At 66.2% G+C, this 56586-nt stretch carries 53 protein-coding genes, 1 tRNA gene and 1 pseudogene (2 of these 55 cut by a window edge); 30 read left to right on the top strand and 25 right to left on the bottom strand.

Features of this window, described 5'->3' with window-relative positions; all coding sequences use genetic code 11:
* Window positions 1-113, top strand: the 3' end of a protein-coding gene (locus SB764_RS15680; RefSeq protein ID WP_074984766.1) for a polyhydroxyalkanoate depolymerase. The gene continues 1165 nt to the left of window position 1, outside the view; only the last 113 of its 1278 coding nucleotides appear in the window; the start codon falls outside the window, past its left edge; the stop codon is at window positions 111-113.
* 90 nt (window positions 114-203) lie between these two features.
* Here the strand turns inward: SB764_RS15680 and SB764_RS15675 are convergent, their stop codons facing one another.
* Window positions 204-836, bottom strand: a complete 633-nt coding sequence (locus tag SB764_RS15675) for a TetR family transcriptional regulator (protein WP_065063648.1) — start codon at window positions 834-836, stop codon at window positions 204-206.
* A gap of 442 nt (window positions 837-1278) precedes the next feature.
* Here SB764_RS15675 and rsxB point away from each other — a divergent pair, with 442 nt between their 5' ends.
* From rsxB to SB764_RS15660, 3 genes are all read left to right on the top strand, one after another.
* Entirely contained in the window at window positions 1279-2226 is a 948-nt protein-coding gene (gene rsxB, locus SB764_RS15670) for an electron transport complex subunit RsxB (protein ID WP_065063650.1), read from the top strand.
* A gap of 23 nt (window positions 2227-2249) precedes the next feature.
* A complete protein-coding gene (gene nth, locus SB764_RS15665) occupies window positions 2250-2894 on the top strand; it encodes an endonuclease III (RefSeq protein WP_065063652.1) in 645 nt (214 codons plus the stop codon).
* A gap of 163 nt (window positions 2895-3057) precedes the next feature.
* A complete protein-coding gene (locus SB764_RS15660) occupies window positions 3058-3492 on the top strand; it encodes a DUF1841 family protein (protein WP_065063655.1) in 435 nt (144 codons plus the stop codon).
* Window positions 3493-3637: 145 nt separating this feature from the next.
* Here the strand turns inward: SB764_RS15660 and SB764_RS15655 are convergent, their stop codons facing one another.
* On the bottom strand, window positions 3638-4033 hold the full coding sequence (locus SB764_RS15655; RefSeq protein WP_065063657.1) for a c-type cytochrome: 396 nt from the start codon (window positions 4031-4033) through the stop codon (window positions 3638-3640).
* 41 nt (window positions 4034-4074) lie between these two features.
* On the bottom strand, window positions 4075-4440 hold the full coding sequence (locus SB764_RS15650; protein ID WP_110327599.1) for a c-type cytochrome: 366 nt from the start codon (window positions 4438-4440) through the stop codon (window positions 4075-4077).
* Window positions 4441-4810: 370 nt separating this feature from the next.
* Between SB764_RS15650 and SB764_RS15645 the strand changes: the two genes are divergently transcribed.
* From SB764_RS15645 to SB764_RS15625, 5 genes are all read left to right on the top strand, one after another.
* Window positions 4811-5662: an AAA family ATPase gene (locus SB764_RS15645; protein WP_065063661.1), complete on the top strand. Its 852-nt coding sequence runs from the start codon at window positions 4811-4813 to the stop codon at window positions 5660-5662.
* A 60-nt stretch (window positions 5663-5722) separates the two neighbouring features.
* Window positions 5723-6895, top strand: a complete 1173-nt coding sequence (locus SB764_RS15640; RefSeq protein ID WP_065063663.1) for a vWA domain-containing protein — start codon at window positions 5723-5725, stop codon at window positions 6893-6895.
* A 79-nt stretch (window positions 6896-6974) separates the two neighbouring features.
* On the top strand, window positions 6975-8192 hold the full coding sequence (locus SB764_RS15635; RefSeq protein ID WP_074984760.1) for a benzoate/H(+) symporter BenE family transporter: 1218 nt from the start codon (window positions 6975-6977) through the stop codon (window positions 8190-8192).
* A gap of 280 nt (window positions 8193-8472) precedes the next feature.
* Window positions 8473-9432, top strand: coding sequence for a transaldolase (gene tal, locus SB764_RS15630; protein ID WP_410864006.1), 960 nt, complete (start codon window positions 8473-8475; stop codon window positions 9430-9432).
* Window positions 9433-9762: 330 nt separating this feature from the next.
* The gene (locus SB764_RS15625; RefSeq protein ID WP_110327596.1) at window positions 9763-10194 is read left to right on the top strand and encodes a VOC family protein; all 432 of its coding nucleotides are present in this window, start codon (window positions 9763-9765) and stop codon (window positions 10192-10194) included.
* Between the two features lie 37 nt (window positions 10195-10231).
* Here SB764_RS15625 and SB764_RS15620 read toward each other — a convergent pair whose 3' ends face one another.
* The 7 genes from SB764_RS15620 to SB764_RS15590 form a co-directional block, all read right to left on the bottom strand.
* Window positions 10232-11380 (bottom strand): FUSC family protein, encoded by a 1149-nt coding sequence (locus SB764_RS15620; RefSeq protein WP_110327595.1) that lies wholly within the window; start codon window positions 11378-11380, stop codon window positions 10232-10234.
* Between the two features lie 180 nt (window positions 11381-11560).
* Entirely contained in the window at window positions 11561-13111 is a 1551-nt protein-coding gene (gene mctP / locus SB764_RS15615) for a monocarboxylate uptake permease MctP (protein ID WP_065063674.1), read from the bottom strand.
* Window positions 13108-13347, bottom strand: coding sequence for a DUF3311 domain-containing protein (locus SB764_RS15610; RefSeq protein ID WP_065063676.1), 240 nt, complete (start codon window positions 13345-13347; stop codon window positions 13108-13110). Before SB764_RS15610 ends, mctP begins: the two co-directional genes overlap by 4 nt.
* Window positions 13348-13687: 340 nt before the next feature.
* On the bottom strand, window positions 13688-14665 hold the full coding sequence (locus tag SB764_RS15605; RefSeq protein ID WP_410864067.1) for a spermidine synthase: 978 nt from the start codon (window positions 14663-14665) through the stop codon (window positions 13688-13690).
* A 961-nt stretch (window positions 14666-15626) separates the two neighbouring features.
* Window positions 15627-16208, bottom strand: coding sequence for an energy transducer TonB (locus SB764_RS15600; RefSeq protein WP_110327594.1), 582 nt, complete (start codon window positions 16206-16208; stop codon window positions 15627-15629).
* An 81-nt stretch (window positions 16209-16289) separates the two neighbouring features.
* Entirely contained in the window at window positions 16290-16829 is a 540-nt protein-coding gene (locus tag SB764_RS15595) for a DNA-deoxyinosine glycosylase (protein ID WP_110327593.1), read from the bottom strand.
* Between the two features lie 18 nt (window positions 16830-16847).
* Complete coding sequence (locus SB764_RS15590) at window positions 16848-17543, bottom strand: chorismate--pyruvate lyase family protein (RefSeq protein ID WP_065063680.1); 696 nt, start codon at window positions 17541-17543, stop codon at window positions 16848-16850.
* A 135-nt stretch (window positions 17544-17678) separates the two neighbouring features.
* On the opposite strand from SB764_RS15590, the gene SB764_RS15585 reads away from it, so the two are divergent.
* Window positions 17679-17936, top strand: coding sequence for a hypothetical protein (locus SB764_RS15585; protein ID WP_065063682.1), 258 nt, complete (start codon window positions 17679-17681; stop codon window positions 17934-17936).
* Between the two features lie 63 nt (window positions 17937-17999).
* Here SB764_RS15585 and htpG read toward each other — a convergent pair whose 3' ends face one another.
* Window positions 18000-19907, bottom strand: coding sequence for a molecular chaperone HtpG (htpG, locus tag SB764_RS15580; protein WP_410864002.1), 1908 nt, complete (start codon window positions 19905-19907; stop codon window positions 18000-18002).
* Window positions 19908-20068: 161 nt separating this feature from the next.
* On the bottom strand, window positions 20069-21550 hold the full coding sequence (locus tag SB764_RS15575; RefSeq protein WP_321942862.1) for a PLP-dependent aminotransferase family protein: 1482 nt from the start codon (window positions 21548-21550) through the stop codon (window positions 20069-20071).
* Between the two features lie 222 nt (window positions 21551-21772).
* Here SB764_RS15575 and SB764_RS15570 point away from each other — a divergent pair, with 222 nt between their 5' ends.
* The 6 genes from SB764_RS15570 (at window position 21773) to SB764_RS15545 (ending at window position 29090) form a co-directional block, all read left to right on the top strand.
* Entirely contained in the window at window positions 21773-22498 is a 726-nt protein-coding gene (locus SB764_RS15570; protein ID WP_065063686.1) for a VOC family protein, read from the top strand.
* Window positions 22498-23403: a DMT family transporter gene (locus tag SB764_RS15565; protein ID WP_410863999.1), complete on the top strand. Its 906-nt coding sequence runs from the start codon at window positions 22498-22500 to the stop codon at window positions 23401-23403. The genes SB764_RS15570 and SB764_RS15565 overlap by 1 nt, the downstream gene beginning before the upstream one ends.
* 145 nt (window positions 23404-23548) lie before the next feature.
* Window positions 23549-24748 carry a PLP-dependent aminotransferase family protein gene (locus SB764_RS15560; protein WP_065063690.1) on the top strand — a complete coding sequence of 400 codons (1200 nt, stop codon included), beginning with the start codon at window positions 23549-23551 and terminating at the stop codon, window positions 24746-24748.
* A gap of 53 nt (window positions 24749-24801) precedes the next feature.
* The gene (locus tag SB764_RS15555) at window positions 24802-25266 is read left to right on the top strand and encodes a RidA family protein (RefSeq protein WP_065063692.1); all 465 of its coding nucleotides are present in this window, start codon (window positions 24802-24804) and stop codon (window positions 25264-25266) included.
* 127 nt (window positions 25267-25393) lie between these two features.
* Window positions 25394-26317 carry a PhzF family phenazine biosynthesis protein gene (locus SB764_RS15550; protein WP_410863997.1) on the top strand — a complete coding sequence of 308 codons (924 nt, stop codon included), beginning with the start codon at window positions 25394-25396 and terminating at the stop codon, window positions 26315-26317.
* Window positions 26318-26723: 406 nt separating this feature from the next.
* Window positions 26724-29090, top strand: a complete 2367-nt coding sequence (locus SB764_RS15545) for an EAL domain-containing protein (RefSeq protein ID WP_110327588.1) — start codon at window positions 26724-26726, stop codon at window positions 29088-29090.
* Window positions 29091-29221: 131 nt separating this feature from the next.
* Here SB764_RS15545 and SB764_RS15540 read toward each other — a convergent pair whose 3' ends face one another.
* From SB764_RS15540 to SB764_RS15530, 3 genes are all read right to left on the bottom strand, one after another.
* Complete coding sequence (locus SB764_RS15540) at window positions 29222-30250, bottom strand: histone deacetylase family protein (protein WP_065063698.1); 1029 nt, start codon at window positions 30248-30250, stop codon at window positions 29222-29224.
* A gap of 13 nt (window positions 30251-30263) precedes the next feature.
* Entirely contained in the window at window positions 30264-31535 is a 1272-nt protein-coding gene (locus SB764_RS15535; RefSeq protein ID WP_410863994.1) for a Zn-dependent hydrolase, read from the bottom strand.
* Window positions 31536-31606: 71 nt separating this feature from the next.
* Window positions 31607-32926 (bottom strand): MFS transporter, encoded by a 1320-nt coding sequence (locus SB764_RS15530; protein ID WP_321901481.1) that lies wholly within the window; start codon window positions 32924-32926, stop codon window positions 31607-31609.
* A gap of 238 nt (window positions 32927-33164) precedes the next feature.
* Between SB764_RS15530 and SB764_RS15525 the strand changes: the two genes are divergently transcribed.
* The gene (locus tag SB764_RS15525) at window positions 33165-34115 is read left to right on the top strand and encodes a LysR family transcriptional regulator (protein ID WP_065063704.1); all 951 of its coding nucleotides are present in this window, start codon (window positions 33165-33167) and stop codon (window positions 34113-34115) included.
* Window positions 34116-34181: 66 nt separating this feature from the next.
* Here SB764_RS15525 and SB764_RS15520 read toward each other — a convergent pair whose 3' ends face one another.
* The 5 genes from SB764_RS15520 to SB764_RS15500 form a co-directional block, all read right to left on the bottom strand.
* Window positions 34182-34640 carry a DUF4149 domain-containing protein gene (locus SB764_RS15520; protein WP_065063706.1) on the bottom strand — a complete coding sequence of 153 codons (459 nt, stop codon included), beginning with the start codon at window positions 34638-34640 and terminating at the stop codon, window positions 34182-34184.
* 120 nt (window positions 34641-34760) lie between these two features.
* Complete coding sequence (gene parC, locus SB764_RS15515; protein WP_074984741.1) at window positions 34761-37079, bottom strand: DNA topoisomerase IV subunit A; 2319 nt, start codon at window positions 37077-37079, stop codon at window positions 34761-34763.
* A gap of 47 nt (window positions 37080-37126) precedes the next feature.
* Complete coding sequence (locus SB764_RS15510) at window positions 37127-39118, bottom strand: DNA topoisomerase IV subunit B (protein ID WP_321855381.1); 1992 nt, start codon at window positions 39116-39118, stop codon at window positions 37127-37129.
* A gap of 457 nt (window positions 39119-39575) precedes the next feature.
* A complete protein-coding gene (locus tag SB764_RS15505; protein WP_074984736.1) occupies window positions 39576-41504 on the bottom strand; it encodes an ATP-binding cassette domain-containing protein in 1929 nt (642 codons plus the stop codon).
* A 131-nt stretch (window positions 41505-41635) separates the two neighbouring features.
* Window positions 41636-42046: a DUF4399 domain-containing protein gene (locus SB764_RS15500; RefSeq protein ID WP_065063716.1), complete on the bottom strand. Its 411-nt coding sequence runs from the start codon at window positions 42044-42046 to the stop codon at window positions 41636-41638.
* Between the two features lie 298 nt (window positions 42047-42344).
* On the opposite strand from SB764_RS15500, the gene SB764_RS15495 reads away from it, so the two are divergent.
* The 10 genes from SB764_RS15495 (at window position 42345) to SB764_RS15450 (ending at window position 48874) form a co-directional block, all read left to right on the top strand.
* Window positions 42345-42527: a rubredoxin gene (locus SB764_RS15495; protein WP_027816562.1), complete on the top strand. Its 183-nt coding sequence runs from the start codon at window positions 42345-42347 to the stop codon at window positions 42525-42527.
* Between the two features lie 264 nt (window positions 42528-42791).
* Window positions 42792-42866: transfer RNA gene (locus SB764_RS15490), tRNA-Arg, on the top strand.
* Window positions 42867-43080: 214 nt separating this feature from the next.
* Window positions 43081-43395: a hypothetical protein gene (locus SB764_RS15485; RefSeq protein WP_234774819.1), complete on the top strand. Its 315-nt coding sequence runs from the start codon at window positions 43081-43083 to the stop codon at window positions 43393-43395.
* Between the two features lie 41 nt (window positions 43396-43436).
* Entirely contained in the window at window positions 43437-43586 is a 150-nt protein-coding gene (locus SB764_RS15480) for a hypothetical protein (RefSeq protein ID WP_156773867.1), read from the top strand.
* A 113-nt stretch (window positions 43587-43699) separates the two neighbouring features.
* Window positions 43700-43963 carry a hypothetical protein gene (locus tag SB764_RS15475; protein ID WP_065063781.1) on the top strand — a complete coding sequence of 88 codons (264 nt, stop codon included), beginning with the start codon at window positions 43700-43702 and terminating at the stop codon, window positions 43961-43963.
* Window positions 43964-44110: 147 nt separating this feature from the next.
* Window positions 44111-45544 (top strand): DNA (cytosine-5-)-methyltransferase, encoded by a 1434-nt coding sequence (dcm, locus tag SB764_RS15470; protein ID WP_322007361.1) that lies wholly within the window; start codon window positions 44111-44113, stop codon window positions 45542-45544.
* Between the two features lie 34 nt (window positions 45545-45578).
* Window positions 45579-46028 carry a very short patch repair endonuclease gene (locus SB764_RS15465; RefSeq protein WP_065063720.1) on the top strand — a complete coding sequence of 150 codons (450 nt, stop codon included), beginning with the start codon at window positions 45579-45581 and terminating at the stop codon, window positions 46026-46028.
* Between the two features lie 158 nt (window positions 46029-46186).
* Window positions 46187-46690 (top strand): YbhB/YbcL family Raf kinase inhibitor-like protein, encoded by a 504-nt coding sequence (locus SB764_RS15460; RefSeq protein ID WP_110327584.1) that lies wholly within the window; start codon window positions 46187-46189, stop codon window positions 46688-46690.
* A 71-nt stretch (window positions 46691-46761) separates the two neighbouring features.
* Window positions 46762-48186, top strand: a complete 1425-nt coding sequence (locus tag SB764_RS15455) for an MFS transporter (protein WP_074984853.1) — start codon at window positions 46762-46764, stop codon at window positions 48184-48186.
* 130 nt (window positions 48187-48316) lie between these two features.
* Entirely contained in the window at window positions 48317-48874 is a 558-nt protein-coding gene (locus SB764_RS15450; RefSeq protein ID WP_410863989.1) for a hypothetical protein, read from the top strand.
* Between the two features lie 293 nt (window positions 48875-49167).
* Here SB764_RS15450 and otsA read toward each other — a convergent pair.
* From otsA to SB764_RS15425, 5 genes and pseudogenes are all read right to left on the bottom strand, one after another.
* A pseudogene (gene otsA, locus SB764_RS15445) lies at window positions 49168-50571 on the bottom strand (alpha,alpha-trehalose-phosphate synthase (UDP-forming)); the annotation flags it as partial.
* 300 nt (window positions 50572-50871) lie between these two features.
* Window positions 50872-51132 carry a hypothetical protein gene (locus tag SB764_RS15440; protein ID WP_074984734.1) on the bottom strand — a complete coding sequence of 87 codons (261 nt, stop codon included), beginning with the start codon at window positions 51130-51132 and terminating at the stop codon, window positions 50872-50874.
* A 125-nt stretch (window positions 51133-51257) separates the two neighbouring features.
* Window positions 51258-51602 carry a hypothetical protein gene (locus SB764_RS15435; RefSeq protein ID WP_074984732.1) on the bottom strand — a complete coding sequence of 115 codons (345 nt, stop codon included), beginning with the start codon at window positions 51600-51602 and terminating at the stop codon, window positions 51258-51260.
* A 224-nt stretch (window positions 51603-51826) separates the two neighbouring features.
* On the bottom strand, window positions 51827-53206 hold the full coding sequence (locus tag SB764_RS15430) for a sigma-54-dependent transcriptional regulator (protein ID WP_065063729.1): 1380 nt from the start codon (window positions 53204-53206) through the stop codon (window positions 51827-51829).
* Between the two features lie 385 nt (window positions 53207-53591).
* Entirely contained in the window at window positions 53592-53912 is a 321-nt protein-coding gene (locus SB764_RS15425) for a hypothetical protein (protein ID WP_065063731.1), read from the bottom strand.
* Between the two features lie 663 nt (window positions 53913-54575).
* Here SB764_RS15425 and SB764_RS15420 point away from each other — a divergent pair.
* The 3 genes from SB764_RS15420 to SB764_RS15410 form a co-directional block, all read left to right on the top strand.
* On the top strand, window positions 54576-55616 hold the full coding sequence (locus SB764_RS15420) for a sigma-54 interaction domain-containing protein (RefSeq protein ID WP_065063785.1): 1041 nt from the start codon (window positions 54576-54578) through the stop codon (window positions 55614-55616).
* A gap of 319 nt (window positions 55617-55935) precedes the next feature.
* Window positions 55936-56562 carry a hypothetical protein gene (locus tag SB764_RS15415; RefSeq protein WP_373681616.1) on the top strand — a complete coding sequence of 209 codons (627 nt, stop codon included), beginning with the start codon at window positions 55936-55938 and terminating at the stop codon, window positions 56560-56562.
* Window positions 56559-56586: the beginning of a hypothetical protein gene (locus SB764_RS15410; protein ID WP_410863986.1), read on the top strand. The gene runs 545 nt beyond the window's last position; the window shows 28 of its 573 coding nt (coding positions 1-28); it begins with the start codon at window positions 56559-56561; its stop codon lies off the right edge, out of view. Before SB764_RS15415 ends, SB764_RS15410 begins: the two co-directional genes overlap by 4 nt.

Here is a 56586-nt window from a genome sequence, read left to right as displayed (position 1 = left end):
ACGGCATTTTCTCGGGCCGCCGCTGGCGCACCATCATTTATCCGCAACTGCGCGAATTCTTCCGCCAGTATCAGCAGACGAAGCAGTCGAGCAAGGAAAGCGCGGTCGTCTGAGTTCGCCTCCGCACACGCGATACCGCACACAAAAACGCCGCACCGGTTCTCCAACCGGCGCGGCGTTTTTTCATGGCGGCGCGTAACGGGCTACTTGCGCAGCAGGAACGCGAGCAGCATGTCGGTATTGAGCTTGATGATCTCGGCGCGTTCGGCGGGCGCGCTGAAGTCGCGGCCCATCGTCGCGTTGATGGTGTAGCGGTTCGAGACGATGTAGTAGCCCATGCCCGAGAGCGTCACGTACAGACGCAGCGGATCGACGTCGGAACGGAACAGGCCCGCGGCCTCGCCGCGCGCGAGGATCGAACCGAGCGTGGCGACGATCGGCGACACCATCTCGTGAATGCGCGTGGACTTCTGCATGTAGCGCGCCTCGTGCAGGTTCTCGTTATTCACGAGCCGCAGGAGTTCGGGATGATCGCGGTAGTAATCCCAGACGAAATGCGCGAGCCGCGTGATGGCCTCGACCGGTGCGAGCCCGGCCAGGTCGAGCGCGCGCTCGGCTTCGTTCAGCGCGCCGAACGCGTGTTCGAGCACCGCAGTGAACAACTGCTCCTTGCTTCCGAAGTAGTAGTAGAGCATGCGCTCGTTGGTTTCCGCGCGTCGCGCAATCTGGTCGACGCGGGCGCCAAACAGGCCGCCGCTCGCGAATTCTTCCGCCGCGGCGAGCAGGATGCGGCGGCGCGTGCCTTCAGGATCTCTTTTGATTTTCGGCTGATTCATGGTGGCAGGATCGCTCGATAGGCGCGCGGGCTCCCGCTTCGCGCCGCCGGGCCTCTCCAAACCCATGTAGCGGCAGCGTGACTGCGGGGCGCGCCAGGTTAATGGACTGACACCCTTCTTTTTCGGTCTTGCATGTCGACGTGCGCCGTCACCGGCCCCCTCGCCTGACGATGCGTCGTGAAGCACTCCTCTGCGCCCGATCCGAATCCGGCATGCCCGCGAGGCTGGCGCGACACCTGCGCGGCCGTTCGCGATTCGAATTAAGCGCTTTGATTATGGCACATGCCCTGCCGATGGCAATGCGGGAAATCGGCGATAATGCGGGCTTTGGCGCCGCGCGCGCGAGCCTCGCCAGGCGGCCCTGTCGCCTCGCTTGAGTTGTCAGCGTGCCGCCGCCCGGCCCGCTCCCCATTCCCCCCGGGCCCGCCCAGAAGTCGCGACCGTGAACGAACCTAAAACACTTGCAGATCGCATCGAAGATCTGCTGCCCCAGACGCAATGCACCAAGTGCGGCTATGACGGCTGCCGGCCCTACGCCGACGCTGTCGCGGCCGGCAGCGCCAACTACAACCAGTGCCCGCCCGGCGGCGCCGAGGGCGTCGAACGCCTCGCGAGACTGCTGGGCAAGCCGGTTATTCCGATCAATCCGGTCAACGGCGTCGAACGTGCGCGCCCCGTCGCGTTCATCGACGAGCAGGTCTGCATCGGCTGCACGCTGTGCATGCAGGCGTGTCCCGTCGATGCGATCGTCGGCGCGCCCAAGCAGATGCACACTATCGTCAAGGATCTCTGCACGGGTTGCGACCTGTGCGTGGCGCCCTGCCCGGTCGATTGCATCGCGATGATTCCGGTGACGGGCGACGCCACCGGCTGGGACGCCTGGACGCAGCAGCAGGCCGATGAAGCACGCCTGCGCCACGACCGCCGCCAGGCGCGCCTCGCCGCCGAGCGCAACGCCGCCGAAGCGCGCGCCGCCGCCCGCCGCGCGGCGGCTGCCGCCCCCGCGCAAGACGCCCAAGACGCGCAGAAGGCGCAGGCGGACCAGACGGAGCAAGCCGCTCACGCAGGCGCGACGACCGCGCCCGCCGCCGCGCAAGCCGCGCCCGCCAACGACGCCGAAGCGAAGAAGAAAGCGATCATCCAGGCCGCGCTGGAACGCGCGCGCCAGAAGAAAGCGGAGCTGTCGGCGCGCGGCGAAGGCCCGCGCAACACCGAGCACGTCAGCGCCGACGTGCAGGCGCAGATCGACGCCGCCGAGGCGCGCCGACAGCGTCTGGGCATCGCCGCATCGCAGAACGGCCAGAGTGGCCAGAGCGACGACGCGAGCGAGAAAAGCAAGAAGAGCGACAGCGCCGCCGCCAACACGCCCAACGACGACAAGCCCACGTAACCACCGCGCCCACGCCTATCCGCATGAACGCCACCAAGCGCCGCGCCATCTACGAAACGCTGCAAAGCATCAATCCGCATCCGGAGACCGAGCTGGAGTTCACGACGCCGTTCGAACTCCTGATCGCCGTGCTGTTGTCCGCGCAGGCCACCGATGTGTCGGTGAACAAGGCCATGCGACGGATGTTTCCGGTCGCGAACACGCCGCAGACCGTGCTCGCGCTCGGCGAGGAAGGCGTGGCCGATTACATCAAGACGATCGGCCTCTACCGCACCAAGGCGAAGAACGTGATCGCCACCTGCGAAAAGCTGATCGAGCAGTACGGCGGCGAAGTGCCGCGCACGCGCGAGGCGCTCGAAGGACTGCCCGGCGTGGGCCGCAAGACCGCGAACGTGGTGCTCAACGTGGCGTTCGGCGAGCCGACCATCGCCGTCGACACGCATATCTTCCGGGTCGCGAACCGCACCGGCCTCGCGCCCGGCAAGGACGTGAAGGCCGTCGAGATCGCGCTCGAAAAGTACACGCCGAAGGAATTCCTCGTGAACGCGCATCACTGGCTGATCCTGCATGGCCGATACGTCTGCAAGGCGCGCCGTCCGGAATGCTGGCATTGCGTGATCGAGCCGGTCTGCGAATTCAGGCAGAAGACGCCGCCGCCCGATCTTTGAGCGATGCCTGAGATCCACGCCCCAGATCCGGCCCTGAAAACACAGTCGTGTGTTGCGGCTGCAGCTCCGGCAAGCCCGCGCACGGCGGCGTAAAATCGGCCATCACAGTCCAACGACGAAGCCGGTTCGGGTTCGAACCGGCTCCCCACCCAGCACGTTCACGATGTTCAATCCCAGCCGCGACGAAGTCCGCCGCTTTTTCACCGAGACCTGGCGCAAGCAGCGCGCGGGCGAAATCCTCACGCCGCTCGAGGCGATTGCCGCCGACTGGATCGTCGAGCATCCCGAGTATCACGCGGAGCTCGCCGACGCCGATCAGGCCGCCGCGCAGGACTATTCGCCCGAACGCGGGCAAAGCAATCCCTTCCTGCATCTGTCGATGCATCTGGCGATCAGCGAGCAATTGTCGATCGACCAGCCGCCGGGCATCCGCGCGGCGCACGACCGGCTCGCGGCGCGCATGGGCTCCACGCACGACGCGCAGCACGCGATCATGGAATGTCTCGGCGAGACCATCTGGGAAGCGCAGCGCACGAATACGCCGCCCGACACCGACGCCTATCTGCAACGCATCGAGCGACGCGCGACGCGCGACTGAGCGGATCTGTCGATACGCCGATTCATCGATACACGTCGATTCAAGCGGCATCCACAAACAAAAACACCCCGTTCGAACCGCCACGCGGCCCGACGGGGTGTTTTTGCTTTCGGCGGCGCGTCCGTGCGTTCGTGCGCCCCAGCGCTTATTTCTTCTCGACGAGATCGCCCTTGAGCGATTCGATATACGCGGCCAGATCCTTCATGTCGCCCTGCGACAGGCTCTGCACCTGCGCCTGCATGATCGGATTGTTGCGACCGAGATGCGGGTTATTGCCGCCCATCTGGTACTGGCGCAGCGCCCAGTAGATGTAATCGGCATGCTGGCCCGCGAGCTTCGGATACTCCGGGCTCACCGGCTTGTTGAGGTTTTCGCCGTGGCAGGCGGCGCAGTTGTGGCTGTCGGACAGCACCTTGCCTTTGGCGGCGTCGGCGGCCTGCGCGGGCAGCGCGACGAGCGTGAAGGCCAGTGCCGATGCGGCGGCAACGATCGCGGCGGCCGGCGCGTACGGACGGCGGCGGGCATGCGCGGGCACGGCCATGCGGGACTTGTTCATGGTTTTTCCTCTCAGTCGCGTGCCGGTTACTTCTCGGGATTGTTCTTCGAGGCGGGCGTCTGCGACGAGTAATACGCCGCGATGTCCGCAATATCCTGATCGCTGAGCGACGCCGCAATGGCGTGCATGGTCTCGAAGTGGCGGTCGCCTTTCTTGTAGCCGTGCAGGGCGTTGTCGATGTACTGGGCATTCTGGCCGCCCAGGATCGGCACGTGATAGACCTCGGGATAGGCCGTGCGATAGTCGGGAATACCATGACAGCCGATACACATCGCCACCTTGTCCTGCCCTGCCTTCGCGTTGCCCACGACGTCCGCGTGTGCCGTGGCCGCGAAGCCCGCCAGCACGGTCAATGCTCCGAACATGACGTGCTTGCCGACAATTTTTTTCATAGCATCCAACCTGGCTTGAGGGGATTCGAACGCCCGAACCGCAGGCCACGGCCTGCGCCGCATTACTGCTGTTTTACTTTTTGGGGTCGCCGTGCAGGCCGAAAAAAATCGGTCCGAGTATACCGCGACGCCACGCCGCACGTCCATCGGGCGGCCGCCCGTGAGGCGCCCGCTCAGGCCCGCCACACGGGGCTCCGGCGTTGTGCGAGGGGCCTCCGGGCGGGTCGTGCGGGGGAACCCTGGTGCGCCGTTCACGACAGTTCCGGCGATAAACAGGTGCCGCATCGGGCGGTGCCAACGATACGCGAGCCCCCTCCGGGCCAACACCCCTTCTGACTTATACTGGGATTTTTTTAGCGAGCGGTTCATCATGCGCGCCACGCGTTTCGAAGGCTCTTCGCAGTACGTCGCCACCGACGACCTCAAGCTCGCGGTCAATGCCGCGATCACCCTGAAGCGTCCGCTGCTCATCAAGGGCGAGCCGGGCACCGGCAAGACGATGCTGGCCGAGGAAGTCGCGGCCGCGCTCGACATGCCGCTCATGCAGTGGCACATCAAGTCCACCACGAAGGCGCAGCAAGGCCTCTACGAATACGACGCGGTGTCGCGCCTGCGCGATTCTCAGCTCGGCGACGAGCGCGTGAAGGACATCCGCAACTACATCGTCAAGGGCGTGCTGTGGCAGGCGTTCGAGTCGGAGCAGCCGGGCGTCTTGCTGATCGACGAGATCGACAAGGCCGACATCGAATTCCCGAACGACCTGCTGCGCGAACTCGACCGCATGGAGTTCTACGTCTACGAGACGCGCGAACTCATCAAGGCGAAGCAGCGTCCGCTCGTGATCATCACGTCGAACAACGAGAAGGAGCTGCCCGACGCCTTCCTGCGCCGCTGCTTCTTCCACTACATCAGCTTTCCCGATCCGGCCACGATGCAGCGCATCGTCGAGGTGCACTATCCGGGCATCCGCAAGGAACTGCTGAGCGCCGCGATGGAGAGTTTCTTCGAACTGCGCAACGTCGCGGGCCTGAAGAAGAAGCCGTCCACGTCGGAACTGCTCGACTGGCTCAAGCTGCTGCTCGCCGAAGAGGTGCCGCCCGAAGCGCTGCGCGCCGTCGACGGCTCGAAGTCGATGCCGCCGCTCGCGGGCGCGCTGCTCAAGAACGAACAGGACATGACGCTGTTCGAGCGGCTCATCTACATGAACCGCCACAACCGCTAAGCCGCGGGTGAGCGCGTCAATGGCCCGCACGAGGCACGCAAGAAGGCACGGAGAATCCGCATGCTGATCGACTTCTTCTACACGCTGCGCGACGCGAAGCTGCCGGTCTCCGTCAAGGAGTACCTCACGCTCGTGGAAGCGCTCAAGGAGCGCGTGATCGCGCCCTCGCTCGACGACTTCTACTTTCTCGCGCGCATGACGCTCGTGAAGGACGAGCAGTATTTCGATCGCTTCGATCAGGCGTTCGGCGCGTATTTCCGCGGCATCGAGAAGAAGTCGGCGCAGGCGTTCGAGATTCCCGAGGACTGGCTCAAGAAGCGGCTCGAACGCGACTTCACGCCCGAGCAGCGCGCGCAGATCGAAGCGATGGGCGGGCTCGACAAGCTCATGGAACGCCTCAAGCAACTGTTCGACGAGCAGAAGGAGCGCCACGAAGGCGGCAGCAAGTGGATCGGCACGGGCGGCACCTCGCCGTTCGGCAACGGCGGCTATAACCCCGAAGGCATCCGCATCGGCGGCGAAGGCGGCCAGCGCAGCGCCGTGAAGGTGTGGGACGCGCGCGCGTATCGCGACTACGACGATCAGGTGGAAATCGGCACGCGCAACATCAAGGTCGCGCTGCGCCGTCTGCGCCGCTTCGCGCGCGAAGGCGCGGCCGAAGAACTCGATCTCACCGACACCATCCGCAGCACCGCCGCCAACGCGGGCTGGCTCGACCTCAAGATGGTGCCGGAGCGCCACAACAAGGTGAAAGTGCTGATGCTGCTCGACGTGGGCGGCTCGATGGACGACCACATCAAGCGCACCGAGGAACTCTTCTCCGCCGCGAAGGCCGAGTTCAAGCATCTGGAGTTCTACTACTTCCACAACTGCGTCTACGACTACCTGTGGAAGAACAATCGCCGCCGCCACGCGGAGCGCACGTCCACGTGGGACCTGCTGCACAAGTTCACGCCCGACTACAAGCTGATCTTCGTCGGCGACGCCACCATGAGCCCGTACGAAGTGCTGCAACCGGGCGGCTCGGTCGAGTACAACAACCCGGAAGCGGGCGCCGTGTGGCTGCGCCGTCTCGCCGATCAGTTCCCGCATTTCGCGTGGCTCAATCCCGAACCCGAACGGCTCTGGGAATACCGGCAATCGGTATCGGTGATCCGCGAGATTCTCGGGCATCGCATGTATCCGCTCACCGTCGCGGGGCTCGAAACCGCCATGCGCGTGCTGAGCAAGTAACGCCCCTTCTCCCCTGCACATCACACACGCCACACCCGCCCAAGCGGGCATTCACAAGTAAAACGAGGAGAGTTCCAGCATGACCGCGCCTTCATCCCCCGACCTGCCGGCGCGCGTCCGGCCGGGACCGCTGCGGCCGCTCGCCGACACGTCGGTCGCCACGATCGTGGCCGGTTTCGTCGCGATGATGACGGGCTACACGAGTTCGCTCGTGCTGATGTTCCAGGCGGGCCAGGCCGCACACCTGACGCCCGAACAGATTTCCTCGTGGATCTGGTCGCTCTCGATCGGCATGGGCGTCACCACCATCGGCCTCTCGCTGTGGTTCCGCGCGCCCACCGTGATCGCCTGGTCCACGCCGGGCGCGGCGCTGCTGATCAGCTCGCTGCCGCACGTGCCCTACGCCGAAGCCATCGGCGCCTATATCGTCTGCGCGCTGCTGCTGACCGCCGTGGGCCTTACGGGCTGGTTCGACACGCTGATGAAGCGCATTCCCGGCGGCATCGCCGCGGCGCTGCTCGCGGGCATCCTGTTCGAGATCGGCATCGAGATCTTCCATGCGGCGCAGGTGCAAACGCCGCTCGTGCTCACGATGTTCTTCGCGTATCTGCTGCTCAAGCGCGCGGTGCCGCGTTACGCGATTGTCGGCACGCTGGTGGTGGGCGTGGCGGCCGCCGCGACGCTCGGCCTGCTCGACTTCAGCCACTTCCGCGTGGCGGTCGCAAAACCGGTGTTCACGATGCCCGCGTTCTCGGTGCAGGCGATCGTCAGCATCGGCATTCCGCTGTTCGTGGTGGCGATGGCTTCGCAGAACGTGCCCGGCATCGCCGTGCTGCGCGCCGACGGCTACAACACGCCCTCCTCGCCGCTGATCGCCACCACGGGCCTCGCGTCGCTCGTGCTCGCGCCGTTCGGCTCGCACGGCATCAACCTCGCGGCCATCACGGCGGCGATCTGCACCGGCCCGCACGCGCACGAGGACCGCAACAAGCGCTATATGGCGGCCGTCTGGTGCGGCATCTTCTATCTGATCGCGGGCACCTTCGGCGCGACCATCGCGGCGCTGTTCGCGGCGTTTCCGCAGGCGCTGGTGGTCTCGATCGCCGCGCTCGCGCTGTTCGGCTCGATCATGAGCGGGCTGACCAACGCGATGCAGAACCCGAGCGAGCGCGAGGCGGCTCTCGTCACCTTCATGGTGACGGCCTCCGGTCTCACGTTGCTGTCGATCGGCGCGGCGTTCTGGGGCCTGGTCGCCGGCGTGCTCACGCAGGTCATTCTGAACGCGCGGCGGGCCTGAAAACTGCAACACCGGCATGGCCGCCATGACGACTGCGCGCGCGACATCGCACCGCCTTCCGATCCGCCATAAAATGGGGGTGTGCGCCGCGCAGGCCTCAACCCGGCCGCGCGGCAGCGCGCTGCCGCCATCCGGCGGCGACGCAGCGCCGATCCCTGCGATCCACGTTAATACGCGTAATTTCGCGTTTCGCCCTGCTCCCGCGAATCCCGGCTCGCCGGCCGCGCGCAGGCCGTTCCCTTTCACCGACGCTGGCGCGCATGCGCCCACAAGGCCTGACATGACTACCGCACTCGATCAGCTCAAGCAGTACACCACCGTCGTCGCCGACACGGGCGACTTCCAGCAATTCGTCCAGTACAAGCCGCAGGACGCGACCACCAATCCGTCGCTGATTCTCAAGGCCGTGCAGAAAGCCGAGTACCGGCCGCTGCTCAAAAAAACCGTGCGCGATCACGCGGGCGAATCGGTCGAAGCGATCATCGACCATCTGCTGATCGCCTTCGGCACCGAAATTCTCAAGATCATTCCGGGCCGCGTCTCGACCGAAGTCGACGCGCGTCTCTCGTTCGACACGAAGAAGTCGATCGATAAGGCTCACCACATCATCGACCTGTACAAGAAGGCAGGCATCGAGAAAGAGCGCGTGCTGATCAAGCTCGCGTCGACGTGGGAAGGCATCCGCGCGGCGGAAGTGCTGCAGAAGGAAGGCATCCGCTGCAACATGACGCTGCTGTTCTCGCTCGCGCAGGCCGCCGCGTGCGCCGAAGCCGGCGCGCAGCTGATCTCGCCGTTCGTCGGCCGCATCTACGACTGGTACAAGAAGGCCAAGGGCGCCGACTGGGACGACGCGAAGGACGGCGGCGCGAACGATCCGGGCGTGCAGTCGGTGCGCAAGATCTACGCGTACTACAAGAAGTTCGGCTACAAGACCGAGGTGATGGGCGCGAGCTTCCGCAACACGAGCCAGATCGTCGAACTGGCGGGCTGCGACCTGCTCACGATCAGCCCGGACCTGCTGCAGAAGCTGCAGGACAGCAGCGAAAAGATCGAGCGCAAGCTGTCGGCGGAAGCCTTCAAGGACGCGCAGATCGAACGCGTGGCCGTGGACGAAGCGTCGTTCCGCTTCCTGCTCAACGAAGATGCGATGGCTACCGAGAAGCTCGCGGAAGGCATCCGCGCCTTCGCCGCCGATGCGGTGAAGCTCGACAAGATGGTCGAGGAACTGCGCGCGAAGTAAGGCGCTCGACACTCGGTGAGCGCGCGTTAAACGCTTACTGATCGCCGAAAAATACGAAGGGCCGCGCGTGCAGAACGTGCGGCCCTTTTCTTTTTTGCGGCGCGTTATTGGCGCTTTGTATTAGCGTGCCCGCGCCCTGCAACCTCCATTCCAGCCTGCGCTCTCGCAAACCCTGGCGACGCGCCGCGCGGCGCCGCGCGGGCCTGCGCCTAGAATCAGGACAGCGGCGCACACAGCCGCGCGTTTGGCTCCCACAACATCCCCACAACCGTTGCGCATCCGCGCGCGCGGGCCGCCCCTGCGGGGAACCGGTCCGCAAGGAAAACGATGATGCAGATCCAGCCCTACCTGTTCTACCCCGGCAACTGCGAAGAGGCGATCGCGTTCTATCACGAGGCGCTCGGCGCGCAGACGCTGTTCACGATGCGCTTCAAGGAAGCGCCGCCCGATCCGGCGCGTCCCATGCCCGCCGAATTCGCCGAGAAGATCATGCACGCCACGCTTCAGGTCGGCGATGCGCAGATCATGATGTCCGATGGCGGCTGTATGACCGGCAACGACAAGTTCACCGGCTTCAGCGTCTCGCTCACGGCCGCCGACGCCGCCACCGCGCAACGCTACTTCGACGCGCTATCGCAAGGCGCCCAGGTGACCATGCCGTTCCAGAAAACCTTCTGGTCGCCGGGCTTCGGCATGCTGACCGACAAGTTCGGCGTACCGTGGATGGTCACCGCGCCGCCGCTCGAAAGCCCGGCCGCTTAAATCACCTCGAAAGCGGTTTCTGCACCCGCCGCGCGCCTCACACCATCCGATGCAGGTGCGCGCGCTCGATGTTCCAGCGCGGCTCGGTCTCCAGCAACAGGGACCGTAGCTGCGCCACCTGCTCCTCGAATCGCAAACCCAGCCAGTACGGCCCTTGCATGTCCGGCGCGAGCGGCGCGGCGGGCTCGGCCGCCAGCGCCTGAGCGCCGTCGAGCGACGGTGCGCGCAACGCCTTGGCCGCCGCTTCCGGATGACGCGCGCCGCCAAAACGCAGCGCCCGCGCCGTCGCCAGCAGCGCTTCGCGCACGCACGCACTGCGCCCGGCGAACGCCACGCGCACGAGTTGCTGCTCGTAGCGTCCAAGCCCGGTGGCCATCATCTCCAGCGAACTGAGGATCGCGCGATGCTGGCGCTGGATCTGTTCGAGCCGCGCCGCCGGCACGTCGATCTCCTTCGCCACCGAAGGCATCAGCGAACGCAGTTGCACGAGACGCTGGTTCAGGCGGCGAAAGATCTCGATGTGCTCGTCGTTGTCGACGTGCACGCCGCTCACGATCTGCGTGTAGACGCGCGCGCATTCGCGCAGGCTGTCGGCGAGCCGGTAGCGCCACGAATAGGTCGCGTGCAGCGGCAGCGCGAACGAAAACGCCAGCGCGATCACGATGCCGATCATCACGTTGAGCGTGCGCCACAAGCCGGTGTCGATGAGATTGTCGCCGTGGCCCGCGACGATGCACATCGTGATCGCCGTGAGCAGCGCCACGTAACCGGGCTTGCCGATCGCGTAGTAACTACAGACGGCCGCGACGATCGACATCAGCGAATAGGTGAGCCACGACGAACCCGTGACGGCCTGCACGACGATCAGCGTCAGGCCGATGAGCGCGCCGAGCAGCGTGCCGAGCGCGCGCTCCGCGGCCTTCTTGCGAATATTGCCGTGATGCTGCAAGCCGCCGATCACCACCAGCAGCGTGACCGAGGCCCAGATACCGTGCGGTATGTTGATGCCGGTGGTGGCGAGAATCGACGTCAGCATCGCGAGGCCCACGCGGATGGCGTGGATGAGCGCCGCGTTGCGGTAGCGATAGAACGGCGACGTGAGCGCGCGCCAGACCCGCGCGACGCGCGAGCGGACGCGCCGGCGCGGCACGGCGGAGTGTGTGGACTTCGGTTCGGACAAGTTCATGTTGCGCGCTGGACATTCGGGCCGGTGTCGTCGGAATGACACCGTGCAGCGCACATCGTGCACCAGAAAAACGAATGCCCGCAACCGTCATCGGCGCGGGCATGCGTGATTGCGGCTTGATGGCGGCATCAAGCGGGCGCAGTGGGCGCATTCGCCGCGCCCTCGCCGCGCCCTCGCCGGTCAGCTTTCGACCACGTCCAGATAATCTTCCGGACGCGTGCGGTCCTCGCCCTTCTGCATCCCGAACAGATGCACGAGCGCCGACACCACCACCGCCACCACGAGATTCACGATCAGCGACCACACCGCCGCGTAGCCCGGCACGTCGATGCCGAACAGATGCACGACGAAGATCGAGCCCTTGAGATGCAGCGAGATCGCCATCCACGTGCCGGTGCCGATGCCCACCGCCCAGCCGATCAGCAGACCGCGCCAGTCGAGCATGCGCGTGTAGAGACCGAGCACGATCGCGGGCAGCGTCTGGATGATCCAGATGCCGCCGAGCAGTTGCAGCTGGATCGCGTACGTGAGCGGCAACCCGAGAATGAACGCCACCGCGCCCACTTTCACGATCAGCGAAACCAGCTTGGCGATGTTGGTTTCCTGCTCGTTACTCATCTTGCGGTTGATGAACTCCTTGTGGATGTTGCGCGTGTACAGGTTGGCGGCCGCGATCGACATGATCGCCGCGGGCACCAGCGCGCCGATGCCGATCGCCGCGAACGCCACGCCCACGAACCACGACGGGAAGAAGTGCAGGAACAGCGCCGGTACCGCGAAGTTCGGGCCGAAAGCCTTGAAGTACGGTGCGAATTCCGGCATGTCCTTCACGCCCGAGGCGAGCGCCATGAAGCCGAGCAGCGCGAGCAGGCCGAGCACGAGCGAGTACGCGGGCAGCATCGCCATGTTGCGGCGGATGGTGTTGCCCGACGACGACGACAGCACCGCCGTGATCGAATGCGGATAAAGGAACAGCGCGAGCGCCGAACCCACCGCGAGCGTCGCGTACGCGCTATAGCCGTTCAGGCTCGACGCGTCCGGTGCCTTGAGCAGCAGTTTGGCCGGCGGCACCGAAGCGAAGATATGGCCGAAACCGCCCATCTGCGCCGGAATCACGATGATCGCCACCGCGATGGTCACGTAGATCAGAATGTCCTTCACGACCGCGATCATCGCCGGCGCACGCAGACCCGAGGTGTAGGTATAGGCCGCGAGAATCGCGAACGCGATGATGAGCGGCAGGTCGCCGACGAAGCCCGTGGTGTCGAAACCCAGCGCGCCGATCACCACTTCGATCCCCACCAGCTGCAGCGCGATATACGGCATGGTCGCGACGATGCCCGTGACCGCGATGGCGAGCGCGAGCATGCGGCTGCCGTAACGCGCGCTCACGAAGTCGGCGGACGTCACGTAGTGATGGCGCTTGGCGATGGCCCAGAGCTTCGGGAACACCACGAATGCGAACGGATAGATCAGGATCGTGTACGGCAGCGCGAAGAAACCCGTTGCGCCCGCGCCGAACACGAGAGCGGGGACCGCCACGAAGGTGTACGCCGTATAGAGATCGCCGCCGAGCAGGAACCAGGTGACGATGGTGCCGAAGCGGCGCCCGCCGAGACCCCATTCGTCGAGATGCGCGAGATCGCCCTTGCGCCAATGCGCGGCCAGAAAGCCGATGATGGTCACGCCGATGAAGAACAGGACGAAGACGAAGGTTGCGGTGACGTTCATTGCGCGCCTCCCGCGTTGCCGCGCTTCGAGCGGTCCTTGGTCTTGTGATAGACGAGCGCGGTGATGACCGCGCTGATCAGCACCCAGAGGAGCTGATACCAGTAGAAAAACGGGAAGTCCCACAATGTGGGTTCGACCTTGTTGTACGACGGCACCCAGATCATCGCGATCCAGGGCAGCAACAGCAGCCAGAGCCAGTGCTTGCTGGCTTTTCCGGCGTCGGCGTCGTGAGCCATGACGTCTCCTCCTCACTTATGTTGTTATGCGACGTCGGTGCGCCGCCTGTACGGCCGCGAAAGGGCCGATGGCCCGCGAGCTCGTGCCTCGCAAGGTCCCCGAAAGCGCTGAAAAGAGTAGCGAGGCCCCGATAGCGGGTCAAGCCGGGGCGGACCCCAACCCCGGCCGCGCTGTCAAGGCGCGGGAACGGTGCGTGGGCATCGTTTTGGATTCGCAATCGTCAGCTATCCGAAAGCCCGCAAAAAACGGGGACGAAAAAAAACCGGCCAGAAGGCCGGTTTCTCTCGTGGTGCGCTCGACAAACATGACGAACGTGACAAACGCACCAGGCGAGCAGACTCAGATGGCGAACGACGCGCCTTCCTTGCCGATTTCCTTGCACGCTGCGCGCAGCGACTTGACCCACTGGTGCGCGGGCAGGCCGAGCTTGCTTTCGAGCATGCGCGCACGCTTTTCGAGCGCCGTCCAGCTCACGTCGAGCGCCGGACCCGAGAACGCCAGCGCGACGCGATTGCCGTCGTGCACTTCGGGCAGCGCGATCACGCGGCCGTCGAAGGCTTCCTTCAGGCGCTTCATGTTGCGCACGTAGCTCGGGTGGTCGCCGAACAGGTTGATCGTCGCGACGCCCGCCTCCGCGAGACAGGCGCGCGCGGCGCGGTAGAACGCCACGCTGTCGAGCACCGGACCGCGTGCGGTCGCGTCGTAGATGTCGATTTGCAGTGCGCCGACCGTGCCGTGGTTCGAGCGGTCCTGCACGAAGTCCCATGCGTCGAGTTCGCGCACGGCGAGGCGCGCGTCGTCCATCGGCAGATCGAACATCGTGCGCGCGGCCACCACGACCGCCGGGTTCAGCTCGATCGCCTCGACCTTCGCGGGACGCAGGTAGCGATGCGCGAACTTGGTCAGCGCCGCGGCGCCCAGACCGAGTTGCACGATGCGCGCGGGCGTCGCGAGGAACAGCAGCCAGGCCATCATCTGCTGCGCGTATTCGAGTTCGATGTGCTGCGGCTTCGACAGACGCATCGCGCCTTGCACCCATTCGGTGCCGAAGTGCAGGTAGCGCACGCCGCCCTCTTCCGAGAACGTGACCGGTGCGAAGCGCGGCTTGCGCGGCTTTTCGATGACCGGTGCGTGTTCGAGTTCTTCCGCGGCCAGGGCGGCGCGGCGCGAGAGCTTGGTGGACTTGGCGGGTTTGATCGCCTTGGCCGGTTTAGCGGGTTTGGCTGCCTTGGTCGGCTTGGCGGCTTTTTCTGCCTTTGCGGCCTTCGGCGCTGCTGCTTCTGCAACGACCGTGGCAGCAACCGGCGCGCGCTTCACGCGTGCTGCGGGCTTGGCTTCTGCCTTCGCTGCGGGCTTCGCTGCGGGCTTGGCTGCCTTCTTCGCGACGGGTTTGGCTTCTGCCTTTGCAACCGGCTTCGCTTCAGCCTTCGCTGCGGGCTTCGCTTCCGCCTTTGCGACCGGCTTGGCTTCCGCCTTCACCGCGGGCTTCGCTGCCTTCTTCGCAACCGGCTTCGCTTCGGCCTTGGCAACCGGCTTCGCTTCCACCTTTGCTGCGGGCTTCGATTCCGTCGTCGCGACCGGCTTCGCTCCCGCCTTCACCGCAGGCTTCGCTGCTTTCCTCGCGACCGGCTTCGCTTCGGCCTTCGCAGCCACTTCGGCGACAGGCTTCGCTTCCGGCTTGGCTTCCGCTTTCACCGCAGGCTTCGCCGCGCGCTTTGCTGCAGGCTTCGCCGCGGGCTTCGCGGCAGGCTTGGCTTCTGCCTGCTTCGGCGCTTCGACAACCGCCGGCGCAGCTTCGGCTGCCACGACGGCCGGCGCGGCTTCGACCGCGGCCGGAGCCACTGCCGCTTCCGTCACCTGCGTCGCTTCTGCCGCTTCCGTCACTTCCGCCACCGCAGCCGGTGCGGCTTCGACGGCGGCCGGCGCCGCTGCCTGCACCGCAGCCTCGGCTTGCGGCGCTGCCTCGATCTGCTGCGGCGCGTCGGTTTCCGGCGTCGTTCCGGTCGTCGGCGCGCTCTCGGCAGCGTCGGTTTTGTTGAATGCGCGGGCCTCAGCCGAAGCGCGCTTGATCAGAGTCGTCATGTGGAAAATGCGATGCTTGGAAGGAGCAAAAGCAGCCGCGGCAACAGCACATCTGCAGCGCGACTGCGGGGGCGACCGAGAGCATAGCATTCGCCGCGCATCGCGCTGCAATTACACGGCAATGACGCCGCCTTAACACCACAATCGCGCGACAAAACACCACGAAAAAAGCCCTGCAATCACGAACAGCCGACGTTCAATCGCAAGCGCTCACCCCGTTCACGATGTTGCAGTGCTCCGCGCGCCAATGACTCTGATCGCTGATGCCGACGCCCACGTTCATGCCGCCGATCGCCGGCCCGCTCGATTGCAGTGCGAGCGGATTCACGCTCACCGGATGAAAGTGCAGGTCGATGCGCGCGATGTGCAAGGCCGTCGGCACCGGCGGCAACGGCGTAGCGACGTCGATGGCGCGCTCGACGGCCTTGTCGTAATCGTGATTGCCGCTCGAATGCAGCAGCTTCACGGAAAGAATGCGGCCGTCAGGCGCGGCGCGGATCGACACCACGGCCTCGGTGTCCACCGACACTTTCTTCGGATTCGAAAACATATTGCCGCCGAGCTTGCAGTTCACGTAGCGCTCCCACTGCCGCGCGTCCAGCGTGGCTTCGGTAGGCGCGGGCGCGCCGCTTTCGGCGACCGACGCGAGGCAGCGGCTCATCACGGCTTCGGGTGAAGGATGCACCTGCGGACCGGCGGCGGCCGGCTCGTCGGAAGCGCAGGCGGCCAGTGCGAGCGCGCAGGGAAAAGCGAGCAGGAGCAGGCGTTTCTTGTTCATTGTGGTTTCGTGTCCCGTCGATAATGAATGCGCACCTCGGCGTGCGCGGGAGCATGCTAGCGCGGCGAGATTGCAGTGCGCTTACGCGGCCCCGGCATCCCGGCGACGCGCCGAGTCGTCCGGCTTGCCCGCGAATGCGCCGATCGCGCGCCACGCCACCAGTTTCGCCGCGAAGTTCATCGACGCGTACGCCGGGCTGCTCGACGGCAGATGCAGGATCGCGAGGCGCGGCGCGTGCGCGCCCAGAATGCGCTCGCCGATGCGCGCCGCCGTGCCGCCGTTGAACGCGATCGCTTCGAGCGCGGGCAGGCTCTTGATCAGCGTGACGAGATCGTTGCCGGCGTGGTCGCGGATCGCGGCGTCGAGACTGCCTTCGCGGCGCGCCTCGGCCACCACGTCCCACAATCCGACCCGATTCGCACGCAGCGCGTGTAAACGTGCGTCGTATTCCATCGCGACGAGGTCGGCACCGATCACGTCTCCCACCAGCGCCCAGAATTTATTCTGCTTGTGCGCGTAATACTGCTGATGCGCGAGCGACGCCTCGCCCGGCAGGCTGCCGAGAATCAGCACGCGCGTGTGCGCATCGACGACAGGCGGGAAGCAGCGTTTGAACGACATGGGCGAGCGCAATGCGATTCAGCGCGGCGCGCCGGGAGGGAGGTTTTGATGCGCACGCGAAGCCGTATGTCCGAGCGGACCGCGCTCGCGCGCCGAATGTGACGTATGCGACGTATGCGCGGCCGACGCCTTGCCAGCCGACTCCGCAAGATACGCCCACAGCGCGGGCAGCATGCATTCGGTGACGAGCAGCGGCTTGCCGTGACGCTCGAACACCGAACGCCGCGCGACGAACGCATGCGGCGCATGCGCGCAGGCAGAACCGGTCTCGCCGATTTCGCGCGCTGCGAGCGCATGCAGCGGATGCCGCGCGCTCACGCGCCGGCTCACCAGCGCCGAACGCGCCACGCCGCTATCGCTGTAAAGCAGTTCGGCGAGCGGGCGCGTGCGCAAGCGCCGCATGGCCTGCCAGACGCCGTGACTCGCACCAAGCGGCGTCGCGCTATGCGCCGCCACGAACGGCACGCCATCGACTTCGAGCACGATCTCGCGCACCCATGCGCGCTCGCGCGGCGCGAGACCGAGTGCGGCACATTCGTCGGACCAGGGCATATCGACGGCTTCGCGCGTCACGCGCACCCGAACCTGGCCGAGCGTGCGCAAATGCGCGGTGAGCGAACCGCCGCGCGTGAGCCAGTCTTTCTGGGCGGCGCTGAAGGCCGCGAGGGGCGCGACGCGCCAGTGCGCGTCGGCGGCATCGAATCGGATAGGCATGGCGCGATTATAGGCTGCGCGCAGTTAGGACGATTCGTATGGCTGCACGAGATGGGACGCGGAAAACTGCCGGATACGCCGACGTGCATTCTGCCGCCCCCCGGCCAGACACGCTCGGTGCACCAGGAGACTCGCATGGCAGACAACCGGAAGCAGACCTCGCAAAAAGTCAGTCGTCTCGCGGCGCAAACGCTGCATGACCCCAAGGCGTCCGCGATCAAGAAGCGCCTGGCCGCTTCGGCGCTCGCGCAATCACACACATCCAAACAGACCGGCGCCACGATGGAGCACGAGGCGAGCGAAGTCCTGCACAGCCCGAAATATTCGGCGGAGACCAGGACGCTCGCGGCATCGGTGCTTGCCCAATCCAGCAAGGAGCGCAAGGCCAAATAAAAAGCACGCCGCAGGTTTCCCTGCGGCGTGCCCTTTCTTGCGTCGGCGCTCCGGCGCTACAACTTAGCGCGCCAGCAACAGCGCATTCGTGCGCTTCACGAAGCTCGCCGGATCTTCGAGCGAGCCGCCTTCGGCCAGCATCGCCTGATCGAACAGCAGATGGCACCAGTCCGCGAAATTGGGGCTATCGGCGTGCAGTGCCTTGACGAGCGGATGCTCCGGATTCACTTCGAGAATCGGCTGCATCTGCGGCGCCTGCTGGCCGGCGGCCTTGAGCATGCGCTGGAGATAGCCGCTCATGTCGTTGTCGTCGGCCACGAGGCAGGACGGCGAATCGGTCAGGCGGAACGTCAGACGCACGTCCTTGGCCTTGTCCTTGAGCGCTTCCTTCATCTGCTCGACGAGCGGCTTGAGTTCTTCGCTGACCTTCTCCTGCTGCTGCTTTTCCTCGTCGTTGAGCGCGCCCAGATCGAGGTCGCCGCGCGCCACGCTCGCGAGCGGCTTGCCGTCGAACTCGTTCAGGAACGACAGCATCCATTCGTCGACGCGGTCCGTCAGCAGCAGCACTTCCACGCCCTTCTTGCGGAACACTTCGAGGTGCGGGCTGTGGGTCGCGGCCTGCCAGGTGTCGGCGGTCACGTAATAGATCTTCGACTGCTCGGGCTTCATGCGCGCGACGTAGTCGGCGAGCGAGACGCTCTGCTCGGACGTGTCGTTGTGCGTCGACGCAAAACGCAGCAGCTTCGCGATGCGGTCCTTGTTCGCGTGATCTTCGCCCACGCCTTCCTTGAGCACCTGGCCGAACTCGCTCCAGAAGCCGGCAAACTTCGCCTTGTCCTCGTCCTTCGCTTCGGCGTCGGTCTGCGCGTTCGCGAGTTCTTCGAGCATCGACAGCACGCGCTTGGTCACGCCGTCGCGAATCGCCTTCACGTCGCGGCTTTCCTGGAGGATTTCGCGCGAGACGTTCAGCGGCAGATCCGCCGAATCGACCACGCCCTTCACGAAGCGCAGATAGTTCGGCAGCAACTGCTCGGCGTCGTCCATGATGAAGACGCGCTTCACGTAGAGCTTCAGGCCGCTCTTGTGGTCGCGGTTCCACATGTCGAACGGCGCGTGCGCGGGCACGTAAAGCAGTTGCGTGTATTCGCTGCGGCCTTCGACGCGGTTATGCGTCCACGCGAGCGGGTTCTCGTGATCGTGCGCGAGATGCTGATAGAACTGCTGATACTGCTCGTCGCTGATCTCGCTCTTCGAACGCGTCCACAGCGCGCTCGCCTGGTTGATGGTCTCGAACTCGTCCTTCGTGACCATCTCGCTCTTTTCGGCGTCCCATTCCTCGGCCTTCATTTCGATCGGCAGACCGACGTGATCCGAGTACTTCTGGATGATGCTCTTGAGCTTGTGCGACGACAGCAGTTCGTCCTCGCCTTCGCGCAGATGCAGCGTGATGGTGGTGCCGCGTTGCGCGCGCTCGATCTTGTCGACCGAGAATTCGCCCTCGCCCGCGCTTTCCCAGCGCACGCCTTTGCTCGCCGGCAGACCCGCGCGGCGCGTTTCCACGGTGATCTTGTCCGCGACGATAAAGCCCGAATAGAAGCCCACGCCGAACTGGCCGATCAGCGCCGCGTCCTTCTTCTGGTCGCCCGAGAGCTTGCCGAAGAACTCCTTGGTGCCCGAGCGCGCGATCGTGCCGAGGTTCGCGACGGCTTCGTCGTGGCTCATGCCGATGCCGTTGTCCTCGATCGTGACGGTGCGCGCCGCCTTGTCGTAACCCACGCGGATGTGCAGGTTCGGATCGTTTTCGTAGAGCGCGCTGTTTTCGAGCGCTTCGAAGCGCAGCTTGTCGGCGGCGTCGGAGGCGTTCGAGACCAGTTCGCGCAGGAAGATTTCCTTGTTGCTGTACAGCGAATGGATCATCAGGTGCAGAAGCTGTTTCACTTCCGCCTGGAAGCTCATGGTTTCTTGTGCCATGTTCGAGGGTCCTCGTTCGTTGTAATTGCGTTGCAATGCGTTGAATTCAAAGCCGCGTGCGCGAGTCGTTTCAAGCGACAGTTCGCGGCGTAATGCGCGCATAAATGGGGGCGCGCGGCGCGGGTTTCAAGAGTGCGGATTTAACCAGATTCACCGCATGTTCAGGCGCCCCGCCGCGCCACCCCGTCCAGATAGCCGGAGAGGAACGCGGGCAAGCCCGGATCGGCGCAGTTCGCGATATTGAAGCGCATCCACGTGGTCGGCGACTGATGGGGCGAGAACAGGCTGCCCGGCGTGAGCAGGAAGCCCGCCTCGTGACCGGCGGCCGTGAGCGCGTCGGCGTCCACGCCGGTGTCGGTCCACAGGAACATGCCCGCGCCCGGCGCCGTGAACAGCTTGCAGCCGGTGCGCTCCAGCATGCGCGCGGCCTTGTCGCGCACGGTATCGAGCCGCGCGCGCAACCGTTCGACGTGGCGGCGATAGTGGCCTTCGGTCAGCACGCGGTACAGCACGCGCTCGTTGATCTCGGGGCTCGTCATGCCGACCAGCATTTTCTGGTCGGCCACGGCCTGGGTCACCTCCGGCGAGGCCGCGACGAAGCCCACGCGCAGATTCGGCGCGAGCGTCTTCGAAAAGCTGCCGAGATAGATCACGCGGCGCAACTGGTCGAGACTCGCGAGCCGCGTGGCCGGATAGCCCGCGGGGCAGAGGTCGCCGTAGACATCGTCCTCGACGACGATGAAGTCGTACTGTTCCGCGAGCCGCAGGATGCGGAACGCCTGGGCCGCCGTCAGCGAGGTGCCGGTGGGATTCTGCAGCACCGAATTGATGACGAGCATCTTCGGCCGCCAGGTTTCGATGAGCGCTTCGAGCGCGTCGAGGTCCGGGCCTTCGGGCGTGTACGGCATGCCGACCAACCGCGCGCCCTGCGAGGCGAAGCGGCCGAACATCTGGAACCACGCCGGGTCGCCGACCACGACGGTGTCGCCGGGCTGCACGTAGATGCGCGCGAGCAGGTCGATCGCCTGGGTGATGCCGGAGACCAGCACGATCTGCTCGGGCGTGGCGCCGATTTCGAGTTCGGCCATGCGCGTCTGCAATTGCTGGCGCAGCGGCAAAAAGCCTTGCGGCGAGCCGAAGCCGAGCAGTTGCGTGCCGCTCTGGCGGCCGAGCGAGCGCATCGCGCCCGCGAGCAATTCGCCGTCGAGCCAGCGTGCGGGCAGATAGCCGAGACCCGGCCCTTTTTCCGGATGCGTCGACTGGTGAAGCATGTTGCGCAGCAGCCAGACCACGTCGAGCGTGGGCGGCGCCGGCGGTTCGGCGGACGTCGGCGTCTCCGCGCCCGCGCGCCGTTCGAGCGGCGTGACGGAGGCCAGATTGCCGAGCCGCTCGCGCACGTAGAAACCCGATCCGCGCCGCGAATCCAGATAGCCCTGCGCGACGAGACGCTCGTACGCCTCGACCACGGTGAAGCGCGACACGCCTTTATCGAGCGCGAGCTTGCGGATCGACGGCATGCGCATGCCGGGCCGGAACACGCGTTCCTCGATGCGGCGGCGTCCCCACTGGACGAGCTGGTCGACGAGCGTGAGCGTGGCCGCGTCGTGCGGGGCCGGAATCTGGTCAAGCGGGACGGACGACATGGGATCTCCAACTGTACCGAGCACTATCGGAGCGATTGTACCGTTACTGTCCGCAGCCATACCGGTACATTTATTCACATGCGTACCGGTAAGGATCCGGCAACACGGGTACAGCGCCGTCCTGCTGTACTCAACCGTACCGAACCGTACTGCGCGCTGTTCCAGCTTTTCCCTGCGGCTGTCCTCGCCGCTGTATCTTTCCGTCCGCTCGACCGTCCTCACATGACCGCTACGCCGCTTCGTCTCGATCATCTCGTCGTTTCCGCCCGCACGCTGGAAGAAGGCACGCAATACGTGGCGGACACGCTCGGCGTCGCGCCCACGGGCGGCGGCGCGCATCCGCTGATGCGCACCCACAACCGCCTGCTCGGTCTGTGGGGCGGCGTCTATCTGGAAGTGATCGCGGTCGATCCGGCGGCGAACGCATCGGGGCAAAGTCAGGGCCAAGGCCGCGCGCGCCTGTTCGCGCTCGACGATCCGGCCGTGCAGGCGCGGCTCGACGCGGGCCCGTACCTTTCGCACTGGGTCGCGCGCGTGGAGCCGCCGCGCAGCCTCGCACGCTGGCGTGCGCAGTATCCGCAGCGCATCGCCGACCTCGTGCCGATGACGCGCGGCAACCTGAGCTGGCAACTGAGCGTGCCGCTCGACGGCGCGTTCCCCGCGTGGCAAGGCGCCGGCGACGGCGTGCTGCCCTCGCTCATTCAGTGGGATACGCCGCGCCATCCGTCGCAATCGCTCGACGAAAGCGGCATCGCGCTCACCTCGCTCACCGGCTATCACCCGCAGGCGGACACGATCCGCGCGCAACTGGACTGGCTCGGCGCTTCGGCGCTGATGACCGTCGAGCAAGCCGATTCCCCCGCGCTCGTCGCGCACTTCGAAACCCCGTCGGGACCGCGATCGCTCGGCGCGCCCGCACGCCGATCTGTCGAGCGCGAATCCGCATAATGAAAGCACGCGAAACCCAGGGCATGCTGCTCGGCCTCGTCGGCGTCATGATCTTCAGTCTGACGCTGCCGATGACGCGCATCGTCGTCACCGAATTCCATCCGCTGCTGAACGGTCTCGGCCGCGCGCTCGCCGCCGCCGTCCCCGCCGCCCTGCTGCTGTGGCTGCGCCGCGAAAAGCGGCCCAACCGGGCGCAGGTCAAGAGTCTCGCCGTGGTGTCGCTGGGCGTGATCGTCGCGTATCCGGTGTTTTCGGCATTGGCGATGAAGAGCGTGCCCGCTTCGCACGGCGCAATCGTCAACGGCCTGCAACCGCTCGCGGTGGCGATCTACGCCGCGTGGCTCTCACACGAGCGCCCCTCGAAGGCGTTCTGGTTCAGCGCGCTGATCGGCAGCGCGCTCGTCGTGGCGTTCGCGCTCCAGGCGGGCGGCGGCGCGCTGCACGCCGGCGACGCGTGGATGCTGGTCGCGGTCGGCATCGGCGCGCTCGGTTACGCCGAAGGCGCGCGCCTCGCGCGGCAACTGGGCGGCTGGCAGGTGATCTGCTGGGCCCTGGTGCTTTCGGCACCGTTTCTGGCGATTCCGGTGGGCTGGCTCGCGTGGGCGCACCACGTCGCGCATCCGGAACCGGTCGCGCTCAAGACCTGGCTCGCCTTCGGCTACGTCACGCTGTTCTCGCAGTTTCTCGGCTTCTTCGCGTGGTACGCAGGGCTGGCGATGGGCGGCACGGCGCGCGTCGGCCAGGTCCAGCTGCTGCAGATTTTCTTCACGATGGCGTTCTCGGCGCTCGTATTCGGCGAGCAGGTCGCGGCATCCGCGTGGCTCTACGCGGCGGCCGTGATCGCCACCGTCGTGCTCGGCCGCCGCGCCGCCATCCGCACCGCGCCCGTGCCCGCGCGCGCTTGAGCGCGTTTCACGTCATAATCCAAGGTTTTCGGCGGCGCAAAAGTCTGGCGCGCCGCCTCGAAAATCGCATCGTTCAGCACCCGTTCACCGAATTTGCCGAATCGAATTCGCCGACCCGAATTCCAGGAACCAACAAGGAGACCCCATGGACCAGAGCGATCTCAAAGCCGCCCCCGCGTGGCAACTGTCCGAGCGTGCAATCAAGCTGACCAGCTCGGCGATTCGCGAAATCCTCAAGGTCACCGAGCGCCCCGAAGTCATTTCGTTCGCCGGCGGTCTGCCCGCGCCGGCCAGCTTCCCGGCCGAGGAAATGCGCGCCGCCGCCGATCGCATCCTGCGCGACGATCCATCGGGCGCGCTCCAGTACAGCGCGACCGAAGGCTATATGCCGCTGCGCGAATGGGTCGCCGAGCGTCACTCGGTGGGCGGCGCGAAAGTGCGTCCGTCGCAGGTGCTGATCACCACGGGTTCGCAGCAGGCGCTCGACCTGATCGGCAAGGTGCTGGTCTCGCCGGACAGCCCGGTGCTGGTGGAAACGCCGACCTATCTCGGCGCGCTGCAGTCGTTTTCGCTCTACGAACCGCGCTACGTGCAGGTGCCGACCGACGAAAAGGGTCTTGTCATCGAAGGCCTGACGCCCGACGTGACGGCCGGCGCGCGCCTGCTCTACGCGATCCCGAACTTCCAGAATCCGACCGGCCGCCGTCTGCCGCTCGACCGCCGCCAGGCGCTCGCCGAATTCGCGAAGCGCGCGCCCTTCCCGGTCATCGAGGACGATCCCTACGGCGCGCTGCTCTACGCGGGCGAGCCGCTGCCGACGGTCCACTCGATGGCGCCCGAGCACATCGTGCATCTCGGTTCGTTCTCGAAGGTGCTGGCGCCGGGTCTGCGCGTGGGCTACATCATCGCGCCCGAGGATCTGCACTTCAAACTCGTGCAGGCCAAGCAGGCCACCGACCTGCACACGCCGAGCTTCACGCAGCGCATCGTCCACGAAGTCGTCAAGGATGGCTTCCTCGATACGCACATTCCGAAGGTGCGCGCGCTCTATCGCGACCAGTGCGAGGCGATGCTCGACTCGCTCGCGCGCAACATGCCCGAAGGCGTGAGCTGGAATCGCCCTGAAGGCGGCATGTTCATCTGGGTCACGCTGCCGCAACAGATCGACAGTATGAAGTTGCTCGAAGAAGCGGTCGCGCAGAATGTGGCCTTCGTGCCCGGCGCGCCGTTCTTCGCGAGCGAACCGCAGCGCAACAAGCTGCGTCTGTCGTTCGTGACCGTGCCGCCCGCGAAGATCGAAGAAGGCGTGGCGAAGCTGGCCGCGCTGATCCGCGCGCGCCTCTGAGGCGCACGCCCGAACCGCGACAAACCCCGTTCAACGTAAAAGGACTCCTGATCATGGCTGACATCAACGTCTACGACCGCCTCAAAGAACTCGGCATCGAACTGCCGACCGCCGGCGCACCCGCCGCGGCCTACGTGATGAGCGCGCAAAGCGGCAACACGGTGTACCTCTCGGGCCACATCGCGAAGAAGGACGGCAAGGTCTGGGCCGGCAAGCTCGGCGACTCGCTCTCGACCGAAGAAGGCAAGGCCGCCGCACGTTCGATCGCGATCGACCTGCTGGCGACGCTGCACGCGCACGTGGGCGACCTCAACAAGGTCAAGCGCATCGTCAAGCTGATGAGCCTCGTGAACTCGACGCTCGACTTCACGGAACAGCACATCGTGACGAACGGCGCCTCGGAACTGATCGCCGACGTGTTCGGCGAGAAGGGCAAGCACGCGCGCTCGGCATTCGGCGTCGCGCAGATTCCGCTCGGCGCGTGCGTCGAGATCGAACTGATCGCCGAAGTCGAGTAAGCGCCGCGTTGCGCGAGCCGTTTGCGCGAGCTTGCGCCTCGCGCGCCGGCTCGCCTCAGCGATACTCAACCGCGCCGCGAGGTGCGGTTTTTTTTCGCCGTACGTTTCCACCCGGATATTGCCGACCATGACACTTCGCAGCGTCCGCTTCAAACAGGTCGACGTCTTCACGTCGCGGCCCTTCAAGGGCAATCCGCTCGCCGTGGTGTTCGACGCCGACGCGCTCGACACCGCGCAGATGCAGGCCATCGCGCGCTGGACCAATCTCTCTGAAACCAGCTTCCTGCTCGCGCCCACCGACGCGCGCGCCGACTATCGCGTGCGCATCTTCACGACCCAGGGCGAGCTGCCCTTCGCGGGCCATCCGACGCTCGGCACCGCGCACGCGTTTCTCGACAGCGGCCGCACGCCGAAAACGCCGGGCCGCCTCGTGCAGGAATGCGCGGCGGGTCTCATCGATCTCGCCGATCGCGCCGATCGCACGCAGGACTCGCAGGAGGCGAAGGCCGAGCCCGCCTGGGCTTTCGCCGCGCCGCCCGCGAGCGTCACGCCGCTGCCTGAATCGCAGTACGACGCATTGCGCGCCGCGTTGCAGATCGCGCCGGACAGCACGGCCATCGACTTCTCCGCGCAACCGTGTGGCGTAAATAATGGCGCGCCGTGGCTCGTGGTGCGCTTCGCAAGCGCCGACGATGTGCTCGCGCTCGACGTCGACTACGGCGCGCTCGCGAGCGTCGCGTCCGGCGTGGGCGCACAGGGACTCGCGGCCTACGGCCCGCACGCGGCGGACGGCCCCGCGACCTTCGAGGTGCGCTGCCTGATGACCGGTCTGGGCAACGGCGAAGACCCTGTCACCGGCAGTGCCAATGCCGCGATCGCGTTGTTGCTCGCGCAGCAGCAGCGCCGCCCCGGCAGACGCTACACCGTGCGCCAGGGCACCGCGATGGGGCGTGACGGCCGCGTTTCCATCGACTACGACGACGCGGCGGGCAAGATGTGGGTGGGCGGCGCGTCGGTCACGGTGATCGACGGCACGATCGCGCTGCCCTGATCGCCCTGCCTTGATCGAGTGAAACGGAAGGAATCCGCCGGGGTGCAACGCCCCGGCATGCCTTTCGAATACTTACCCGGCCTGTGCACCAGGCATGCGCACTGCGCACGCGCGAGGCACGTCCACCAGGCATATGCGCCATGCGTGAACTATGCGCGACACATGATGGACTTAAGCATCGCGCGACCGACTGGCGTATACCCGAGGGGGTACCGCTTCCTTAATCATTCCCCAACCATTAAGATCCAGACATTGGACGCATTGCAGCGTCCGCTGGCCCATGCCCGCGCTTCCCGCGCCACTACCACAGCCGCTCCGCATAGATGCCGCCGATTCAACCGAGCGCCTTGTCGTCGTCCCGGCCGTCGCATCAGCGGCAGGCACCCTCGCGTTCGCCGCGCACACGATGAGCACGAACTGGCGTCCGTTCTCGCGCGAACCGGGCCTGCGTGGCACGACGGGACCGGCCTACACGCGTCCGCGTACGCTGCTCGCGATTCCGCTGCTCGGCGTGCTGGTGCTCATTCTGCTGTGGGCCGTCATCTTCACGCGTCTCTCGGTCGAGAAAGAAGCCACCATGCGCGAGGCCACCGCCTCCGCGGCCATCCTCTCGGCGGCGCTCGAACAGCACACCGTGAAGGCGATCCATCAGGTCGACCAGATCACGCGCTTCGTGAAGTACGAGTTCGAGAAAACGCCTGAGCGCTTCAATCTCGCGACCACGGTCGAGAAAGGCGTCGTGCAGAGCGACTCGCTCGTGCAGGTGTCGATCATCGACGAGCACGGCAAGCTGGTCGCCAACACCGCCGACCCGAATCCCAAGCCCATCGATCTCTCGGACCGCGAGCACTTCAAGGTGCACGAGCACGAGAACGACGATCAGCTCTTCATCAGCAAGCCGCTGCTCGGGCGCGTCTCCGGTCACTGGACCTTGCAGATGACGCGCCGCCTCAATCATCCGGACGGTTCGTTCGCGGGCGTGGTGGTGGTCTCCGAAGACCCGAGCTATTTCACCAGCGACTTCTACAACAACGCCGCGATCGGCCGCGAAGGCGTGATCGCCGTGATCTCCGACACCGGCGCCGTGCTCGCGCGCCGCACCGGCAGCGCCGAACGCGCGAACGGCACGTTCTCGGCGAGCGGCGTGTATCCGATAGCCGAGCACGTCTCGGGCACCTATGTCGATCCGATCGACCACGTGACGCGCATCGTCTCGTACCGCCATATCGACGGCTATCCGCTCGGCGTGCTGGTGGGCCTCTCGCAAGCCGAGGAGTTCGCCGACTACAACCACACGCGCGACGTCTATCTGATGATGGCGACGTTCATCTCGCTCGCCATGCTGTCGTTCTTCGCGGTGGCCACGGGTCTGATCGGCAAGCTGCTGGGCCGCGAGCGCGAGATGTCGCAACTCGTGCAGTACGACCTGCTGACCGGCCTGCCCAACCGCTACGCCACCTTGCAGCGGCTGCGCCACGAAGTCTCGCAGCCCGGCAACCTCGGGCGCCTCGCGATTCTCTTCATCGACCTCGACAACTTCAAGACGGTCAACGACACGCTCGGCCACAACGCCGGCGACATCGTGCTGCAAATGAGCGCGGCGCGTCTGGCCGACGCCGTCGGCGGCTCGGGCACGCTCGCGCGGATCGGCGGCGACGAGTTCGTCGTCATCATCAAGGGCGACGACATCGAGAAGCGCGCGAGCACGCTCGCCGAAACCACCAACGCCGCCTTCACGCATCCGTTCGACGTGCGCGGCAGCGCGTTCGTGCTGCATGCGAGCACGGGCATCGCGCTCTACGCGGTCGCGCACGAAAGCGAGATCGACCTGCTCAAGAAGGCCGACCTCGCGATGTACGCGGCCAAGGAAGCGGGCCGCAACTGCTTCCGCTTCTATTCGCCGCAGCTCGCGCATCGCGCCGACCATCTGATGAAGTGGGAGCAGCAACTGCGCGTGGCGCTCTCCGAAGGCCAGTTGTTCCTCGCCTATCAGCCGAAGATCGATCTGCGCCGCCGCTGCATCACGGGCTTCGAGGCGCTGGTGCGCTGGAACCATCCGCAATACGGTCTGATTCCCGCGAGCGAATTCATTCCGGTGGCCGAGTCGACGGGCCTGATCGTGCCGGTCGGCGACTTCGTCATTCGCACCGCGTGCGCGCAGCTCGCGCTGTGGCAGCAGCAGGGCTACGAAACGCTCTCGCTCGCCGTCAACATTTCGGCGGTGCAGTTCTGGCGCGGCGATCTCTACGAGACCATCTCGCACGCGATCGAAGAAACCGGCATCGCCGCGCACAAGCTCGAACTTGAAATCACCGAGACGGCGATGATGGAATATCCGGAACTCGTCTCCGAGAAGATCTTCGCGCTCAAGCGCCTTGGCGTGCGCGTCGCGCTCGACGACTTCGGCACGGGCTATTCGTCGCTCTCGTATCTGAACCGTTTCGCCGTGGACACGCTCAAGGTCGACCGCTCGTTCGTGCAGGCGATTCCCGCCGACCGCAGCGTTTGCGTGATGGTGTCGGCCATCGTCAATCTCGCGCGCTCGCTGGGGCTCACCGTGGTCGTCGAAGGCACGGAAACCGAGGAGCAGATCGCGTGGCTCGCCGCGCTCGGTCCGATCGAGGCGCAAGGCTTCCTGTTCTCGCGGCCCGTGCCCGTGGAAGGCGTGCCGGCGCTGATCGAGCGCTTCGGCGTATGCGGCGCGGCGCAGCCGGGTTCCGGCGCGAGCGAGCAGCGCACCGAGCGCGTGAGCGACGCTTCGCAGCCGCGTTGATGAGAAGTTGATCGAGCGCTGAGCGAACGTCGAGCGAACGTCGAGCGTGAATTAGCGCTTCGACGCCCAAACAAAAAAGGCGCACCCCGATGGGTGCGCCTTTTGTCTTTCGACCCGGGCGTCAGCCTGCGTCAGCGCGCACGCTTCGCGCCAAAACCACCGAAGAACGCCCGCGCATTGTCTTCGAGACTTTCGAGGTGGTAACCGCCTTCCTGCACGATCACCGAAGGCAGACCGAGCGCGCCGATCGCTTCGCCGAGCTTGCCGAAGCCCTCGGTGCTCACGGCCACCTTCGACTGCGGATCGTCCTTGTAGATGTCGAAGCCGAGCGCGAGCACCAGCGCGTCGGGCTGGAACCGGCGCAGCACGCGCAACGCCGACTCGACGCGCTCGAAGAACACATCCTCGCTCGCGCCATGCGGCATCGGCAGATTGACGTTGTAGCCCTCGCCCTCGCCCGCGCCGCGCTCGTCTTCGTAGCCCGCGACCACCGGATAGAAGTTGGTCGGATCGCCGTGGATCGAGATGTAGAGCACGTCGTCGCGGCCATAGAAGATTTCCTGCACGCCCTGGCCGTGGTGCATGTCGGTGTCGAGAATCGCCACGCGCTTGAAGCGGCTCTTGAGCGACTGCGCCGCGATCGCCGCGTTGTTCAGGTAGCAGAAGCCGCCCGCCGCGTCCGCACGCGCGTGATGGCCGGGCGGACGACACAGCGCGTACGACGCGCCCGCGCCTTCGTTGACGGTTGCCGCCGCGGCCAGCGCGCTCTGCGCCGACCAGTACGCCGCGCGCCACGTGTTCGCGCCGACCGGGCAACTGCCGTCGGCGAGATAACGCGCCGCCTGCGCGAGCACGCCGCGCAGCGGATTCGGATCGCGCACGTAGATGTTCGACATCACTTCGTCGCCCCAATCGTCGGGCATGCGCTTCCATTCGGCGTGCGCTTCTTCGAGGAAGCGCAGATAGTTCATGTCGTGCACGGCCGCGATCGGCGCGGTGCCGAAATCGTCGGGCTCGCTCACGCTGAAGCCGAGCGAATGCGCGGCGGCCACGAGACGCGCGGCGCGCTCGGGCACTTCCTGCGGCTCGCGCATCTGGCCGCGCGACAGATAGGTACGCGGATGGTGCAGCAACTGTTCGGGGTGAAACCAGGTCTTCATCGTTCGTTCTCCGTCATGCGTCGGCTTCTGCGTTCACCGCCTGCGATACGCGCGCACCGGCGCGCGCGGCCACGGCGTTGAGCAATACGTTGGTGCCCGCGGTCACGTCCTCGGGCAGCGCGTCTTCGGCTTCGTTGTGCGAGAGGCCGTCCACGCAGGGGATGAACACCATCGCGGTCGGGCAATAGCGCGCGAGGTGGATAGCGTCGTGCCCCGCGCCGCTCACGATGCATTCGTTAGGATAGCCAAGCGCTTCGACGGCCTCGGCGACGAGACCCACGCACGCGGCGTCGAACGGCGTCGCCGGGCTGGTCCAGCAATGCTGGATCTGCGCACCGAGACCGCGCCCCGCCGCCACCGACGCACAGACGGCGCGCAGATCGCGCTCCATCGCGTCGATCTGCGCATCGTCGGGATGACGCAGATCGACGGTGAACGTGAGGTTCGCGGCAATTGTATTGCGCGACGAATTGGCGACCTGGATCTGGCCGATCGTCACCAGACCGAGCGGCGCGTAGCGCGCCATCACACGCTCGATTTCCAGCGCCATCTGCGCCGCGCCGAAGAAGGCGTCCTTGCGATAGCGCATCGGCGTCGTGCCCGCGTGCGCGGCCACGCCCGTCACCGTCACGTCGAACCAGCGAATCGCCTGGCCGCCCGTCACCACGCCGATGGTGGTGCCGTTCGCTTCGAGAATCGGGCCTTGTTCGATGTGCGCCTCGAAGTAGCTGTCGACCGCCACGCCCTGCACGGGATGCGTGCCGCGCGCGCCGCACGCGTCGAGCGCCGCGCCGAGCGTCACGCCGTCGGCGTCGGTGCGCGCGAGCGCGTCGTCGAGCGTCATCGCGCCGGCGAACACCGCCGAGCCGAGCATCGCGGGCGTGAAGCGCGCGCCTTCCTCGTTGGTCCACGAGCAGATCTCGATCGGCTTCTCCGTGACGGCGTCGGCGTCGTTGAGCGCGCGCACCACTTCGAGCGCGGCCAGCACGCCATACACGCCGTCGAAGCGGCCGCCTTCGGGCTGCGTGTCGAGGTGGCTGCCCATCATCACGGGCGCGGCGTTCGCGTCGGTGCCGGCGCGGCGCGCGAACAGGTTGCCGACTTCGTCGGTCCACACGCTCATGCCGGCTTCGCGGCACCACGTCGCGAACAGCTCGCGGCCGCGGCGGTCTTCTTCGGTGAGCGCGAGACGGCGCACGCCGCCGCCCGCCGTCGCACCGATCTTCGCCATCTCCGTGAGACTCGCCCACAGACGCGGGCCGTCGATATGCAGAAGTGCTTTCATCGATTCAATTCCTGGTTTGTTGCCTGATTCTTTGCGTGACTCTTTGCTTCACAAGGCGAATTACAGGCGCGTCAATGCGAACCCACGGCCTTGGCGGCGGACTCGTCGTGCGCGTGCTGGCTGCGGCGCGCATCGAGCCCGACGATGCAGAACAACGAGATGCCTGCGAGGCAGGTGTAGAACACCGCCAGCGGCCACCACTGGCCCGTGTAGCGATGCGCGAGCCAGGTGCCGACGAGCGGCGTGAGACCGCCCGCGATCGCGCCGCACACCTGGTACGAGAGCGAGATCGCCGAGTAGCGCACGCGCGTCGGGAACACGCCCGAGACGAAGCCCGCGATCACCGAATAGAAGCTCGCCATGCAGACCACCGCGATGGCGATGCCGATCACCATCGGCACGACCTGGCCCGTTTGCACGAGCATGAACATCGGGTACGGCGAGACCATCGCCGCGACCGCCGCGCACTTGAGGAAGCGCGCGCCGCCCATGCGTTCGGCGAGCCACGCGGCGAGCGGCTGCGAAAGGAACTGGATGAACGCGACGATGAACAGGCAGTCGAGAATCAGCGAACGCGTGATGCCGACGTACTGCGTCGTGTACGCGATCATGAAGGTGTTCGTGAAGTACACGCCCGCGATGCCGATCGTGTTCGCGCCGATACACAGCAGCACGAGGCCCCACGCCGACTTGAACACCTCCGCGACCGGCAGCTTCACGGTGCGGCGCTGATCCTTGAGCTTCTCGAATTCCGGCGATTCGTTCACGCCCAGACGGATCATGATGCCGACCACGAGCAGCACGGCCGAGACGAGGAACGGCAGACGCCAGCCCCACGAGAGGAAATCGGCCTTGTCGAGCGACGTGACCGAGCGGAACGCGAGCAGCGACAGAATCAAACCCGCCGGCGAGCCGAGCTGCGCAAACGAGGCGAAGAAGGTGCGACGGCCTTCGGGCGCATGTTCGCCCGCCATCAGCACCGCGCCGCCCCACTCGCCGCCCACGGCGATGCCCTGCACCACGCGCAGCAGCACGAGCAGCACGGGCGCGAGCGCGCCGACCTTCGCGTACGACGGCAGCAGGCCGACGCAGACGGTCGCCACGCCCATCATCATCAGCGTGGTCATGAGCGCTTTCTTGCGGCCGATGCGGTCACCGAGATGCCCGAAGATCAGGCCGCCGAGCGGACGCGCGAAGAAGCCCACGGCGAAGGTGGCGAACGAAGCCATCGTGCTCACGAAGCGGTCTTCGGACGGGAAATACAGTTCGCCGAACACGAGCGCGGCGGCCGTGGCGTAGATGTAGAAGTCGTACCACTCGATCATGGTGCCGATGAACGCCGCGGCGGCGGCGCGCACCGGTTGCCGGGCGGGGGTTTGCGGGGTGGTCATCTGGTCAGTCTCCTCAGGCGCGAATCGTCTTGCGCGGGTGTTGCACGGGTGTTGCGTGATGTTTTGTCCGGCGTTGTCCGGCGTTCTGCGTCGCATCGAAGCCGACGGCAGGCAACGCGCACGCAAGCTTTATCGCTGGCCACAAATCATTAGTCAAATTTCGCGTTATTATTCAGCGCATAATTCTGGCTTATACCTACGGCGGAATGCCCCGCCGCGCCGCCTTTCGGAGACGCCCATGCGCGCCGACACCACCCGTTTTCTGAACGACCGCCTCGACTGGAATCTGCTGCGCACCTACCTCGCGATCATGCAGGAGCGCAGCCTGAGCCGCGCCGCCGCGCGCCTCTACGTCACGCAGCCCGCCGTGAGCCAGGCGCTCAAGCGCCTCGAAGACGCGCTCGGCCGCAAGCTCATCGAGCGGCGCGGCGCGCAGTTCGTGCCCACCCAGGCGGGCGAAGAGGTGTATCGGATCGCGAGCGACATCTACGGCAACATCTCGCGGCTCGAAACCGAACTCGACGAGCGCACCGCCGACATCACCGGCTCGATCCGTCTGCTCACGGTGAGCCGCATCGAGTCGCGCGTCTACGACGAATTCCTCGCGGAATTCCACGTCGCGTATCCGCGTATCGATCTCCAGATCGAGGTGATGCGCTCGTCGGACATCATTTCGTCGGTGCTGCAAAAGACCGCGACCGCGGGCCTGAGCCTGTGCCGCACGCCCGTCGACAAACTGGAAATGCGCTGCTTCCTGCGCCAGCGCTATGCGATCTTTTGCGGCCGCCATCACCGGCTGTTCGGCCTCTCGCAACTGACGATGGAGGATCTGCTCGCGGAGAATTTCGTGTCGTTCACGAGCGACCAGATCGGCGACAGCCTCTCGCCGCTCACGGTGTTTCGCGATCAGCGCGGCTTTACGGGGCGGATCGTGGCGTCGTCGCCGAGTCTGGACGAAGTGCGGCGGCTGATCTTCGCGGGCTACGGCATCGGCTGCCTGCCCGAGCACGCGGTGAAGGACGATCTGGCGCGGCAGCGCTTATGGCAACTGCCGCCGGAGGAAGGTCTTGCGGACGTCGATATCCACTTGCTGTGGCATCGCGACCGCAAGATGAATGCGGCCGAAGAAGCGTTCTTCGGCGCGATGGAGCGCTGCATGCAGCGTTACGCACTCGCGGAGCGTCTTTGAGTCGCGTTGAAGCGGCAACTCACGACGCGCCGCGAATTGACGACAAAGCGCGCTAAAGCGAAAAAATCAGAACCCGCGCGCCAGCGCCGCCACGCCGATCGTCACGACGCCGAGCACGAGATTGATGAACACGAGGCGGCGCATCGAACCCACGGCGCGCGCGCCGTCGGGCCACTTCTGCGCCTGCACGGCGCGGCGGATGCGCGGAAACACCGCGAAGCGCACGTGACCGAAGATCAGCATCATGATGACGCCCAGACCCGCCATCGCGTGCAGTTGCCACGTGGCGTGACCGCCGCCGAATTGCATCAGCAGGAAACCGCCCGTCAGCAGAATCACGATGATGGAGATGCCGACCCAGTTGAAGAAGCGGCTGAACACCGATTCGATCAGCGGCAGGCGCAACTGCGGCGAAAGATCTTCCAGCGCCGGGCGCAGACAGAAGTGCGCGAACACCATGCCGCCGACCCACACGGCCACGCTCAAGAGATGCAAAAACAGCGCGACTTCGATCGCGTGACCCATGCTTGAAATTCCTCGTGCTTGAAAAAGATTCCGGTACGAACCGCCGCGGCATTATTCCATGCCCGTCGACCGTTCGTACCGGAGGTGCGCCGCCGTGTGCGACGCTGACTGCCGAGCCAATCAGCCCGGCAGCACCGGACGCATGCCCGTGATGACCTTGAGCTTCGAGTCCGGCGCGCGGCCCTTGCGCGCACGCTTGCCGATCTGCGGCGCAAGCACCGCGCCCGCCATCAGGTCCTCGCCCGGCTTCTGCGCGCGACCCGTGCCCACGAGCACCACGCCCGCCGCCGAGATCGCCAGCGCCTGCGTCAGCGTTTCCTTGTCGTCGAGCTGCATCAGCGTGACGCCGCGGCCGCCGCCCGACAGCGTCTTCATCTCGTCGAGGCCGAACACCAGCAGGCGTCCGCCCGACGACAGACACGCGACCTGGATCGCGCCCGGCAGCATCGGCATCGGCGCGAGCGGCGTGCAGCCTTCGTCGATCGTCATGAAGGCCTTGCCCGCCTTCACGCGGCTGACCATGTCGCCGATCTTCGCGATAAAGCCGAAGCCGTTGCTCGACGCGAGCAGCAGCGGCTGGTCGGCGCTCGCCGCGAAGTAATGCAGCAGATGCGTGCCCGCTTCCAGCTCGATCAGCGACGTGACCGGCACGCCGTCACCGCGGCCGCCCGGCAGTTGCGCGACCGACACCGAATAGACGCGGCCCTTGCTGCCCCACGCGATCAGCACGTCGGGCGTGCGGCACTGGAACGCCGCGTAGAGGCCGTCGCCGGCCTTGAACGTGAAGCTCTGGCTGTCGAGGCCGTGGCCCTTGAGCGCACGCACCCAGCCCTTCTGCGACACCACGACCGTGACCGGCTCGTCGACGACACGCGCTTCGAAGGTCGCGCGCTTTTCCTGCTGGATCAGCGTGCGGCGGTCGTCGCCGTATTGCTTCGCGTCGGCTTCGATTTCCTTCACGATGAGCCGCTTCATCGACGACTCGTTCGCGAGCAGTTCTTCGAGCTTGGCCTTCTCGTCGCGCAGTTCCGCGAGTTCCTTCTCGATCTTGATCTTCTCCAGCCGCGCCAACTGACGCAGACGGATTTCAAGAATGTCCTCGGCCTGGCGCTCGGACAGACCGAACGCGCTCATCAGCGCGGCCTTCGGCTCGTCCGACTCGCGGATGATGCGGATGACTTCGTCGATGTTGAGGAAGACGATCATCCGCCCTTCGAGGATGTGGATGCGGTCGTCGACCTTGGTCAGGCGATGCTGCGTGCGGCGCGTGACCGTGGCGAAACGGAAGCCGATCCACTCGCCGATGATCTCGCTGATGCCCTTCTGACGCGGACGTCCGTCGGCGCCGATCATCACCAGATTGAGCGAGGCGTTCGATTCGAGACTCGTGTTCGCGAGCAGCGAATTGACGAACTCGGCCTGATCGATCTTGCTGGTCTTCGGCTCGAACACGAGACGCACGGGCGCGTCCTTGCCCGACTCGTCGCGCACGGCGTCGAGCAGGCCGAGCATGGTCTGCTTGTTCTGCAACTGCTCGGGCGTGAGCGTCTTCTTGCCGAGCTTGAGCTTCGGGTTGGTCAGCTCCTCGATTTCCTCGAGCACCTTCTGGCCGGACGTATTCGGCGGCAGTTCGGTGACGACCAGTTGCCACTGGCCGCGCGCGAGGTCTTCGATCTTCCAGCGCGCGCGCACCTTCAGGCTGCCGCGGCCCGATTCGTAGGCCGCCGCGATTTCCGCTTCGCTCGAAATGATCTGGCCGCCGCCCGGGAAGTCGGGGCCCGGCACCTTCTCCATGATCTCCGCGTGCGTGAGCTTCGGATTGCGGATCATGGCGACGGCCGCCGCCGCGACTTCGCGCAGGTTGTGCGACGGGATTTCCGTGGCGAGACCGACCGCGATGCCCGACGCGCCGTTGAGCAGCAGCATCGGCAGACGCGCGGGCAGCGTCTTCGGTTCCTGGAACGAGCCGTCGTAGTTCGGCATGAAATCGACGGTGCCCATGTCGATTTCGTCGAGCAGCAGCTTCGCGATGGGCGTGAGGCGCGCTTCGGTGTAACGCATGGCCGCCGCGCCGTCGCCGTCGCGCGAGCCGAAATTGCCCTGACCGTCGATGAGCGGATAGCGCATCGAGAAGTCCTGGGCGAGACGCACGAGCGCGTCGTACGCCGACTGGTCGCCGTGCGGGTGGTACTTGCCGAGCACGTCGCCGACCACGCGCGCCGACTTCACGGGCTTGGCGTTGTCGCCGAGGCCCATTTCGTTCATCGCGAACAGGATGCGGCGCTGCACCGGCTTCTGGCCGTCGCAGACGTCGGGCAGCGCGCGGCCCTTGACCACGCTCACGGCGTAGTCGAGATACGCGCGCTCCGCGTAGTGGCCGAGCGTGAGCGAGTCGCCGCCTTCCGCGGCGCCATTCACTTCAGCAAAAAGATCGTCCATGTTTCAATCAGTCCGTAATCGTGTGCGGGCGGGTGAACGGGAGGCGGTCAGATGTCCGCTTCGACTTCGTTGCCCTTTTCTTCGAGCCACGAGCGGCGCGAGGCCGCTTCGCCCTTGCCCATCAGCATGGTCATGCGCGCGACGGTCGACTCGTAGTCGAGGTCGCCGAGCAGGATGGGCGAGAGGCGGCGCGTGTCGGGATTCATCGTCGTGTCCCAGAGCTGTTCGGCGCTCATTTCGCCGAGGCCCTTGAAGCGGCTGATGCTCCATTGCGTCTCGCGCACGCCGTCCTTGCGCAGCTTGTCGAGAATCGCTTCGAGTTCGCCTTCGTCGAGCGCGTAGAGCTTCTGCGCGGGCTTCTTGCCGCGCGCGGGCGCATCGACGCGGAACAGCGGCGGACGCGCCACGTACACGTGGCCGCGCTCGATCAGCTGCGGGAAATGCTTGAAGAACAGCGTGAGCAGCAACACCTGGATGTGCGAGCCGTCGACGTCCGCATCAGAAAGAATGCAGATCTTGCCGTAACGCAGATTCGAGAGATCGACGGTCTCGTCGGGGCTGTGCGGATCGACGCCGATCGCCACCGAAATGTCGTGCACTTCGTTGTTGGCGAACAGGCGGTCGCGCTCGGTTTCCCAGGTGTTGAGCACCTTGCCGCGCAGCGGCAGGATGGCCTGGTACTCCTTGTCGCGGCCCATCTTCGCCGAACCGCCCGCCGAGTCGCCCTCGACGAGGAACAGCTCGTTGCGCGCGATGTCGGTCGCTTCGCAGTCGGTCAGCTTGCCGGGCAGCACGGCCACGCCCGAGCTCTTGCGCTTCTCGACCTTCTGGCCCGCGCGCGTGCGCGCCTGCGCCTGCTTGATGACGAGATCGGCGAGCTTCTTGCCGTGCTCGACGTGCTGGTTGAGCCACAGTTCGAGCGCCGGACGCGAGAACGACGAGACGAGCTTGACGGCGTCGCGGCTGTTCAGGCGTTCCTTGATCTGCCCCTGGAACTGCGGATCGAGCACCTTCGCCGAGAGCACGAACGAGACGCGCGCGAACACGTCTTCGGGCAGCAACTTCACGCCCTTCGGCTGCAGATTGTGCAGTTCGACGAAGCTCTTGACCGCCTGGAACAGGCCGTCGCGCAGGCCGCTTTCGTGCGTGCCGCCCGCGGGCGTGGGAATCAGGTTGACGTACGACTCGCGCGTGAGCGCGCCTTCCTCGCTCCAGGCCACGACCCACGCGGCGCCCTCGCCTTCGGCGAAGGTGTCGTCGGTCGTGCGGGCGTCGGCGTAGCGCTCGCCTTCGAACAGCGGGATCAGCAGATCGGCGCCGCCCATGCCTTCGAGCAGGTAGCCGCGCAGGCCGTCTTCGTACTTCCAGCTCTGGCGCTCGCCGGTCTTCTCGACGACGAGCGTCACTTCGACGCCCGGCAGCAGCACGGCCTTCGAACGCAGCAGACGCTGCAATTCGCCGAGCGGCAGATTGGGCGAGTCGAAATACTTGGGATCGGCCCACGCGGTCACGCGCGTGCCGGTTTTCTTTTCGTCGCGCGCGGCGTTGCGCGAAATCAGCGGCTTGGTGACGTCGCCGTTCGAGAAGCCGATTTCGGCGACCTTGCCGTCGCGCCAGACGGTCACGTCGAGGCGCGTGGAGAGCGCGTTGGTGACCGACACGCCGACGCCGTGCAGGCCGCCCGAGAACGTGTAGGCGCCGCCGGCGGCCTTGTCGAACTTGCCGCCCGCGTGCAGGCGCGTGAACACGATCTCGACGACCGGCACCTTTTCTTCGGGATGCAGGCCGAACGGAATGCCGCGGCCGTCGTCCTCGACCGACACGGAATGGTCGGCGTGCAGCGTCACCGTGATGCGCTTGCCGTAGCCGCCAAGCGCCTCGTCCGAGGCGTTGTCGATGACTTCCTGGATGATGTGCAGCGGATTCTCGGTGCGCGTGTACATGCCCGGCCGCTGCCGGACGGGCTCGAGGCCCTTGAGCACCTTGATCGACGCTTCGCTATAGCCAGTGTTTCCAGCGTTGGACTTCTTCGTTGACATGGTGATCCACAGGGGTTGTCCGCGCTTGTCCACAGATTCTGTGGACATCTGCGTGGAAAACGCGTTGAGCGTTCAAAAAAATCGAAACGAAACAAGGGCGTGGTCGGGCTGCTCGCCTGGCTCGCAGGCGCGGCGCGCGTGCCCGCTCCACCGTATTCGCGAGGTATTGTACTGATTTGGGACCGCGCGGCAATTTGCGAAGGGGTCGGCCGTTCGGCCGAGGGGCGGCGCGAGACGCGCTTCGCGTAGAATGAGCCGCTTGCGGCAAGGGGTTTGGGCGCCGGTTTGGGTGCCGGTTTGGGCACCTCGTCCGGCGCCGGATCGGGGTGGACTGTTCGTTGCAACCTTTGCTGGGAATGGGGTGATGCGCGGGGGAATGCACGATCCATCGCAAATCGTCGCAGCACTTTCACCCCCATAAAAAAAGCGGCCCGCAGGCCGCTTCTCTCACATCACATCACTTGCGCTTCGCTTCCAGTTCTTCCCAGCGCTCCAGCGCGAGCAGCAATTCCTCGTCGATCGCCGCATAACGCTCGCTCAACCGCGTGCCTTCCTGCGCGTCCTTCGCGAAGATCGAGCCTTCCTCGATGGTCGCGCCGATGGTCTTCTGCTCCGTTTCCAGCGCCTCGATGCGCTTGGGCAGTTCCTCCAGCTCGCGTTGCTCCTTGAACGACAGCTTCACGCTGCGCTGCGCGTTGCGGCCCGTCGCGCTGTCTTTCGGCGCGGCGGCGGCCGGCGCGGCTTCCTTCGGCGCGCGGGCTTCGGCCATTTCCTGCGAGCGCGCGCTCTGCGTCTGCCAGTCGCTGAAGCCGCCCACGTATTCGCGCCACTTGCCCTCGCCTTCCGAGGCGATCACCGACGTCGCCACGTTGTCGAGGAACGCGCGGTCGTGGCTCACGAGCAGCACGGTGCCGTCGTAGTCCGCGAGCAGTTCTTCGAGCAGTTCGAGCGTGGGAATGTCGAGGTCGTTGGTCGGTTCGTCGAGCACCAGCACGTTCGCCGGACGCGCGAACAGACGCGCCAGCAGCAGCCGGTTGCGCTCGCCGCCCGAGAGCGACTTCACGGGCGAACGCGCGCGCTCCGGCGCGAACAGGAAGTCGCCCAGATAGCTCATCACGTGCTTCTTCGCGCCGTTGATCTCGACCCAGTCGCTGCCCGGGCTGATGGTGTCGGCGAGACTCTTTTCGAGGTCGAGCTGCGCGCGCATCTGGTCGAAGTACGCCACCTGCAGGTTCGTGCCGACGCGCACCGTGCCCTCGTCGGGCTTCAGTTCGCCGAGAATCATCTTGAGCAGCGTGGTCTTGCCCGCGCCGTTCGGGCCGACGAAGCCGATCTTGTCGCCGCGCATGACCGTGGCCGAGAACGTATCGACGATGGTCCGTCCGCCGTAGCGCTTGGTCACGTCGGTCAGTTCGGCGACGATCTTGCCCGACTTGTCGCCCTGCGCGACGTCGAGCTTGACGTTGCCCTGCACGTTGCGGCGTTCGCTACGCTCGCTGCGCATCTGCACGAGCCGCGCGATGCGCCCGACGCTACGCGTGCGGCGCGCTTCCACGCCCTTGCGGATCCACACTTCTTCCTGTGCGAGCAGTTTGTCGAACTTGTCGTTTTCGACGCGCTCCACTTCGAGCTGCTGCGCTTTGCGCTCCTGATACTGCGTGAAGTTGCCCGGATACGAGAGCAGCTTGCCGCGATCGAGTTCGACGATGCGCGTGGCCACGCGGTCGAGGAACGCGCGATCGTGGGTGATGAACAGCAGGCTCGAACGCTGCGACACGAGCAGGTCTTCGAGCCAGCGGATGCCGTCGAAATCGAGGTGGTTGGTCGGTTCGTCGAGCAGCAGCACGTCGGGCTGCACGACCAGCGCGCGCGCCAGCGCCACGCGCTTTTGCATGCCGCCCGAGAGCGCGCCGACGCGCGCATCGCCGTCGAGGCCGATCTGCGCGAGCGTGGTCGCGACGCGCGTGCGCCAGTTCCAGGCGTCGGCGGCGTCGAGCGACGATTGCAGCACGTTCATGCGCGCGAGCAGCGCATCGTGTTCCACGCCTTCGGGCGTGTCGGCGAGCTTGTGCGCGACCGCGTCGTATTCGTCGAGCAGCGCGCGCGCCGTAGCGAGACCCGAGGCGACCGTGTCGAACACCGTGGCCTCGACATCGAAATCGGGCTCCTGCGGCACGTAGACGGTCGAGAGATTCTGTTGGCGCGTGACGAGCCCGTCGTCGGGCTTCGCGAGATCGGCGACGATCGTGAGCAGCGACGACTTGCCCGCGCCGTTACGGCCGATCAGGCCGACGCGTTCGCCGGCTTCGAGCGAAAAGTCCGCGTGATCGAGCAGCGCGACGTGGCCGAACGCGAGTTGCGCGCCGGTGATGGTGTAAAGCGACATGGATGGGACCGTGGCCTGCGTTGGAGAGCAAGCGCGTATTGTACCGGGGCGCGCGGGCGGGACCTGGGCCGATCGGGGCGAACCCGGCCTGAACGCACCGCGCGCCGCGCGCCGTCACACGGCTGCGCCGCTTACTTCACGTGCACCGTGATGGTCTGGCTCCAAGCCGGGCCGTAGGACTGGTGCGCGCCGTTGGCGAATTGCGCCGTGAGCGTGTGGTCGCCGGGCGGCAGCGTCACGTCGGCTTCGGTCTGGCCTTTGCCGTAGTGGATCGATTTTTCGTTGACGGGCACGACTTCGCCCTGCGGCAGCGCCTTGCCGTCGATCAGCAGATGATGGTGGCCCGTGTTCGGCGTGGTCGTGCCGGCGGGCGCGACCGTCATGCCGTCGACGCCGAATTTCACGTGCACGGGGTTGCTGACCGTCGCGCCGTCTTTCGGCTCGACGAAGTAGACGCCCTCGGCGCGCGCCACGCCGCTTGCCGCGAACAAGGTTGCGAAGGCGCTCAACGTCGCGCCGGCGAGCCAGATTTTGCGAGTCATCGTGATGCTCCTGAGAATGATGTCGATGCTGTCGGTTGTAGGTGATTGGCGGGCGATCTGCCCGGCGCGTTCCCCGCGGCGGTTTGTGATCCTGCTTGCGACCCTGCTTGCGATCCTTGGTTCGTTTGCGCCCCAGCTTACACCGCGTCCGTGACTGCGCGCCGTCAAACTGCGACATGTTGGCCCAGGCCGCTTTCGGCGCCTTCTCCGTTTTCCGGTAACATCGCGGGTCGCCCATCGCCCCGCCAAATGGGGGCAAATGACGGGCATCGGCATCGAATTGAACGAAAGGTATGTTGTGAGCGAAGTGATCGAATACAAAAGCTGGGTCTGTCTGATCTGCGGATGGATCTATAACGAAGAAGAAGGGTTGCCCGACGAAGGCATCGCCGCCGGCACGCGCTTCGCGGATATCCCCGAAGACTGGCGCTGCCCGCTGTGCGACGTGGGCAAGGCCGAATTCGCCGTCGTCGAGTTCTGATCGGCGCGCGCGGGCTTGCTGAACGGGTCCGCTGAACCGAGCCACTGACGCATCGGCGGGTGGTTTCCAGCCGGAATGTGTTTGCTATACTCTTGCGCCTGCGTCGCACGTGGCGCGCAGCCCGGCCGCGGTTCGATCCGCGTGCAGTCCGGGCCGCCCCAGAACAGTGCGACGCGTGCGACGGCTCCGCGCCATGACGGGTGACTTGGGAAACATGGCGGCTTGGCGGAGCCCGGCGCATGCGCCTCGCAGCGGACCTGACCGCTCCCTGTAGTTCAATGGATAGAACAAGTGCCTCCTAAGCGCTAGATGCAGGTTCGATTCCTGCCAGGGGGACCAGCCCACACGCGAGACCGCTCGCCTCGTTGCATCGTTTCCGGCGGCACGCGTCCTGCGCCGGTTCGGATTCGATTCCAGCCCCGACTCCCGCGTCAGCCTCATCCGCCGCTCCAGGCGTTTCCCTTTTCGTCGTGCCGGCCAGGCATTGCCAATGCATTACGCTTGCGCGAGCGCCCGCCCTTCATCGCATCCAATTTTTTCAGGCAGATTCACCATGGACATCCACAAGCAAGTCGCCGCTCTCACCCATTCGGAACTGCAGACGGCCGGCGCGAGCCAGGCCACCGCGATCGCCGTGAGCGTGCTGCTGCGCCATCTGAGCTCGCCCGAACTCGTGAAGCTGTTGAACTCGGCGTTCGAAAACCATCAGGCCGTGATGCTGCAAACGCCGTGGCCCGAGCAGATGCTCGCGTCGTTCGAAGCGACGCGCCGTTTCCTCGAAGGCGCGGCGCAAGGCCCGGCGCCGGTCGAACCGGAAACGCCGGATTCGCCGGATTCGCCGGAAGCCGCGGATTCGTCCGAGGAGTAAGCGCGACGGGCCGCGCGCGTCGTCTGACAGTGGTTTGTCAATTGTTAACGTTCACGCGGAGCGGCATCGCCTACCATGGTCTCCAACAAAAGAAGGAGACCATCGTCATGACTTCGCCCTACGTATTCGCCTTGATTGCCGCGCTCGCCGCCATGGTCGCGTCGTCGCTGGCCATGTTGCTGATCGGCTGAGCGGCCGACGCACATCAGGGTAAATACGGGGGTCTGCGACCCTCAAGTTAGGGTCGGAACTGTCGTAATCTTCGTACATGGACACGACACGTCCCCTCCCGGCCGGCCACCTGATGTCGAATCTCATCGACCAGGACATTGCGCATATTCGGCGCGTCATGCCGCTTTCGCTCTCGGGCGATTTCGGCGGCCCCATCCTCCCCGTCATGTACTGGCGCTCGCGTCTGCATCGGCTGCTCGATACCGGGCACGTCAACAAAGGCCAGCTCGCCAAGATCGACAGTCTGCTGATCCAGCTCGATCTCTACGAACTGAACGCCGAGACATCCGCTGCCGCAACCGCCAGGCAAATCATCGGACAAGCCGCGCGCCACTGATCGGCGCCGTTCTGCCGCGTTTCGACGCTTTTCACGCCTTTTCACCGCACCTTGCCGTTTCTCGCCGCCGCTTCGCGGTCGAGGCGCGCGCACGTCTGTCTGATCGTGCCCGGAAATCCTGGTGCCGCGGGTCGACCATCGGTCATAATGTCCGCCAAAATACCCAGAGAGGACTTCGTGCACCCGGCCCAACCGCGAGACCTGCTTGCGCAGGCACGTCAGCGCTTCACGCAGCAGCAGATCGCCGCCCACGTCGGCAAGGACGTCAAGACCGTGCGCCGGTGGGAAAAAGGCGAAACGCCTTGCCCCGCCATGCTCGAAGCCGCGTTGCGCGAATTGCTGCGCAGCGCCGAACCCGTTCAGGGCGCCGCGTCGGGCGCCGGCGCCGCGCCGGCGCGCTTTCGTTTCGTCGATCTGTTCGCGGGCATCGGCGGGATCCGCATGGGCTTCGAGGCGCACGGCGGCCGCTGCGTGATGACGAGCGAGTGGAATCCGTTCTCGAAGAAGACCTATCTCGAGAACTACGGCCAGACCGATGCCGAAGGCCACGCCTTCGTCGGCGATATCACCGCGTTCGAGGCCGCCGACGTGCCCGACCACGACGTGCTGCTCGCGGGCTTTCCGTGCCAGCCGTTTTCGATCGCGGGCGTGTCGAAGAAGAACGCGCTCGGCCGTCCGCACGGTTTCGAGTGCACTACGCAAGGCACGCTCTTTTTCGACGTGGCGCGCATCATCGCCGAAAAGCGGCCGGCCGCCTTTCTGCTGGAGAACGTCAAGAACCTGCTGTCGCACGACAAGGGCCGCACCTTCGACGTAATTCTTCAGGTCCTGCGTGACGAACTCGGCTACGACGTGCACTACCGCGTGATCGACGGCCGCCATTTCACGCCGCAGCATCGCGAGCGCATCATCATCGCCGGATTTCGCGAGCCGACCGATTTTTCGTGGGACGCGCTCGGCCTGCCCGAAGACGGCCCGCGCCTCGCCTCGATCCTGCATCGCACCGACGGCAGCGAACCGGTTCTGCCGTGGGACGGCGAGCGTTTCTTCGATCACACCGCGCGCCGCGTGCAGCCGAAGTACACGCTCACGCCCGGTCTCTGGGCCTATCTCCAGCAATACGCCGAGAAGCATCGCGCAGCCGGTAACGGCTTCGGCTACGGCCTCGCGTTTCCGGAGAGCGTGACGCGCACGCTGTCGGCGCGCTATCACAAGGACGGCAGCGAGATCCTCGTGCATCAGGGCGAAGGCTTGCGTCCGCGCCGCCTGACGCCGCGCGAGTGCGCGCGCCTGATGGGCTTTCCCGACACGTTCCGCATTACCGTGAGCGACACGCAGGCGTATCGCCAGTTCGGCAACAGCGTGGTGATGCCGGTGATGCGCGAAGTGGCGCGCACGATGATGCCGCATCTCGACGCGATGCTCGCGAAAGCGCCGGCCGGCAAGCGCGCGGCGAAGTCGGGCAAGAAATCGGTTGAGGAAGCGGTAACGCTGGGCGAAGCACAACCCGCAGCGAAAGCCGCCGCGAAAGCCCCCCGCCGCCGCGCACCAGCCACCGCCGAAGCCGCCGCCTCGGCCTGAGCGGACCTTCGCACACACGTCAGGACGAATCAGCATGGTCGACGTCGTGGATGCCGCCACCCGAAGCCGGATGATGTCCGGCATTCGCGGGCGCAACACGAAGCCGGAAATCCTGATTCGCAGCCTGCTGCATCGCCGCGGCTTCCGCTTTCGCCTCGACGTGCGCGAACTGCCGGGCCGCCCCGACATCGTCCTGCCGCGCTATCGCGCCGCCGTGTTCGTGCACGGCTGTTTCTGGCACGGCCACGACTGCGCGCTTTTCAAGTGGCCCGCCACGCGGCCCGAATTCTGGCGCGACAAGATCGCCCGCAACCGCGCCAACGACGCCAAAGCCATCGCCGCGCTCGCCGCCCAGGGCTGGCGCGTCGCCGTGATCTGGGAATGCGCGTTGCGCGGCGCGTCACGCGATCCGCAGGCGGTCGTCGACCGGCTCGCCGCGTGGCTCGCCACCGAGCAAGGCGCGTGGTTCGAAGCGCGCGCCTGAGACGTTGCGACCTGAAGCCGCGCGAACCTGCGTCGTCGCGGAAAAGCGCCTGCGCATCGCGGTGCTAAACTGGATCGACACGCTCTGCGCAGGCTGTGCGAGCCGCATACGTCCGCGCATCCGCTCAAGACCCGGCACCCACGAAAAGGAGACAAGCGATGGCTGACTTTCGACTCTGGTCCGACGACTTTCCGGGCAATGGCTTCATGCCGAAGGCGCAGGAGTTCGACGATCGGGCCTTCGGCGTCGATGGCGACAACGTCTCGCCCGCGCTGCAATGGGACGCCCCGCCCGCCGACACGCAAAGCTTCGCCATCACCGTCTACGATCCCGACGCGCCCACCGGCAGCGGTTTCTGGCACTGGGTCGTGGTCAACATTCCGCCCGACGTGCGCTCGCTCGCGCGCAACGCGGGCAAGCCCGACGGCAGCCTGCTGCCGCAAGGCGCCGTGCAGATGCGCAACGACTACGGCACGGTCGGCTTCGGCGGCGCCGCGCCGCCGCGCGGGGACAAGCCGCACCGCTACATCTTCCGCGTGCACGCGCTGAAGGCGGCGCAACTGCCCGTCACGCCCGAGACCACCAACGCGGTCGCGCGCTTCATGACGCATCTGAACGAAATCGACTCGACGACCTACGTCGGGCTCTACGAACTGAAATAACGCGCGCCGCGCGCCCACGCACCGCGCGCGCCGCCATGCAGCTTCCGGCGGCGCGCGCCGTCCTTTCCTCGATGCCGATCACCACGCCAACCGCCTCATCGCGCGCACCCGCCGCGCACCCCGCCGACGACGCCGAATCCGGCCTGCCCTTCCCCCAACGCTATTACGCGATCCTCGTGGTCGCGCTCGGCATCACGCTTGCCGTGCTCGACGGCGCGATCGCCAACGTCGCGCTGCCGACCATCGCGCACGACCTGCGCGCGAGCGCGGCCAGCTCGATCTGGATCGTCAACGCCTACCAGCTTTCGGTGACGATCTCGCTCCTGCCGCTCGCCTCGCTCGGCGACCGCATCGGCTACAAGCGCGTCTATCTGGCCGGTCTCGCGCTCTTCACGGTCGCCTCGCTCGGCTGCGCGCTCGCGGGGACGCTCACGCAACTGGCGCTCGCGCGCATGATCCAGGGCTTCGGCGGCGCGGGCATCATGAGCGTGAACACCGCGCTCGTGCGCATGATCTATCCGCGTGCGCAGCTCGGGCGCGGCGTGGCGATCAACGCGATGGTGGTGGCCGTCGCCTCGGCGGTTGGCCCGACGCTCGCCTCGGGCGTGCTCGCCATCGCCTCGTGGCCCTGGCTGTTCGCGATCAACGTGCCGATCGGCATCGCCGCCTTCGCGCTCGGCGTGCGCGCGCTGCCGATGAACGAAGGGCATCCCGCGCCCTACGACTACGTGAGCGCCGTCTTCAACGCCATCGTGTTCGGTCTCCTGATCTTTGCCGTCGACGGCTTCGGCCACGGCGAAAACCCGCTCTGGATCGCCGCCCAACTCACGGGCGCGGTGGTCGTCGGCTGGTTCTTCGTGCGCCGCCAGCTCAGCCAGCCCGCGCCGCTGCTGCCCGTCGATCTGCTTGCGAATCCGGTGTTCGCGCTCTCGATCAGCACTTCGGTCTGCTCGTTCTGCGCGCAGATGCTCGCGTTCGTGGCGCTGCCGTTCATGTTGCAGGACGCGTTCGGTTTTTCGCAGGTCGACACCGGCTTGCTGATGACGCCCTGGCCGCTCGTCATCATCGGCGCGGCGCCGCTCGCGGGCTGGCTGTCCGACCGCTACGCCGCCGGCATGCTCGGCGGCATCGGCCTCGTGCTGTTCGCGCTCGGGCTGTTGTCGCTCGCGACGCTCGGCGCGCATCCCTCGGTGTTCGACATCGGCTGGCGCATGGCGCTGTGCGGCGCGGGTTTCGGCATTTTCCAGTCGCCCAATAACCGGCAGATTCTCTCGTCCGCGCCGCGCGAACGCAGCGGCGGCGCGAGCGGCATGCTCGGCACCGCGCGGCTCACGGGGCAAACGCTCGGCGCGGCACTGGTCGCGCTGATTTTCGGCGTCGCGCCGCAGCACGGACCGGCGCTCGCGCTGTATGTGGCGACGGCGTTCTCCGCCGTGGCCGCCGTCGTGAGCCTGATGCGGCTCGTGCCGCAGCGCAACGCACGCCTGCGCGGCTGACGCGGGCCGCGCGGCTCGCCTCGCGTTTGCCCTCACGTTTCGCACAAGCACGCACTAACATGGGATTACGGCGCGCCGCACACGCGGCGCGTCTTCCTTCGGTGAGTCAACCTTGCGAAGGGGGATTCCCATGTCACTGATCGTCGCCGGGCGCTTCACGACCTTCCCCGCCGCCGAAGCCGTCGCCGACAAGCTGTTCGCGCGCGGTTTCGTCGGAGAAGACGTCAACCTGTTCTTCGTCAATCCGCGCGGACAACACGCGCGTCACACGCCGCATCCGGTGGCCGTGGCCGCCGCGCCGCCGCATCGCACGCGCAATCTCACGCTCGGCGCGGTCGCGGGCGCCGTGGCCGGTGTCGCGCTGTTCGGCGCGCTGCTGTCGGCGTCGCTGCCGGCGGTGGTGATCGCGGCGGGCGTGGGCGCGTGGATCGGCGCACGCATCGGCGCGGGCTGGCACCGCGCGAGCGAGCACGAGGAGCGCGTGCATCACGAGATGCGTCAGTCGGGCGTGCTGCTCGCCGTGCACGTGAGCCCCGATAACCAGGCCGTCGCCGCCGACGTGCTGCGCGAAGCCGGCGCCGACGACGTCGAGCGCGCGTCGGGCCAATGGCACGGCGGCCACTGGGCGGATTTCGATCCGACCGCCGCGCCGCATCCGTTCGGCGAAGCGGGCGCGCAACGCACCTGAAGCGACACGCGGCACCACGCGGCGCGGCAAGCGTGCGCAAAAAAACGGCGACTCGAAAGCCGCCGGGGGGTGAATCGTCTGTCGTCCGCGTTAACGCGTGACGACGATGTGCATCGCGATCATTCCGCCTTCGCCTTGCTGACCGCGGCGGCGCTCGACGCCGGCTTCGCGGCGGCCTTCGCCGACGCCTTCGAAGGCAGATCGACTTGCGCAGCTTTCGCGACCGGAACCGCGACCGGCGGGACCGGAGCGATCGGTGCAATCGATGCATTCGGCACGCCCGGCGTCGCACTGCGCGCCTTCGCCGTGGCCGTCACCGAAGCCGCCGTCGCGACGCTGCGCAGATCGGCGAGGAACGTATCGCGCCACACCGAAAGATTGTTCTCGCGCAGCGACGCCATCATGTCCTCGTAGCGCGACTGGCGCTCGGCATGCGGCATCGAGAGCGCGCGCTCCAGCGCCTCGGCGGTCTGATTTAAATCGTAAGGATTCACAACCAATGCGCCAGGCAACTGCTCTGCCGCGCCCGCGAACTGCGAGAGCACCAGCACGCCCGGATCCTCGGGATTCTGCGACGCCACGTATTCCTTCGCGACGAGGTTCATGCCGTCACGCAGCGGCGCGACATAACCCACCTGCGCCTGGCGGAACAGCGCCATCAACAGATGACGTTCGTACTTGCGGTTCAGATACTGGATCGGCGTCCAGTCGAGTTGCGCGAAGCGGCCGTTGATGCGTCCGGCCTCGCCTTCCAGATTGCGGCGGATGGTCTGATAGGTCTGCACGTCGGAGCGCGTCGGCGGCGCGATCTGCAAGAGCGAGACGCGGCCATGCCAGCCCGGCCCGTTCTGCAGCATGCGCTCGAACGCCTGGAAGCGCTCGGCGAGCCCCTTCGAATAATCGAGACGATCGACGCTCATGATGAGCTTGCGTCCGCGCATCGCGTCGCGCAGGCTGCGCACCGGCTTGCGGTCGGTGAATTGCGCCGCCGACTTCGCGATCGAATCGGGATAGATGCCGATCGGGTACGCGCCCACCTTCAGGAAGCGATCCCACGCGTGCACCATGCCGTCTTCGCTCGCGGTGCCGTGGCCGCCGCGCTCGATGTAGTCGACGAACGCCTGACGGTCCGCATCGGTCTGAAAACCGACCACGTCGTAATGGCACATGAACTTCATCAGTTCTTCGTGCGGCGGCACCGAGCGCATCACTTCGGGCACCGGCAGCGGAATGTGCAGGAAGAAGCCGATCGGATTCTTCACGCCGAGGTCGCGCAGGCAGCGCGCGAACGGAATCAGGTGATAGTCGTGGACCCAGATGATGTCGTCGGGCTGGATCAGCGGCTTGAGCTGGCGCGCGAGCGTCACGTTCACGCGCAGATAGCCGCCATATTCCTGGCGCTCGTAGCGCGCGAGGTCGTTGCGATAGTGGAACGTCGGCCAGAGCGTCGTATTCGAGAAGCCCTTGTAGTACTGGTCGTAGTCACGGCGGGTGAGTCCTACCGTCGCGTAGGTGACGCTGCCCTGCTGCTCGATGACCGGCGCGGCCGGCTCGGCGACCGTTTCGCCGCTCCACCCAAACCACACGCCGCCCGTCTCCTTGAGCGCGTCGAGCACGCCGACCGCCAGCCCGCCTGCTGCGGGACGGCCTTCTTGCGTCGGCGCCACGCGATTCGATACCACGATCAGTCTGCCCATTGCGGCCAATCCTCCTGTTTCGTTGCTTCGTTGTTTCTCGTGCGTCCGAAGACGTTGCCTCAGGCACGCACGCAAGATCCGCGCCTCCTTTGCCCGACAAAGAACGGATTTAAACGGGGCACAAACGGACGCCGACACCTTCCGCGCGCACGCGTCCCGACTGCGCGCGCGGTGAATGCGCTGTGCAAAAGCAGGGTGGGATGCCTGACTGCGAGTGAACCGCGACTGAACTTCGACTGAACTTCGACGGGAGCCGCGTTCGCCGACGGAGCGCTCGGCAGCGCGACTTGAACCGATCGATCAAGCGTCCTGCTCCGAGCCCAGATCCCGCTGATAGTCGATGCCCTCGGCGCGCGCGCCGCCCTGGTTGTGCTCGCCGTCGGGCGGCACGCCGGGCGCGGGGCGATTCTGGCCGGCCGGATCGGGGCTGTATCCGGACGCACCGGAAGCGCCGGGCGAGCCGGAAGACGGATCGGCGGAACTGCCGCTTTTCGGTTCTCCGTCACGCGAGCCGCGCCGGGCCGAGTGACGTGCGGAGCGGCGCAATGCGGGATGTCTCATGTCGATGCCTCCAGCGGGAAGGCTGCCACGCGGCGTGGGCGTTTTTTATAGTCTAGGGTTCGCCGCGTGAATTTGCCGGTAAATATGGCGATTGGTTTGTAACTCATACATAAAAATCGCGGATGTCACCGATGCTGCAACACTGGCGCGGCCCGGGACGGCGCGGACGGGGTTCGATCGTCGCCGGGACGGCAGGTCCAGCTTGCCCAACGCGCCCAGCGCGCCCACGCCGAGCGGCCCGCCTCGCGCGCATACGCGGCCACGCGCGCCCACTCGTCGTGCGACTCGCGCGTGCGCATCACGGGATAGTGTCGGATCGAGCGCGGCACTTCGCCCGGCTGCGGCGGCGGATCGCCGACCGGCGGCACATCGGGCGTGCCGGGTTCGCTAGGCGGCGGATCGTCGGGCTGCGGCGTATGGGCAAGCCACGGCTTCACGCGGAACGGATCGGATTGTTTGCAGCTGGGCATCGTGCACTCCTCCAAAGGTCGTCGATGAACCCGTCTGCAAGCGACATACCAGCCGCGCCGATCGGCGGGTCAGCGGCGTCCCGCGCGGCATCGGCGCGCTGTCGCCGACTGGCGCCCAATGCAAAGCGCCCGTTCGGCCGGCGCGATTTACATCGCATACCGGCACGAACGGGCGCTGACTTCAGTGCGTCTTGAGGCTTATCGCCTTATCCGGACAGGGCGGCTCAGGCTCCCGCGCGCGCGGGCGTCTCGCCCTTGCCCGTCTCGTTGCCATACTCGACCAGCCGGTTATAGAGCGTCTTCAGGCTGATGCCGAGAATCTCCGCCGCGCGCGTCTTCACGCCGCCGCACTGTTCGAGCGTCGCGAGGATCAGTTGACGATCGGCGTCGGCGAGCGAGGTGCCGAACGGGATCGTCACGGCCGTGCCTGCCACGGGCTTCGACAGCGAGATCTGCAAAGGCACGGCCGCCGTGAGATCGCCCTCGTTGCCCGACATGATGTGCGCGCGCTGCACGTAGTTCTTCAGTTCGCGCACGTTGCCGGCCCACGGATAGGCCGCGAGCATCTCGCGCACTGCGGGCGGAAACTGCTTCTTCGTGCCGTGGCGCTCGTTGAGTTCGTCGAGGAAAGCCTGCGCCAACAGCTCGACGTCCTTGCCGCGCTCGCGCAGCGGCGGCAGGTTGATCGGGAACACGTTCAGACGGTGATAGAGGTCCAGACGCAGCTTGCCCTCGGCCACGGCCTGCTCCGGATCGCGATTGGTGGCCGCGATCAGGCGCACGTCGGTCTCGATTTCCTTGGTCGTGCCGACGCGCATGAACATGCCGGTTTCGAGCACGCGCAGCAGTTTCACCTGCAGCTCGATCGGCATTTCGGTGATTTCGTCGAGGAACAGCGTACCGCCGTTCGCGCGCTCGAAATACCCCTTGTGCTGACGGTCCGCGCCCGTGAACGAGCCGCGTTCGTGGCCGAACATTTCCGATTCGATCAGGTTCGGCGAAATCGCGCCGCAGTTCACCGCGAGGAATTCGTGCTTGCGGCGCAGGCTCAGCTGATGGATGGTCTGCGCGGCCACTTCCTTGCCGGTGCCCGACTCGCCCACCAGCATCACCGAGGCGGGCGTGGGCGCGACGCGGCTGATCTGGTCGTAGACGTCCTGCATGACCGGCGAATTGCCGAGCATCAGACCGAAACGGCCCATGCGGCGCAGCTCGCCGCGCAGCGTGCCGATTTCGGCCTTGAGATCGCCCGCGCGCGGCAGACGATTGAGAATCGCCTTCACGCGCTGGAGGTTGATCGGCTTCACGAGGTAGTCGATCGCGCCGTTCTTGAGCGCGTCGACGGCCGTCTCCACGGTCGCGTGACCGGTGATGACCACGAGTTCCACGCCCGAGCGCGGATCGAGATCCTGGAACAGATCGGTGCCGCTGCCGTCGGGCAGCTTCAGATCGGTGAACACAACGTCCGGCATTTGCCGGATCAGCTGGATGCGCGCTTCCCGCAGGTCGCCGGCCTGCGCGGTGGTGAGCCCGTCTTCGCCCACCACGGCGGCGAGCGCTTCGCGGGTTTCTGCGTCGTCATCGACAATCAATACATGTGGCATCGCGTCTCGTCAGCCCTGAAAGGTGAGTGGCTCCTGGGCGCACAACACGACGCGCCGCAGCAAGTTCCTGCGCGACGGACAACAGAGTCCGACGTCGCGGGCTGCGCGGCGCGAGGGTGGCGCTGCAAGTGGAGTGCGAAACGGCCGGGTACGCTCAGGACGGCGAGCGCGGTCTTTTAGCTGCATGATCGCAACAATCTCGCGACCCGCAGTCAACCCAAACCTTGATTGTTGTGGATATGGCCATTATAGACATATTCCAGATGCGGATGCGTGGCATTCACGGTGACATCGGACGCCCGGCGCGCGCGTCGCGAGGACGTGAGCGCCGTGCCGATGTTGCGTCGAAAGCCGCATCCGCTACCGGAATGCGTCCTCCTGCACCTCAATGCCGCGTGGCCGGATCGCTGCCGCTTTGCGGAAACGGCCATGCGCCGCTCGAGGCGTCGCCCGCCGCGCCGTTGACCGGCTCGCCGCGCGCCATCACGCCGGCGGCCATCGCATCGCCCGTCGCTGCCGCGCCCGGCGCCACGCCGCTCTCCGCCAGCGAGCCGCCCTCGCCCTCCCAGCGGTTCAGCTCGCGGTGAAACGTCTGACGCTGCATGCGGTGACGCTGCGCAAAACGCCACGCCAGCATGCCTGCCGTCGCGCCGAGCGCACCCACCGCCACGAGGGTCCCAATCAGTCCAGGCTTGTTCTTCGCCATGTCGCACTCTCCCAGGTTGTTGTCGGAAATGCGGTCAGAATCGGCAGCCGTGAGCAGATGAACCGGCCACCGATCTATCGGCGCATACGCCGCGCCAGGTAGGATAGACGCCCGTGCGCAGTCCGACATGCGGAGCACGAGGCGTGCCAGCCGGTCCGCGCGCCGAATTCTGGCCGCAGTCGACGGCGTCCGGGCGCGCATCGGGGCGCATTCGCGCAGAACGCGGCGCGCAGCGACAATCCGGGCACGTCCATTGCCCTGCGACGCGCGGCAGTGGTTAAATGTTTACGAGATGGAAATCCCGTGGCCGCCGGGCAAGGTATCGCCTGCGCCGTTTCGCACAGCCAGTTGGCCAGATCGTGCGGCTCGCCAGCCGCCGAGGCCGGCAAGCCATGCCCGATCCGCCCGACGCGCGCAACGCCAGCGCCCCGGCTTCGGGCCACACACCACACTTTGCAGGACGACTACCCTATGGCGACAATCGAGCCGGGCTCGCCCGCCGCCGAGCGCGATGCAATGCGCGACGAACAACGTAACGAGATGCTGGATGAACGGCCTGACGAGAAGCGTGCAGGAAAGCGCAGTGAAAAACGCAGCGACAAGCCGCGCGCCGCGGCACGCCGCGACAAAACCGACAAGCCCGACAAGCCCGACGACGCGCGCATGAGCGAGGAACGGAGCGCGCGCGTCGCGGGCCTGGAATCGTACGGACGCCTGTACGGTTCGTCGGCGGTCATGCAGGACCTCTACGAGCAGATCCGGCGCGTTTCGGTGACCGAGGCGACGGCGCTGATCGTCGGCGAATCGGGCACCGGCAAGGAGTTGGTCGCGCGCACGATTCACGAGGAAAGCAATCGCCGCGACGGTCCGTTCATCGCCGTGAACTGCGGCGCGATTCCCGACGAGCTGATCGAAGCCGAACTCTTCGGCCACGAAAAAGGCAGCTTCACGGGCGCGGTGCAGGCGCGCGACGGCCACTTCGAGCACGCGCGCGGCGGCACGCTGTTTCTCGACGAAGTCACCGAAATGTCGCTGCTGCATCAGGTCAAGCTGCTGCGCGCGCTGGAGTCCGGCGAGTACTACCCCGTCGGCAGCAACGAGGCGATTCGCGGCGACGTGCGCGTGATCGCCGCGACCAATCGCGACCCCGTGGCCGCCGTGCGCGACATGGCGCTGCGCGAGGATCTGATGTATCGCCTCGCGGTGTTTCCGCTGCGCGCGCCGCCGCTGCGCGAACGCGAGCGCGACCGCGAACTGCTCGCCCAGCTCTTTCTCAACGAACTCAACGACGAGAGCGGCACGCAGAAGGTGTTCAGCAAGCGCGCGCTCGAAACGGTGCGCAACTGGTCGTGGCCCGGCAACGTGCGCGAGCTGAAGAACGCGGTGTATCGCGCGTTCATCCTCGCCGAGAAGCAGGTGGAGATCGCGCATCCGCAACTCGTGCCGCGCGTGAAGAAGCCCGTCACGCAGGGCGATGCGATGAGCGTGTGGATCGGCACGCCGCTCGCGGACGCGCAAAAGCAGATCATTCTCGGCACGCTCAAGCATTGCGGCGGCGACAAGCGTCTCGCGGCGCGCACGCTCGGCGTGAGTCTGAAGACGCTGTACAACCGGCTCGGCAGCTACGGCGCCGAGGACGGCGACGCGCCGCCGCCGGAGGACATCGACAGCGACGAAGGCGACGACGCGCGCGACGACGCATGATCGCGCGCGGAAGATTTCAGGCGAAAGGAATCTGAAACGAGGCTGTCGGTTATCGGCAAGCGCGTTGCCGAATACCTTGACGAAAGCGTCGGCAAAAAGCCTCGAAATGTTGCGAAATAGCCGTCATCGCAATCACGTTAGGACAAGCGGTGCACGGCATTTTGCAATTTCTTGCACTTTACCTATGCCCTTGTGTAAGTCCTTCCTGCACAATCCGCAGCACGAAAACGTGCTGGAGGCTTGCGCAACGCGGCTTCCGGCCGCAAGCGGCAGGGAAAGGATCATGCAAGAACGAAGTGCTCTGGCGTGCAACGCGCCGATGGCGGCATCGCCGATCGACTCGACGACTCACCCGATCGCTGATTCGCCGCGTGAAACGATTCGTATCGCGCTCGCACGGCACGCCGCTTCGTCGGCGCGCTGGCGCCGAGCCGCGTCGCTCTCGCTGCTCGCCACCGTGGCCAGCTTCGCGTGTTCGGCGTGCAGCTCGCTCTACTCCGAGGGCGCGCAAACCGGCGCCGGTATCGCGGGCGCCGCCGTCGCCGCGAAGGTGACGAACAACGCGGCCGTGGCGACCGGCATCGGCCTCGGCGCGCTGGCCGCCGCCAAGGCCGGCGTGCAGTACTCCGAGCGCGTCGTGCACACCAACACCCAGGACAGCATCGCGAAGGCCGCGGGCCCGCTCGACGTCGGCGCCGTCGCGCCCTGGTCGATCGTCCATTCGTTTCCGATCGAAGACGACGAACACGGCCGCGTGACGGTGAGCCGCACGATCAGTTCGGGCGCGCTCGACTGCAAGGAAATCGTCTTCTCCGTCGATCACGACGCGACGAAGGACAAGGCCGCGACGAGCGCGTTCTACGTGGCCTCGGTGTGCCGCGACGGTCAGAACTGGAAGTGGGCGTCGGCCGAACCGGCCACCGCGCGCTGGGGCGCGCTGCAATGAGCGGCGTGAATGTTTCGGCCGTGG

Origin of the sequence: Paraburkholderia sp. SIMBA_027, assembly GCF_046535315.1 — a bacterium.
GTDB lineage: Bacteria > Pseudomonadota > Gammaproteobacteria > Burkholderiales > Burkholderiaceae > Paraburkholderia > Paraburkholderia tropica.
Note: the sequence above shows the minus strand (reverse complement) of the source record. Positions and strands in the feature narration are given on the sequence as shown.

Bases quoted from the DNA above. Each gene is read 5' to 3' on its own strand.
- SB764_RS15675 (WP_065063648.1), bottom strand. From the start codon at position 836: ATGAATCAGCCGAAAATCAAAAGAGATCCTGAAGGCACGCGCCGCCGC.
- nth (WP_065063652.1), top strand. From the start codon at position 2,250: ATGAACGCCACCAAGCGCCGCGCCATCTACGAAACGCTGCAAAGCATC.
- SB764_RS15660 (WP_065063655.1), top strand. From the start codon at position 3,058: ATGTTCAATCCCAGCCGCGACGAAGTCCGCCGCTTTTTCACCGAGACC.
- SB764_RS15655 (WP_065063657.1), bottom strand. From the start codon at position 4,033: ATGGCCGTGCCCGCGCATGCCCGCCGCCGTCCGTACGCGCCGGCCGCC.
- SB764_RS15650 (WP_110327599.1), bottom strand. From the start codon at position 4,440: ATGAAAAAAATTGTCGGCAAGCACGTCATGTTCGGAGCATTGACCGTG.
- SB764_RS15645 (WP_065063661.1), top strand. From the start codon at position 4,811: ATGCGCGCCACGCGTTTCGAAGGCTCTTCGCAGTACGTCGCCACCGAC.
- SB764_RS15640 (WP_065063663.1), top strand. From the start codon at position 5,723: ATGCTGATCGACTTCTTCTACACGCTGCGCGACGCGAAGCTGCCGGTC.
- SB764_RS15635 (WP_074984760.1), top strand. From the start codon at position 6,975: ATGACCGCGCCTTCATCCCCCGACCTGCCGGCGCGCGTCCGGCCGGGA.
- tal (WP_410864006.1), top strand. From the start codon at position 8,473: ATGACTACCGCACTCGATCAGCTCAAGCAGTACACCACCGTCGTCGCC.
- SB764_RS15625 (WP_110327596.1), top strand. From the start codon at position 9,763: ATGCAGATCCAGCCCTACCTGTTCTACCCCGGCAACTGCGAAGAGGCG.
- SB764_RS15620 (WP_110327595.1), bottom strand. From the start codon at position 11,380: ATGAACTTGTCCGAACCGAAGTCCACACACTCCGCCGTGCCGCGCCGG.
- mctP (WP_065063674.1), bottom strand. From the start codon at position 13,111: ATGAACGTCACCGCAACCTTCGTCTTCGTCCTGTTCTTCATCGGCGTG.
- SB764_RS15610 (WP_065063676.1), bottom strand. From the start codon at position 13,347: ATGGCTCACGACGCCGACGCCGGAAAAGCCAGCAAGCACTGGCTCTGG.
- SB764_RS15600 (WP_110327594.1), bottom strand. From the start codon at position 16,208: ATGAACAAGAAACGCCTGCTCCTGCTCGCTTTTCCCTGCGCGCTCGCA.
- SB764_RS15595 (WP_110327593.1), bottom strand. From the start codon at position 16,829: ATGTCGTTCAAACGCTGCTTCCCGCCTGTCGTCGATGCGCACACGCGC.
- SB764_RS15590 (WP_065063680.1), bottom strand. From the start codon at position 17,543: ATGCCTATCCGATTCGATGCCGCCGACGCGCACTGGCGCGTCGCGCCC.
- SB764_RS15585 (WP_065063682.1), top strand. From the start codon at position 17,679: ATGGCAGACAACCGGAAGCAGACCTCGCAAAAAGTCAGTCGTCTCGCG.
- htpG (WP_410864002.1), bottom strand. From the start codon at position 19,907: ATGGCACAAGAAACCATGAGCTTCCAGGCGGAAGTGAAACAGCTTCTG.
- SB764_RS15575 (WP_321942862.1), bottom strand. From the start codon at position 21,550: ATGTCGTCCGTCCCGCTTGACCAGATTCCGGCCCCGCACGACGCGGCC.
- SB764_RS15570 (WP_065063686.1), top strand. From the start codon at position 21,773: ATGACCGCTACGCCGCTTCGTCTCGATCATCTCGTCGTTTCCGCCCGC.
- SB764_RS15565 (WP_410863999.1), top strand. From the start codon at position 22,498: ATGAAAGCACGCGAAACCCAGGGCATGCTGCTCGGCCTCGTCGGCGTC.
- SB764_RS15560 (WP_065063690.1), top strand. From the start codon at position 23,549: ATGGACCAGAGCGATCTCAAAGCCGCCCCCGCGTGGCAACTGTCCGAG.
- SB764_RS15555 (WP_065063692.1), top strand. From the start codon at position 24,802: ATGGCTGACATCAACGTCTACGACCGCCTCAAAGAACTCGGCATCGAA.
- SB764_RS15550 (WP_410863997.1), top strand. From the start codon at position 25,394: ATGACACTTCGCAGCGTCCGCTTCAAACAGGTCGACGTCTTCACGTCG.
- SB764_RS15545 (WP_110327588.1), top strand. From the start codon at position 26,724: ATGAGCACGAACTGGCGTCCGTTCTCGCGCGAACCGGGCCTGCGTGGC.
- SB764_RS15540 (WP_065063698.1), bottom strand. From the start codon at position 30,250: ATGAAGACCTGGTTTCACCCCGAACAGTTGCTGCACCATCCGCGTACC.
- SB764_RS15535 (WP_410863994.1), bottom strand. From the start codon at position 31,535: ATGAAAGCACTTCTGCATATCGACGGCCCGCGTCTGTGGGCGAGTCTC.
- SB764_RS15530 (WP_321901481.1), bottom strand. From the start codon at position 32,926: ATGACCACCCCGCAAACCCCCGCCCGGCAACCGGTGCGCGCCGCCGCC.
- SB764_RS15525 (WP_065063704.1), top strand. From the start codon at position 33,165: ATGCGCGCCGACACCACCCGTTTTCTGAACGACCGCCTCGACTGGAAT.
- SB764_RS15520 (WP_065063706.1), bottom strand. From the start codon at position 34,640: ATGGGTCACGCGATCGAAGTCGCGCTGTTTTTGCATCTCTTGAGCGTG.
- parC (WP_074984741.1), bottom strand. From the start codon at position 37,079: ATGGACGATCTTTTTGCTGAAGTGAATGGCGCCGCGGAAGGCGGCGAC.
- SB764_RS15510 (WP_321855381.1), bottom strand. From the start codon at position 39,118: ATGTCAACGAAGAAGTCCAACGCTGGAAACACTGGCTATAGCGAAGCG.
- SB764_RS15505 (WP_074984736.1), bottom strand. From the start codon at position 41,504: ATGTCGCTTTACACCATCACCGGCGCGCAACTCGCGTTCGGCCACGTC.
- SB764_RS15500 (WP_065063716.1), bottom strand. From the start codon at position 42,046: ATGACTCGCAAAATCTGGCTCGCCGGCGCGACGTTGAGCGCCTTCGCA.
- SB764_RS15485 (WP_234774819.1), top strand. From the start codon at position 43,081: ATGGACATCCACAAGCAAGTCGCCGCTCTCACCCATTCGGAACTGCAG.
- SB764_RS15475 (WP_065063781.1), top strand. From the start codon at position 43,700: ATGTCGAATCTCATCGACCAGGACATTGCGCATATTCGGCGCGTCATG.
- dcm (WP_322007361.1), top strand. From the start codon at position 44,111: ATGTCCGCCAAAATACCCAGAGAGGACTTCGTGCACCCGGCCCAACCG.
- SB764_RS15465 (WP_065063720.1), top strand. From the start codon at position 45,579: ATGGTCGACGTCGTGGATGCCGCCACCCGAAGCCGGATGATGTCCGGC.
- SB764_RS15460 (WP_110327584.1), top strand. From the start codon at position 46,187: ATGGCTGACTTTCGACTCTGGTCCGACGACTTTCCGGGCAATGGCTTC.
- SB764_RS15455 (WP_074984853.1), top strand. From the start codon at position 46,762: ATGCCGATCACCACGCCAACCGCCTCATCGCGCGCACCCGCCGCGCAC.
- SB764_RS15450 (WP_410863989.1), top strand. From the start codon at position 48,317: ATGTCACTGATCGTCGCCGGGCGCTTCACGACCTTCCCCGCCGCCGAA.
- SB764_RS15440 (WP_074984734.1), bottom strand. From the start codon at position 51,132: ATGAGACATCCCGCATTGCGCCGCTCCGCACGTCACTCGGCCCGGCGC.
- SB764_RS15435 (WP_074984732.1), bottom strand. From the start codon at position 51,602: ATGCCCAGCTGCAAACAATCCGATCCGTTCCGCGTGAAGCCGTGGCTT.
- SB764_RS15430 (WP_065063729.1), bottom strand. From the start codon at position 53,206: ATGCCACATGTATTGATTGTCGATGACGACGCAGAAACCCGCGAAGCG.
- SB764_RS15425 (WP_065063731.1), bottom strand. From the start codon at position 53,912: ATGGCGAAGAACAAGCCTGGACTGATTGGGACCCTCGTGGCGGTGGGT.
- SB764_RS15420 (WP_065063785.1), top strand. From the start codon at position 54,576: ATGAGCGAGGAACGGAGCGCGCGCGTCGCGGGCCTGGAATCGTACGGA.
- SB764_RS15415 (WP_373681616.1), top strand. From the start codon at position 55,936: ATGGCGGCATCGCCGATCGACTCGACGACTCACCCGATCGCTGATTCG.